A 57,671-nucleotide genomic window follows, 5' to 3' on the forward strand; every position below is an offset into this window, starting at 1 on the left:
CACGGGCATCACAAGGTATCCGATAATAATTACCCATATCTTCCGCCTTGGCCATTTCCTCACGAGTCACTAATGATTCATAAAGTTTCTCACCATGGCGTGTACCGATAACACGTACGGGGGTATCTATTTTGTAAAGTTCCTTTAAAGAACGGGCTAAGGTATCAAGAGTAGCTGCAGGTGCTTTTTGGACAAACAAGTCGCCATTATGCCCATGCTGAAAAGCATAAATCACCAGATCAACTGCATCATCCAGTGTCATCATAAAACGGGTCATGTTCGGATCGGTTATTGTGATATCCTTGCCGGCCTTCATTTGCTCCACCCACAAAGGGATCACTGATCCGCGGCTTGCCATCACATTGCCATAACGGGTACAGCAGATGGTAGTTTGACCACCCTCTCCCATTTGACGTCCTTTAGCAATAGCGACCTTTTCCATCATGGCCTTACTGATCCCCATGGCATTGATAGGATAACAAGCCTTATCCGTCGAGAGCACAACTACATTCTTGACTCCATGCTCGATGGCTGAATCAAGCACATTCTCAGTACCTAATACATTTGTCCGAACAGCTTGAACAGGGAAAAACTCACAAGAGGGAACCTGTTTCAGTGCAGCAGCATGGAAAATATAGTCCACCCCATTCATCACTCCATCCACAGAACGTTTATCACGTACATCACCAATGTAGAATTTCACCTTCTTATTTTGAAGGTGATGGCGCATATCGTCTTGCTTCTTTTCATCACGGGAAAAGATACGGATCTCTTTGATATCGGAATCCAAAAATCTTTTCAATACAGCATTACCGAAAGAACCTGTTCCACCGGTAATTAAAAGGGTCTTGTCTTTAAAAAGGGACATAGTTTAAATTAATAAATCTACTAAACCTGATAAATTATTAGTTATTGTCAATTGAGATTTTTGTCCACATCCACGTTCATAATCAATAATAGCATTAACGACATTATCTACTTCAAATGAACTAAAAACAACAGAAGGTATACAAACAGAATGTATGTAAGGTAAATCTGGACCAATCACATCACATCCTGCAGTTAAAGCCTCTATGATTCCAAGTCCAAAACTCTCATTTAATGACGGATATATTGTAGCTTTAGAACAATTATATAACTTTTGAATATTACTTTTTTCCAATGATCCATGATTAATAATCTTCACTCCATTTTTTAGAGCCTTTTCTAGTTCTTGTTCTAAATCAATTGGATAATTTGATAAAGTTAAGTGCAAAGTTAAATTGAAGCCTAATTCATGTAACTTCTCCCATACTTTTATCAGTAAAAAATGCTGCTTAGTAGGAGTATAATTGGCTACATATACATAATCTCTTCGACAGAATGCTTCATTAATAGAAGTGCCGTAACTTTGCCAAAAAGGATAGAGGAATATCTTTGTCAATGGTTTATCAAACATACATTGCATATTTTTTTGCATATTTATTGTTTGAACCAACCAATAATCAGTATTCACACTACATAATCGAATAATTATTTGCTTTAACTTAGTTATAACACCTTCTTTTTTAGATAAATGTTTAAAAGGAATATTCAATAAATTAATATTATGAAAATAAGTATAAACTATTGCATTTACTTTTATTGGTGGTGGAACATTTCCAAAACACAATATCTTACTAAAGGTGTTTCTATGATGAAGATAAAAAGCAAACCGTTGTATCATAGATGGATCAGAAAATGAATATCTTCCTCTAACTATCTTACTATACAATGTTTTTTCACAACGACTATCTAATAAATAATGAACATCAATGTCCAAACTTTCAAGTTTTGAGATTAAAGTAAATAGCAATTCTAATCCACCGCTATTATTAATGTAAACAGCATCAATTAACAACATTATTTACAAGTTCTTTTTCTTATAGAAGAATAAAACAAAAGAATAAACAAAGTAGGAATTATCACTTGAGATAATTGCAAAAAAATTTCCGAAACCCAGATTTTAGGATCATTATATCCCCATGGTTTAAAAACTACCATTAAAAAGCACGGGGCTAATAAAGCAAACTGACGAAATAATTTTATTGATAAAAAAACATATATAGCAGGAATAATACTGAATAAAATAAGTCCAAAAATATGAAGTTCCCAATATGCATGGGCTGCAGTTGAGAATTCAACCATATTAGTATCTATATGCGTTATTTCAGCTTGAGTTTTATACATTCCCATAGAATACAAATCACCATCTACACTACATGGAACTGGTTTATCTTCCATTAAACTTCTTGGAATTGGTGAATATAAAGAATTCAATATAGGATTCCAACCTGCCATATAGCCACGATCAACCATCCGATAGAAACCTGTACTATAATGAGTTAGTGCACCAAATCTAAAATCAATTTCATCTAATAAGCTTCTTTCCCCATCATTTTTTGAATTATTTATTGACTGTATGATTTCTATTATATCGAGGCTCTTATTACTTCGGATAAATGTCATTCCACCTTGAAAAAGTCCTAGCGCTCCCAGTAAAATCACAGAAATCAATAACATTCTCTTTAAATTAGAACGATTCAAACTATAAGCACAAAAAAGTACCCAAAACACTGGCCAAAACAATTTACCTCTGATGCCACTCGCAAATCCAATAAGCAAATATACCAACGTAACCAAACAAGCTATAACAAAAAGTGTATTACCCCAATAACGGCTTCCAATAGCCACAATAAAAAAACAAGCAACAGATCCAATAACAGAAATCAATGGTTCAAACATCCATAACGAGTCACAAAAAGACAAAGAAATTATTTGAGTATTATTTAATAAAAAGCAAACATACAATAATAAAATCCCCAACATAATTTTTTTTAGAGTCTTATCAACTCGTATAATCAAAGATAAATCCTTCTTATTCCTTTTACAAAGAATATAAAATGTAATATAATAAATAAAATGTGAAAACACCTCTACCATGTATACAGTTGAAATCTCTGAAGGTAGAACTCTATCTATATTTTGATTCTTCCAATTTAAAAGTAAATGAGTTATAGTAGGCAATACATAATATAATATAATACGTAAACAAAAAAGTGAAAACAATAAATCAGCAAAAAAGGTATTAGAAGATGTTTTCAACACTAATTTACTACATACATTCCAAAAAAAAACGTTCATAAAAATAAGAACGGTAGAAGATGCTATCAAAACTACAGTACTCAAAAAATCTTCCATAAATAAAACAATAGAATATCTGTCCTATTCCTTAATACATATTATCAATACTCAACACATCATTTTTTAGGATACAATGATTTATTAATTCTCATTAAAAGCTAGCTATATACTGCAGTCGAAATCTTAATTCTCTTGTTTATAATGCTAGTATAATCCCTATGGATACATTTTTGACAGCATAATTTCCTCACAACTTCTTAGAATTCTTTTATATATAAATTTTAAATTACACGACACACAAGTAACATTTTATAACATCAAATTAATTTGTCACACATTTATATAAAATCTTCTCAATCTAAAATATATTTTCTTTAATAACATTGGCAACCTGTAATTATTATATAAATATGAGGTTAATTTATGAATTCTAGATTTAGGAATCCAACTATTATTACAGAAGTGCATTGCGACCGATTGTTTAGTCCAATAAATAGGATGTCCTGCAAAAACAGACGCTGGATAAATTGCGATATTTGGTTCTAAAAGCTGGAATTGGTTTATCCTTTTAAGGCCATATTTATCAGCATACATTGCAATAATATCAGGAGCAATAGGTTTTATAGATAAAGATCCATCTTCTTTAATAAAGTGACGATTTTCATAATACGACAAACAATCTTTAACAAAAGGATTATGTACCTCGGCTCCCATTATTGCAGCCTGAATACCAAAATCTAAATGACCTTCCAACCCTTGCTGAATATCAATTGAAGATACAAATCCATGATTTAGAAATGCATCAAAACGTTTGAAAACTCTCACATCAGAATCTAAATAAAACCCGCCATAATTATATAATGCAAATAATCTAATATAATCAGCAGCAAAAGCCCATTTTCTTTTTTCATACGCCTCTTTAGCAAAAGGTGACAAATTAAGATCAAATCTATTTACATCCCAACAAATGATTTGATAATCTGGCATAATCTTTCGCCAAGAACGAATACAACCTTGAATAAATGGAGATTGTTTCTCCTTACTCAGCCAACAATAATGTATAATTTTAGGTATCATTAGTTTACTATTTTAAAATAAGCTTTTTCAAAATAAAAAATCCAACTCTATAATGATTCATATAATAAATGCCTCTTAGTCCCAATACAACACTAGCACTATTCTATAATCAAGCCTCTTGCCTTCCATTTCTTTCCATGAATGCACTCTCCAAAAGATATAAGACACCTTCCTAGGAATATTAATTGCTCATCAAGCTATTTCTTCCAAAAGTTCAAATCATACGATACATCCTAATACTAATATAGAAATCGTTTTTAGTAGAACGTAGTTAATTGATAAACATCAAGTGTTTTTTATTTAACATATAAAAAGCCAAACACATTTTTTATGGAAATAACAAATTTTACAACAAAAATATTCAACGGTAGAAATTTAAATATAATTTTCAGGAAAGAAAACAACCGAATTTTCCTTTTAGATGACATGTGAGAGATGATTCTATTTTTAGGTAAATTTGTACTTATAAAATCATTTATTTCAATTATATCAATTTCTGAAATAATAGGTTTTATAAAATATGACTCTAATTTCCTCCCCAATTTTTTATTAAAGTTATCATCTAATGTGTGTGACAAAGAATCTTGCAATAATCTATATTTAATAAGTGGTTCTTTAAATATATAAAACTCCCCCATTAGCCTCATTCTATTCCAAAGAAAATAGTCTTCAGCTCTAAGTAAAGGTTGATATCCGCCAGCTTTTACATACGCATCTTTCTTCATCATTACAGTAGGGTGAGCTATTAAATAAACCTTCTCTTGTATAATTCTCTTATTTGTATAGGGAAAACTATAACCAACTATAGAATCATCCTCATTTATATAAATCACAGGGCTCGCAACTAAAATAAGGTTAGGTATAGAATGGAATATCTTTAATTGCTTCTCAAAACGTGTATTAATAGCAATATCATCAGAATCCATTCTAGCAATGAACTTACCAGAAGCAATTTGACAGCCTAATTGTAAAGCCGCTCCAATCCCACGACCCTCATCTTGAATAACCTTTATTCTTCTATCTTGCTTTTTGTATTCATCCAAAATATCTAAAGTGCCATCAGTAGAATTACCATCTACAATAATTAGCTCGAAATTAGAATAAGTCTGTTCTAATACACTGTCAATAGCTTTCTTTATATACTTTTTACTGTTATAAGATGGCATTATAACAGAAACTAATGGAGCTATATTCATTGCTAACACTTATTATTACTTAATATTTTCATCATACAATGGTCTAGCACCATATGAATATCTTCTGTTATTTGCATATCATTAACGGGGACATGTACACTATATTGGACTATTTTTTTCAATATTCCTCCATCATACCCAGTCAGTCCAACTGTAATCCCTCTATTGATATTTGCATATTCAATAGCTCTCAAAACATTTTTAGAATTTCCAGAACCCGAAATTCCTATAACAACATCATTAGGCTGAAAAAAATTTTTCAATTGTTCAATAAAAATATCTTCAAAAGATAAATCATTTGCATAGGCCATAAGAGAAGGTATATTATCATTCAAACATACAAATTTGAACTTCTTATTATGTTCAAAAGAAACTCCTTTATTAAAATCACAAACATAATGAGAGGCTGTAGCAGATGACCCTCCATTTCCCATGATAAATACAGTTCGTCCTGCATCCTTGGCTTCGACCAAAATATTCATCAACGCATTTAACTCTTCAAGAGAAATATTATCAATAGTTTTTTTTAGCTTGTTGAAATAAACTATTATATCATTTTTGTAATCCATATTATCTATCTCCTACATATATAATTTTTGATCCATAATTATCAAACCTAAAATCAATTTCTGTAAATTGAGACATTTTTTTTCGGAAATTTTCCTGTATACCTTTTGGACAGTAAAATAGAATAAAACCACCACCGCCAGCTCCTAGTAATTTCCCACCTAAAGCTCCTGACTTTAGACCTAAATCATAAATATCATCTACAAAAGAGTTAGAGATAGAGCCGGTTAAAGTTTTCTTAAGTAACCATCCTTCATGAAGATACTGCCCAAAATCATCGATATTATTATCTTCAAGAGATCTCTTAAGATCAAAAGCTAACTTTACCATAGCCTTTTGATTATTAAATTTATCCTTCTCTAAAATTTCTCTATTTTGTTCTTTTAGTATTGAATTTGCAGAACGTGTCCCTCCCGTATAAATCATAATAAGATTATCTTCTAATTCCTGCTTTTTATGAGGATCCATTATTATTTTCTCTACATTAACAGTTTCATCCGGATAAAATGAAATCAGATTTAAACCACCACAAGCCGCAGCATACTGATCCTGCTTACCAATAGGACTTTTCAATCGCTCAATCTCCACTTCACAAGCCAGCTTTGCAAGCATTTCATTTCCTACTGCCTTATATTTATAAGCATAGATCGCATTCAACAAGCCAACTGTAAATGCACTACTAGATCCTAATCCAGTCCCAGCAGGAATATCCGCTATAGAATTCAGATCTATTCCTGTTAAATCACTCATCTTTAATACTTCTTTAAAAATAGGATGCTGAATTTCGTCAAATGATGATACCAACTCTGTCTTTGAATATTTCAACTGAATTTTCCGGGAATCAAAAAAAGGATGAATGGCTATATACACATATTTATTTATTGATGTACTAAGCACAGCGCCCATTTGCTGACTATAAAAAGATGAAAGATCTGATCCACCACCTGCAAATGAGATTCGAAAAGGGGTACGAGATATAATCATAAATTATTTAATAAAATTGCGAAGAGCATTGAGAAGGGCAAAAGGTTTATTACGTTCAATCAATATAGAGGCACTCACTCCCGCATTTTGCCCAGCTATAATATCACTGTCACGATCTCCAATCATATAGGATTTCTTAAGGTTAATATTTAGATCTTGTGCAGCTTGTAACAACATACCTGGATTAGGTTTACGACAAGTACATTTTATTTTATATTCTTTACGTTCTTCAGGAAAGCCTTTATCTGGATGATGCGGACAATAATAAATAGCATCCAAATAGGAGTGTTCAAATCCTAATAGTGTCTCCATTTTTTTATGAATAAATTCCAATTCTTCTATTGAACACAAATTCCTAGCTATAACAGGCTGATTTGTGACAACTACAGCAAGATATCCACTTTCATTAATATAACGAATAGCATCAGCAGCTCCCTCTAACAACTCTAATTGCTCAGGCTTACAGAGTAAGTCTACTTCTTTTACAAGGACTCCATCTCGATCCAGAAAAACAGCAGCTTGAGCATATTTTTTATTTAATCTAGCTACTTTACCTGTCAATACATCATTACATACTTTCTTATATCGCTCAGGAGTACCCATATCTTTTATATACTCAGAAGAAACATATCCAATCAATCTTAAATTTTCTGTAAGTACTTTTGGAAATATATCTTTCCCAAAATCAGACTTAATTCCCTGAGGAATATGGAGTAGTAAACGAGGAGATAGAATGTACAAGGCTGCATTGACAAGATTACGATATAAAAAATTCTTAGGATGCGGTTTGGAATGAAAACCTATAATCACTCCTTTCTTATCTATTTCAACCAAATCAGAATCATAAGGATGATCATTAGGATGCAGGAATAAAGTCGCATCAGCCTGCTGTATTGTATGAAAAGCATACATCTTATCTAATGCAACATCCATTACAGTATCTCCATAAAATAGAAAAAAATCCTCTGTCAAGACATTCCTCAATTCCGCCAAAGCACCAGCAGTACCCAAAGGAGAATGCTCCTCAAAATATTTAATCTGCACTCCAAAAGATTCTCCATTTCCAAAATAGGAACGGATTTTATCTCCCAAATACCCTATTACCAGAAAAATATCAGTATGTCCATATCGTTTAGCTAATTCAATCTGATATTCTAAAACAGGTTTACCATTTATAGGAATCATAGCTTTAGGAATTTCACTATTAAGTGAAGCAATCCTAGTTCCTTTACCACCCGCAATTATTACAACTTTCATTTTCCTAAAGCTTTTTGAATGGCTATTCGAACCGAATCATTAGAGTTATAAGTCGCACTCCATCCAAGAGTATTTATCTTCGTTAAATCATATCTAAATTCAGGTACATCTCCTATCCAACCGCGAGTTCCTCCTGTATACTCTATACTTGCACTAAGCCCCATTTCATCGATGACCATCTGGGCAATTTCCTTTACCTTAGTTCTTGTTGTAGACCCCAAATTAAAAATATTAATTTCTTCATGAGAATTTTTACAGATAAATAAAATACCACCAATAAGATCTTTGACATAGAGATAAGGTTTAATTTGCTCACCATCGCCCAAAACAGTAAGTACATTAGGATTTTTTTGTAATTTATGAATAAAATCATAAATCACCCCATGTGTAAAACGTTCACCCACCACATTAGGAAATCTAGCAATCCATGTCTGAATATTATACATAGAACTAAAAGCGGATATAAAAGCCTCACTAGCTAATTTGGCAGCACCATAATTTGACACAGGTAATAAAGGTCCATAATTTTCCTTTAGCCAATCACTTGTTTCTCCATAAATAGCAGAAGTTGAAGCAAAAAAGAATTTTTTCACCTTAAACTCCTTCATACATTGCAGAACGTTAAAAGTAGTATTAAAAGTAAGGTCATAATCAACAGTAGGATCTTGACTTCCCTTTTGGATATCAGAATTAGCAGCCAAATGATAAACCATATCAAAGTCCTCTTGGATAAAAATTTGGCGTAAACTAGATCTATTTAATAGATCTTCTTGAATAAAAGAAAAATGGCCATCATCTACAAGATGCATAATATTTTCTTTTCTACCACGTGACAAATTATCTAAAGCCACTACTTGATTGTCATTGCAAACTAATAAATCACATAAATGGGAGCCTATGAAGCCAGCTCCTCCTGTAACCAATATCTTCATATTAAATTAAATATTTGAAATTTTCACCCAATCATCAAAAATTATATCAATACATTCATCTTTTTTGAATATTGTTGGAGAAATAACTATTTTATCTTTATTCATATTCAAAACAGCTGCCCACCAGCTAAAGGTACTATTAGCTATTATATGATTTCTACATCTAGACATCAAATACATATCCCAATAGCTATATATAGGAGGAGTAACGATAATTTCCATATCAATATCGAACTTCTCCAAAAATAGCTTTGCCCATATACTATCATTTGAAAAAACATAAAATCTAGGGTTAAGAAAATGTTCTTTCATAAAAGAAATAGCTCTTTCATAATAAATTTCATTACATATCCCTTGATACGCTGGTATGCCCATATAATCTCCTCTACGAATATGAATAGAAACCGAATTTATTGAACTCAAAAAATCTCCTTTTTCAATAGTCATTTGAGGAATATTTCGAAATATGAATTGTGCGCGTAATTCCTCGATCACATAATTTACAATCTTTTTAGACTGCCAATAGCCCAAATAAAAACGCGCATAAGGAGGATCAAATTCATGATCACCGATTGGTATAACATCATCTTTACAACTTAATTTCCTTACAGGAGGTATCTTCATCAATAACTTTATAAAAATCAAATGTACTTTCAAAAAATAAGTTCTATAAATAGATTCTTTGATATCAAAAACTTTAATCAGTTCAAATCCATTATGCATTTTAAATTCACTATAAAGGCTATTATCAATAACAGCCTTTATTCCTTTCTTTTTTAAAAACAGATAAAATGCATATTGAAACATTTGATTTCCAAGACCTCCCGAAAAAATAACTTTTTTCATCTAAAACGCAAAATAAATTTAAAGCATGCTTGTCTAAAAGCCACTGATATTAAACATAGACATAATGTATAAAATAATGAAATAAAGAGGACTATCATCAAAAAGCTTATCCAATTAGTTGGAAAATAATCAATCACTAACAACACAATATACACAAAAGCACATACAAGTATTGTTTGAAAGATATTTTGATATATCTTTTTCACATCATCTTTACAATCAAAAATATTTATAATTTTTCTCCCATAATAAAAGTAAAATGCTAAGAATTCGATTCCAATTGACAATAATAAAATACCATTTATCTTAAAATATAAAGCTATTGGAATAATCAATGCAAAATACAATACAGCCTGAAAAAACAGCACTAAATTATTGATCTTAATATCACCCAAATTAAATATAATTAGAGAGATTGTTTTATTAACAGTAGATAACATCAACAAAACGATTATAAGAAAATTAGAAATTCCTCCACAATAATTATTAGCGCCAATCCATATCAATATAAATGATTCATTCAAAAAAAGAAAACCAACAAAAACTAATCCCAACAACCAAACCAATATTTGAGTTAGTAAAAAGATCATTGTTTTAAGCTGTTTCTTTTGATTAGCGCCATACAAATTACTGATAGAAGGAGCAAATGAAGACACAATTCTTAAAGCAACAGTTTTTCCCATATCTGGTACAGTTTGAGAAAACCTCAAATTAGCTGAGGCTATTGGGGAAATATACTTCGTACAAATAAAAGAATTCATATTTGACAATAGATTCTGCCCCAAACTTCCAAAGAAATTATAAAATGACAACTTAAAAAAGTCCTTCATTAACAAAAGATCAAATGAAAAACCAATTTTCTCATTAACGAAACGATAAGTTATATATAAAATACTTCCTAATATATAAATTATTGATCTTATCAAAGAAGCATAACCTATAGACAAAAGACCATATTCTAATCTAAAAAAAACAACAGTAAGAATTAAGCCTGATATATTTGCAAACAAATTGATAAATCCGATACATTTACTACTTAACATTCCATAAGCAATTGCACCAATAGAATAATAGATTATCATTAAAGAAGTACCTGTTAATGTATAATTAAATGCATTTATCAACTCCTCCTGATATTCATATGGAACATTCAAAAACAAACTTATTTTTTCACTTAATAATATACCTACAATAAAAACTAATAAAGCGATTATTACACTCAATAGAACTCCATTAAAACTATAACAACCAACAGAACGACAATCCATCTTACCATAATAATATGAAACTTTCTGAGTAACAACACCTCCTATCCCAGGATCAAGCAAACTTATTATTGTTAAGATATTCCCTGTAGCCAACCAATATCCATATAAATCTTTGGGAATATAAACTAGATATATAGGTACCAATATTATTCCGACCATCATAGTATAAATAAAATTCAAACTATAAAAGATTAAATTCCATTTTATGACTTTCCTATTTTCCCGCTTTTTACTCAATTTCTAAAGTTTCAAATTTAACAAATAAAAACAACCGTCATTTTTAGATATATAAATAATTTATTAAAGTTCGAAATATGGATATGGATTCTCTTCTAAAATCTTCAAACTCTCAAATACCTCTTTTTCATCATTTGAAAGCCTGCTATGGTCCCAGCCACTAATAATTAAATGCGCCTCTTTCGCCAACTCCTCTTCAAACACCTCACCATAACAATAAGTCAACAACTGGCATTTCAATAAAGTAGCAGGAAGTTGGTCAAGCACGTCCCAACAACGATTGAGAACAACTTGCTTTTTCTCCTCCTTGTCACCCTGATTATAGATGGTTGCATTGTAACCCATCAATAATGCCAGACAGATGTTTGCTTCCTCTTCGGGAGTAGCACCACGCTGAGGATACAACGCATCGGATTGTTCTAAAACTTCTTTGTTCAACTGACGGAAATGATCGGTATAAATAGGAGCACCATCCACACCTAAATAGAGTAACTCGTGCGCGAGACTCTGTAATTGTTCAATTTGAGAAGTGAGTGTATTCATAACTTAAATGACACGTAAATAACTTTTAGGAACTTTGACGCTGGCGCTCAATACACCGGCAATACGAATAACAACATAAGTTTTGTTGGCCTCGCTGGCAAGTTCGCCCTCGACACCACAGAAATCACCTTTAACTACCTGAACCCTGCTACCGACAGATAAATGGTCATTATCGAAACTGACGCCATTCGGATCTAAATCCATGACAAATATGAAGTCCTGCATCTGTTTATCAGGAACTATCAGCATAGCCCTGGTAAGCAGGTCTTTCATATAAAAAAGCTGGATATTGTATTTATTAGAAATATCACAAGCATCTTGCTTGGTAGCTTGGATGAAGATAAGATTCTTAATAACAGGGACTTCCACCCGTTTTCGACGATATTTCAACTGCCGGATGACAAATTGAGTGGGAAGATAGTAATTGAGATCAAGTTCAGTCTTCAATTTTTCAAGAGAGTCACGAATAGCAAACTCTTGTTTATCTCGGGTACGGGCGGCAAACCAATACTTCTGTTGTTCAGACATTTACGATTTATACTTGAGGGAATTTTCCTTTGTTTCGGGTGCGCTTCGCGGTTTGAACGAGACATATTTTCTCTTTCAAACCGTCAAATTTTACGAAACATTTTTAGAAGTTGAGAACGAACGAATGTGTTTCAAAAAACGTTCGTCTTTTGAAACAGCATTTTTGAGTTTTTTTCGATGAAAAAATGAATATTGTAAAGTAGCTGAACAAAGAACTTTTTTTGCTATATATATATTTGAGAATCAGCAATATAAAATCTTTGATAAAATTTTATCCACTAAATATTTTGTACATTAAAACAGACTCCTTACCTTTGTTCAATCAAACGAACGTTTTTTGAAACAACACCTATATCTTAAGATAAATAACTAATAACAAGACCCTTACACTTCAAGATTCTCCCTTTAAGCTAAAAAAACTCCGATATTCTTTTATATTTATATTTTTTTATACAAACTTTATCCTTTCATAAATTCATTTAATAACTAACATTATGGAAGAAAAAAAGTAGTTATCTCATTGAATGATAACTTAGTAACCATCGAAGTAAATGGAAAAGTAATCTTTGCGGGTAAAGCCGACTTGCAATTCAGCCTCAATCAAAAGGTTAGAGAACCACTACGCATCACAAAAGGCAAAGGAAAGCTAATGGAGGCACTTACCGAAAGCTTTATCAAAGGCGGAATCAACAGCATGGAAAACAGACCCATTGAAGAACTACAGGAAACAATAAAAGAATATCTCACCTTTGAATATCAGCGCAAAGGCATTGCTACAGAGCCTAATAAACGTTCTTTTCTATCAGAGCTGAAAAAATATGCCAGAGCATTCCGGAAAAAGCGAGATAAAAGCGAATAACCGATTGTTAAAATCCTGTAAAAGTCCCTTTCTAAAGTACTTTTACAGGATTAGTCTATTCAAAACTTATTACCGTACTTTGCCACGGGTAAAAATAAAAGCCCGACAATAACTCATTAATAAACTTAAAAAAATCAATTATGAAAAAGAACAGGAAAGCAGTATCGAAAAACGAAATGATGAAAGGAAAATGGAAAAGACAAATCATGCTCGAAAAGGACTACACAGAACAGTGCTCCGAATGGATGGCAGAACGACTGGAAGCCCTCATAGAATATATGCAATATGGACATGCAGCCGTAGCTTATATGAAACAGGACGGAACATTCAAACTGGTGAAAGGAACATTGGTGGGATACGAAAAAGATTTCGGAAAGCAGTATGATCCGATGGAAATAAAAAACACAGTGGTCTACCGGGATGTGGAGCAACAAAGGTGGATGACCTTCAAAATAGAGAATTTCATGGAATGGAGAGCGATCGTATAGGAGAATCTTTCAGTGACCAATTAATCAGTAACATAACAACTTAACAATTATGGCAACAACATACGATGGAATAAATTACTTTCCAATAGCTGTGAATTTTATGGAAGAGAACGCAATGGAGGTAATAGAAGCAAAATATGGCATGAAAGGACTCGCGATTGTACTGAAACTCCTATGCAAAATATATAAAGAAGGATATTATATTCCGTGGGGTGAGGAACAATGCCTTATTTTCGCCAACAAGACGGGAAAAGAGGCAGACGCAGAAGAGGTGCAGGGGATTATCAAGATAATGATCGAGAAAGGAATGATAGACAGGGGAAGCTATGCGGAACATAAAGTACTGACCTCTGAAGCAATACAAAAAGTATGGATAGAGGCAACCAAGCGAAGAAAGAGGAACTGGACAGCCATGCCTTATCTACTGATAAAACCGAAAGAGACATGTAATGAAGAAAAGACCGTCTGCACGCAAAATGTAGAGCAGGATGCAGGCTCTGATGCAAAAAATGCATGCAATACCGAACAAAGTAAAGTAAAGCAAAGTAGAGAATTTCCCCCCTCAGCTCCCCCAAGGGGGAAGGAAGAGGAAGTCAATGCTACGCCGGTCAGTATGCCCGGATACGCATTTAATACAATGACACACAACTACGTGGGATTAATGGGAAACCTGGAACGATTCGGAATAACAGACGAAAAAGAGATCGAAGCAATCCTGCGACTGTCAGATTACGGGAGAAAAGGAACCCCTGTATGGAAACTGATTTGCAGCACGAACTGGAGTAACATCGGAGCAAAAGGAAAATACATGATCGCAGCGTTGAACCGGGCAAAGAAAAGAAGCGGAACCTAAAAAGAACTTTTCTGACAAACAGTACATTTTTATATTCTGGAAAATACTGTTTGCTTGCAGTCAATTAAAGAATGCAGCTGTTTTCCTCCGGAAACGGGCACTGATTCTCAAGGGATTGAAAAGCGATTCAAAAAGCACTAATACGAAGTTAAAATCGTGACTTCAGGAAGTTAACTTCCCGAAGATACGATTTTAACTTCGTAAAATTATGATATTAACTTCGTAAACAACAAGATGTTAACTTCGTAAACGGCATCATCCGGACATCAAAGCAATTAAAAAAGATTGTCAGACTATAGTATTTCAGTCAGTTGCCAGACTTGTATGTGACGAATCCCTTCTTTGGAGGGCAATGTGGTATCGTCCATAGAAACGACCCACTTTTCATAATTGTCTTGTATCATCTCCAGCGTGTTGTACATTTGCTCCACTTGAAAATCATCATTGAGCAGAGGTGCACATTGCAAATACACAATGCGGTCTTTCTTCCTGCCAACGAAATCGACCAGTTTGCCTCCTCGAAGCACACCTACAAAAACGGTATATCCGGCACGCCGCAGTTCCAGATAAACCTGGTTCTCAAAGCAGGATTTTCGGGAACCGGCAAAAAAAGGATACAGATGGCGCATAAATGCCCAATCGTTAATATAGTATTTGCAGCTACCCAGAAGAATCTCTTTACTGCGGATCTGATAACGTTCCACGCGATGAATCAGAGAGGTGTCTTCCAGATAACAGATATAATTGGCGACCGTATCATAACTCGTCTTCCGGTTCTGGGCAGCAAAGTGACTGACCAGCTGACCGATGGTAATCAACTCAGCGAGATGGGTGCACAAATAGACGAACACATCTTCGAGCAGGCGAGCATCCTTAATCCGATGTCGGCGGATGATATCACGAAACAGAATCGTATCGCGGAGAGCGGAAATGGCTTTCCATCCGGCCTCCGCATCCGGAAGATTGAAAAGAATGGGTAGTGCCCCCTTACCCATATATTCCGCGTAATTTTTGCCGGTAGCCTCTACCCTCTCCAATATCCTGTGCTCGGAAAAGCTAAAGGGAAATATCTCAAAACTGACGTAATGTCTGGCCAAAAGCTTCTCGGCTTCACCCGAAAGCATATCCTGGTTGGAACCACTGATAAACAGCTCGCAAGTATCTACAAAGTCCTGTGAATGGGAATGGACAAAATGTTCCCAGCCCTCCACTTTTTGTATTTCTTCAATAAAAATATAGACTTTACCTACCGGATGGATTTTCTCACGATAGATAAAAAGCAAGTCGTCCAGATCACGATATCCGGAAAGTACGCCCGAATCTGTGAACTTCTTACTTATATATAGAATGTTCCGTGATGAAACACCATCGGCAATCAACTGATAGATGATCTGCCGCAACAGGCATCCTTTACCTACCCCTCTCTGTCCGGTCAGGACCTTTACAAGGCGGTTACCTACATACCCGAATATACGGTTTGTGTAACTTTTACGGGCAAATTCCACTTTCGGAAGTTTTCCATTCCAGTAGTTGGATGATACCAATTCATCAAATATATCATTCATACACGAATTTATTTAAAATAAAATTCATTATATAAAACAGAATAGATATTTTAATATTAAAAAGCATAATATTCATTTCTATTTTAATAAATTACAGCAAAGATAAGTTTTTTCCGTTGAAAAAAGAAAATAATTCAGCAGATAGATTGCCCGTTCTTATGAAAATACCGAATATTGCATCGTCAAAAAGATTATAAACTCAAAACAATAGACATGAAAAAAGCTCTTATTTCAGGTATTACCGGACAGGATGGTTCATTCCTCGCCGAGTTTCTTCTTCAGAAAGGTTACGAAGTACACGGCATCCTGCGCCGTTCATCTTCTTTCAATACAGGCCGGATCGAACACTTGTACTTTGATGAATGGGTGCGCGATATGAAACAGAAACGTACAGTCAACCTGCACTACGGAGATATGACCGACTCAAGTTCACTGATCCGCATCATCCAGCAAGTACAACCCGACGAGATATACAACCTGGCGGCACAAAGCCACGTAAAAGTATCGTTCGACGTACCGGAATATACCGCTGAGGCGGATGCACTCGGTACATTGCGTATGCTTGAAGCTGTCCGCATCCTGGGACTGGAAAAACAGACACGCATCTACCAGGCTTCCACTTCCGAACTCTACGGAAAAGTACAGGAAGTGCCGCAAAGCGAAACGACTCCGTTCTATCCGCGTTCTCCGTATGGAGTAGCCAAGCAATACGGTTTCTGGATCACCAAGAACTATCGTGAAAGTTACGGAATGTTTGCCGTAAACGGTATCTTATTCAATCACGAGAGTGAACGCCGTGGCGAGACTTTCGTAACCCGTAAAATCACGCTGGCAGCAGCACGCATCGCACAAGGCGAACAGGATAAATTATATTTGGGTAACCTGGATGCCAAGCGTGACTGGGGCTATGCCAAAGATTATGTAGAATGTATGTGGCTGATCCTGCAACATGACGTACCCGAAGATTTCGTAATCGCTACCGGCGAAATGCATACCGTCCGCGAATTCTGTACACTGGCATTTGCCGAAATAGGCATCAACCTGCGTTGGGAAGGCGAAGGCGTCAATGAGAAAGGAATCGACACGGCCACCGGCAAAGTACTGGTAGAGGTCGACCCGAAATACTTCCGCCCTGCCGAAGTGGAACAATTGCTCGGTAACCCAACCAAAGCCAGAACCGTATTGGGATGGAATCCATGCAAAACACCATTCCCGGAACTGGTAAAAATCATGGTACGCCACGATATGGCCAAAGTGAAAAGAATGATTGCGACTAAACATGATTGACAGAATGGATAAAAACGCAAAAATTTATGTAGCCGGACACCACGGACTGGTGGGTTCGGCTATATGGAAAAACCTGCAGGAAAAGGGGTATACGAATCTGGTGGGACGCACACATAAGGAACTGGACTTATTGGACGGTGCGGCCGTAAAGCAGTTTTTTGATGAGGAAATGCCGGAGTACGTGTTTTTGGCTGCCGCTTTTGTCGGAGGGATCATGGCCAATAGTATCTACCGTGCGGACTTCATCTATAAGAACTTACAGATACAGCAGAACGTAATCGGAGAAAGTTTCCGGCATCAGGTGAAAAAACTGCTCTTTCTGGGAAGTACCTGCATCTATCCGCGGGATGCCGAACAGCCGATGAAAGAGGACGTCTTGCTCACTTCTCCACTGGAATATACCAATGAACCTTATGCCATAGCCAAAATAGCCGGACTGAAAATGTGCGAAAGCTTCAACCTGCAATATGGAACGAACTACATCGCCGTGATGCCGACCAACCTGTATGGGCCGAACGATAACTTTGACTTGGAACGCAGTCATGTGCTGCCTGCCATGATCCGTAAAAATCACTTGGCACATTGCCTGAAAAAAGGAGATTGGGAAGCTGTGCGTAAAGACATGAACCTGCGTCCGGTGGAAGGCATCAGTGGTGCCAACTCTAACGAAGAGATCCTGCAAATCCTCCGGAAATATGGTATTACTGAAAAAGAAGTGACACTTTGGGGAACCGGGACACCGCTACGCGAGTTTCTTTGGAGTGAAGAAATGGCCGATGCCAGCGTATTCGTAATGGAACATGTGGACTTCAAGGATACCTACAAAGCCGGAACAAAAGATATCCGCAACTGCCACATCAACATAGGTACCGGAAAAGAAATAACGATCCGCGAACTGGCAGAACTGATTGTAAGCACAGTCGGCTATCAGGGAAAGCTGACTTTCGACAGCAGTAAGCCGGACGGAACCATGCGAAAACTTACCGACCCGTCGAAATTGCACAACCTCGGATGGCATCATAAGATCGATATTGAAGAGGGGGTACAAAGAATGTACGAGTGGTATCTGGGATAATTATTCACCACAGAGGGCACAGAGGACACAGAGTTTTAAAATAGAAAAAAATAAAACTCTATGTCCTTCGTGTTATCCCGTGATGAATACAATGAAAGCTGCAAAAGAAAAATTTAAATAGCTTCTAAGTTTTCAAATTTCAATTAAATGGCTATATTTGCACAATTTATCATCAAATGTGCAAAAAACAATGGAACAAAGTTTTATAGCTTACATTGAAAACAGTATCAAAAACAATTGGGATCTGGATGCCCTGACAGATTATAAGGGTGCCACCCTACAGTATAAAGACGTAGCCCGCAAAATAGAAAAGCTCCACATCATCTTTGAAGAAAGCGGAATCCGCAAAGGAGACAAAATAGCCGTTTGCGGGAGAAATAGTTCCCATTGGGGAGTTACTTTCCTCGCGACTCTCACTTATGGAGCGGTTATCGTCCCCATCTTACACGAATTCAAAGCTGATAACGTACACAACATCGTCAATCACTCGGAAGCCAAACTCCTGTTTGTAGGAGACGTGGTCTGGGAAAACCTCAATGAGTCTGCCATGCCGTTGCTCGAAGGTATCCTGATGATGAACGATTTTACGTTACTGGTATCACGTAGCGAACGACTGACTCACGCACGTGAACACCTCAACGAAATGTTCGGGAAGAAATTCCCCAAAAATTTCCGTAAGGAACATATCGAATATCATAAGGATCAGCCCGAAGAACTGGCTGTTATCAACTATACCTCGGGAACCACCAGCTATTCAAAAGGTGTAATGCTCCCCTATCGCAGCTTATGGTCGAATACGACTTTCGCTTTCGAGGTACTTCCACTGAAAGCAGGTGATAAGATCGTATCCATGCTGCCGATGGCACACATGTACGGACTGGCTTTCGAGTTCCTGTATGAATTTGCGGTAGGTTGCCAGATTTACTTCCTCACCCGCATGCCGAGCCCGAAGATTATCTTCCAGGCGTTTGCCGACGTGAAACCCAATCTGATCGTGGCTGTTCCGCTGATTATTGAAAAGATCATCAAGAAGAGCGTACTTCCGAAGTTGGAGACTCCTACCATGAAGCTGCTGCTTAAAGTGCCGATTATCAATGATAAGATTAAAGCAACGGTACGCGAAGAGATGATAAAAGGCTTTGGCGGCAACTTTGAAGCTGTCATTGTAGGTGGAGCCGCCTTCAACCAGGAGGTGGAACAATTCCTGAGAATGATCGACTTCCCTTATACAGTGGGCTATGGTATGACCGAGTGTGGTCCTATTATTTGTTACGAAGACTGGAAACGCTTCAAACCGGGTTCATGTGGAAAAGCTGCACTCAACATGGAGGTGAAAGTCCTTTCGCCCGACCCGGAGAATGTGGTAGGCGAAATTGTTTGCAAAGGGCCGAACGTAATGTTGGGTTACTACAAAAATGAAGAGGCTACCGCCCAGGTGATCGACAAAGACGGCTGGCTGCATACCGGTGACCTCGCTTTGGAAGATGCCGAAGGAAACATCACAATCAAGGGACGTAGCAAAAACATGTTGCTCAGTGCCAGCGGACAAAATATCTATCCGGAGGAAATAGAAGATAAACTGAACAACCTGCCATACGTGGCCGAAAGTATTATCGTACAACAAAACGACAAACTGGTAGGATTGGTTTATCCGGATTTTGACGAAGCCTTCGCGCATGGCTTGAAGAATGAAGATATGGAACGGGTAATGGAGGAAAACCGGATTACCCTGAATGAAATGCTCCCGGCTTATAGCCAGATTTCGAAAATGAAAATCTATCCGGAAGAGTTTGAAAAGACTCCGAAAAAGAGTATCAAACGCTTCTTGTATCAGGAAGCCAAAGGTTAAAAATAATTTCTATTTTCATTAAAAAGACATCGATTACGCAGATTTGCATAGATTTTAATAGGATAATCCGTGCAAATCTGCGTAATTTGCGTTTTAAAAACTTAGCTTATGAAGAAAATCATTCTTGTTGCAGCTCTTCTTTCGGCTGCAGTCTGTCTGCCTGCACAGAATAAAGGCGGAAATAAAAGTGGTGGAATTAATCTTTCTTTATGGAAAAAAGCATGTACGCAACCACTTGACAGTACACAGACTACTTATGTCAACCTGGGACTTTTCTCGGCTATGCATAAGTTACATGGTGTAGGTATCAATGCTTTCGGCAGTATGGTGCAAAACGATATGAACGGTGTTCAAATCTCCGGGCTCGCCAATCTTGCCGGAGGAAGTATGCGTGGCGTACAAATTGGAGGTATCAGTAACGTAAATGGTAACGACCTGGCAGGATTGTCCGTCTCGGGACTCGTAAATATTACGGGAAATAAAGCGAAAGGCGTATTGATTACCGGCTTAAGCAATATCGCCGGAGACAATACACGCGGATTGATGATCAGTGGTATCATGAACATCACAGGTGATAAAGCCGCAGGTGTACAACTGGCAGGCCTTGCCAACGTAACCGGTGAGGAATATGACGGACTTATGATGTCGGGACTGCTGAATGTAGTGGGAGAAAAAATGAATGGGTTGCAGCTCTCCGCACTCGCCAACGTGACCGGCGGCCAAATGAACGGAGCACAATTGGGGTTGTTCAATTTTGCGTCGAAAGCGAAAGGATTGCAAATCGGACTTTTCAATTATTATAAAGATGACATGAAAGGGCTCCAATTGGGACTGGTCAATGCAAATCCGCAAACCAAAGTACAATTAATGGTATTTGGAGGCAACAGAACCAAAATCAATGTAGGTGCCCGCTTTAAGAACAAACTCTTCTACACTATACTCGGTGGAGGTACACATTATCTCGATTTCAATGACAAATTTTCTGCAGCTTTATTCTACCGGGCAGGTCTCGAACTTCCTCTCTACAAAAATCTGTTTGTAAGTGGCGATTTAGGCTTTCAGCACATCGAAACTTTCCGGAATAAAAAAGTAGAGGGTATTCCGGCGCGTCTCTATGCCTTACAGGCACGCCTCAATCTGGAATATCGGTTTACGGATAAATTCGGTTTATTCGTAACCGGCGGTTATGGTGGCAGCCGTTACTATAATAAAGCCAAGACTTATGACAAGGGACTGATCGCTGAAGCGGGAGTGGTTCTGTTCTAATTGATTTACCACAGAGTCCCACAGAGGAATAATTTAAATATAAACTCTGTGGGACTCTGTGGTGAACCTGATCAGACCTTCTCCTTGATCAACCCGATCCGATAAGCTACCAATAACTTCTTTAAATCCTGAATTTGCGTTACCAGCTCTTTCCCCTTATCGGTATCTTTCACCATCATCCGCTGTGAATTGAATTCAATAACAAAAGTAGTCGACTTAATGTCCTGCCCCTCCTCTATTGCCTTCTGAGTAGACTGGAAAGGTTCATGCTGGACCAACTGCAGCCCATGCGAATGATATACCAGCGTATATCCGGCAATACCAGTCTCCGGTTGATAGGCTTTTGAAAAGCCGCCATCGATCACCAATAATTTTCCACCTGCTTTCATGGGTTGTTCCCCTTTTATGGTTTTTACCGGCACATGCCCGTTGATAATATGAGTATGCTGTCCCGTCACTCCGAATTCTTCAAGAATACGGTCACAGATTTCTTCTTTATTACGCAACGCATAATAATATCCTTTCGTCTCTTTATGCAAACTTTTGTCCGCAATGAAATAACGTTCAAAAGTAGCCATCTTATCTTTATCGAACGAGGGAGCATCCGGACCACACCACAGATACCAGATATAATCCATCGCAAAGCGTTTCTCCTCTTCGTCATCTTCATCAAAATAAGCCGTACGGATTAGCTGATCGATCTTATCCAGCAAATTCTTTCCCCAATATTCTTTTCCGCAGATATTCACATGTTTGAAACTTCCATCTTCGTTGAGAGGCACAGAGGCATGATAAAGCAGATTGGAATTGCACACCAGATACATACCTCCATAGGTAAAGAGACAACGCATATGCTTCTTCAACTTCTCACTATTCATAAACGAATAGTGTATCTTTTCGATCAACTCCTGTTCTTCATCACTCAGGCGATAAGGGTCTGCCGGATCGACCGTGGGGAAGTTTGTGTCACGCAACGAATATTCTTTGCCCTCATAAACAAATACCCCCCGTTCAAAATCGATTTTCTCAAGTAGTTTGCGGCCTTCCATACCAAACTCCGGACGACGATTGATGATGCCTGCCTCCAGCTTAAACTGAATGATAGTGATGGCTTTATGCATCTGGGTAATCAACCTCAAGGTCTTTTCATTATAAGTAGAATCGGCAAAATTGGTCTTAGGTGCAAAAATAGTGCAGGGATCATCTGCGTAAGTATCCATCGCAAAAGTAGCAAGCGGCAAAAGATTAATGCCATAACCGTCTTCCAATGTCCCGAGATTACCATATCGCATGGAAAGGCGAATGACATTGGCCATGCACGCTTCATTTCCCGATGCCGCTCCCATCCAGAGAATATCGTGATTTCCCCATTGGATATCGAAATTGTGATAATCGCACAAAGTATCCATAATGATATGGGCACCCGGACCACGGTCGTAGATATCGCCAACGATATGGAGTGAATCGATCGTAAGACGCTGTATCAGATTGCACATGGCTATGATAAAATCGTCGGCACGACGGGTTGAAATGATAGTACTGATAATCACATTGATATAAGCATGCTTATTGGGCTCGATAGTTGACTCGTGAAGTAATTCCTGAATGATATAGGAGAACTCGGCCGGCAATGATTTGCGAACCTTCGAACGGGTATATTTGGAAGATACATTCTGGCACACCTTCACCAGCTGATTGAGCGTGATCAGATACCAATCGTCAATATCTGTTTCGGTAGCTTTTATCAACTGCAGTTTCTCTTCCGGATAATAAATAAGGGTACAAAGCTCTTTCTTCTCAATTTCACGGAGAGTGTGGCCGAAGATCTCGTTTACTTTCCGCTTTACGGCTCCCGAAGCGTTCTTCAGCACATGCTGGAAAGCTTCATATTCGCCATGTATATCAGTCAGAAAGTGTTCGGTTCCTTTAGGGAGATTCAAAATAGCTTCAAGATTGATAATTTCGGTACTGGCGGCGGCAATGGTCGGGAAGCTGCGTGAAAGCAGCTGCAGATAACGCAGATCGGCAACGATACTTTCGGGGGTTATATTACTTTGAGCAGTCATATGATTTACGATTTAACGATTTACAATTTTAAAATTCACCCTAAAATGATTACAGAAGAAACATGAGCAACACCTGGGCTATAATGACGCGGAGGAACATACTCAACGGATAAACCGTAGCATAAGCTACCGACGGATTATCCCCGGGAATGGTATCATTGGCATAGTTCAGCGCCATCGGATTGGCCATACTGCCACATAACATGCCGGAAACGCTACCAAAGTCGATCTTCATAATCTTAAAAGCAAAGAAACCCACAAGCACAGTAGGCACAACGGTCAGACCGAAGCCAAGGCCGATCCACAAAAGACCTTCGGGACGAAAAACCGTATCGAAGAAATGGGCACCTGCATCCAATCCCAGGCAGGCAAGGTAAAGTGACAATCCCAAAGCACGCAGCATCAGATTGGCACTACGGGTGGTATAAGTAATCATATGCAAACGGGGACCGAAAGTTCCGATCAGGATACCCACAATGATAGGTCCGCCCGCCAATCCGAGGCGAATAGGTGTACTGATACCGGGAATTGAAAACGGCACGGCACCCAGAGCCAATCCCAGGATAATACCTACAAACACAGCCACAAGATTGGGTTCTTTCAAGCTTTTAATAGCATTTCCAAGTACCTTTTCCACATTCTGAATGGCAGCAGCTTCACCGACTACTGTCAGGCGGTCACCCAACTGCAATGTCAGTTCGGGAGTAGCCAACAACTGCACACCCGAACGGTATACACGGCTGATATTGATTCCGTAATGATTACGAAGACGAAGAGCTCCCAACTTTTTCCCGTTCAACTCTGGACGGGTAACGACAATGCGTTGTGAAATCAACTGGCTGTCGATGGCATTCCAGTCGATATCTTCTTTATTCCAATCCGTATTCTCTTGCTCACCAAACAACACGGTAAGCGCTAACGCATCTTTTTCGGAAGTAACAACCAACAGGCGGTCACCCTCTTTTATGATCTTTTCGGATGTGGGAATACTGACATTACCGTCTCTCCACAAGCGGGAGATAACAAATTTGGGATAGCTCATGTGAGCGATATCTTTAATGCTTTTATCAAAAATAGCGGGGTTGTGTACCTGGAAAGCGGCAATATAAGTTTTGTTGGCATCATCTTTCTCCTTCACTTCAAGGTCTTCACGACGCACTAACAGTTTACGAATCAGCAGAACAGCCAGAATGACTCCGATCACTCCAAGAGGATAGGCCACTGCACATCCCAGAGCAGGTGTACTGCTTTCAAGTCCCATCTGTTTCAGTGTCTGCTGGGCTGCACCCAAAGCCGGGGTATTGGTCGTGGCACCGCACAGGATACCAACCATATTGGGCAATGAAACTTCTGTGGTATAACTGCAAACAACCGTAAGAAGAGTGCCCAGAATCACCACGGCAATAGCAAGCATATTGAGGGTAACTCCTCCCTTACGGAATGAACTAAAGAATCCTGGACCAACCTGTAACCCTAAGGCATACACAAAAATAATAAGTCCGAAACTCTCGGCGTAGTTCAGCATCTGCGGATCTATGGACAATCCGAAATGTCCGGCCAGAATGCCGGCAAAAAAAACAAAAGTAACGCCAAGTGAAATGCCACAAACATGAATTTTGCCCAATCCAAGCCCAATGGCGGAAATCAGGGAAAGAACGACAACTGCCTGCAAAGCAGAATGTTCGATAAAGAGACTATATAACCACTCCATGTGAATAATTTACCAATGTATCCATAAGCCAATGCATCCGTGAAACGCATAAGGATACATTAGCGTCCGCAAAGATAGCAACTATTTACGACCTCACAAAGCTTTTATTCACCCACTTCATCCCATACCAGCGACGGACAAAAATAATTCCTCGAATGTTCTCGTCGAGAGCAAAAGCAACCCACATACCGCAAATGCCCCAGGCCCAGTAAATTCCAAATAAATAACCGACACCGACAGCAACACTCCACATCACAATCAACCCGACATAAAAAGGATAATTCACATCACCCGCTGCACGAAGGGCGTTCGTCGCAAAAATATTAATGGGACGGCCTATTTCAAGTACCACATCAATCAGCAATACAATCACTCCCATACGGATAATTTCGGGATTGGAAGTCAGCCAACTCAATAGAGTGTGGCCTGAAGCCGCAATAATACATGAAAGAATCAAAGTAATCATTACCGACTTCTTCATCACATATTTCCCAAGCAGAAATGCTGCATGGGCTTTCTTCTCCCCTATCAGATGCCCGATACAGATAGCACCTCCCTGTGCCATGGATATACTGAATAAATAGACAAACATAATGATATTGACACAATAGGTGCGGGTAGCCAACGCTTCGACTCCAAGCATGTTAATGAAAAAAGTAATGACTACCTGCGATGAACTGTATGAAAGTTGCTCACCTGCAGAGGGCAGACCAACCCGCATCAAATTTTTCAGCTCTACAAAAGGGAAAGGACGGAAATAAGCCAAAGGGAAACGATGGATATGTTTGCGGAACAGAATAATAAACAGAATAACCATAGACACTCCCCTGCTGAAAGCAGTAGAGATTGCAGCCCCTTCTACCCCGAGTTCGGGAAAACCGAACTTACCAAAAATCAGCGAATAATTACCGATGATATTAAGAATATTGATTACCACTGTTACCAACATCGGATATATAGCTTTATTGGCACTGCGTAAAGAAGCTGAAAGTGTAAGAGAAATGGCCTGAAAAAAGGCGAAAGCACCCACGATACGCATATAATCCATACCGTCAGCCATCAGTTCGGGTCCCAACCCCATCCATTGCAGAATGGTTCGAGCCATCGTAAACAGAAACACACTGATAATCCCTCCAACCAATAAATTAACAAGTAACGACACACCTACCACCTGTACCACTTTCTTTTCGAGCCTCGCACCAAGATACTGCGAACAGAGCACGGACGTACCCAAATTGATCACTTCAAACACCAGGAAAGTCAGCATGATAATCTGATTGACAACTCCGACCGCAGCTACACTGTTATCAGAATGGCGGCTCAGCATAATGGTGTCGACCGCTCCCAGCATCATTATCAGTAATGTTTCAATAAAAATCGGAGCGGCCAGTTTTGCCAAGCGCCTCTTTATGCTCTCCTGTTGAATTCTGTGTGTCATTTTACCTTAATCCTTTTCGGGCTGCAAAGATATTTAAAAACACTGAAAAAGCGGATTGACATATATCAAGAATATATCAATCCGCCTACAATTATTTCAATAAAGGTTCGGGTTATCTCACTCCTGTAAAGTCAACATAATTATCATGTCCGTCCAAGTATCCGCTCAGTACATTCCCCCTGATCCAGACATCATCCAGATAGGAAACATCACCGGGACCATAGACCATCCGGAGAGAATATTGAGAACGGTCTTCCCAATTCCAGGTAAAAGAGTACACCGATTCGGAATAACGTCCATTGGGATATTCCACACGAATATAATCTTCACCATGACGGTCCAGATAAAAATTCAACTCCTGATAACAATAGTTTCCGTCAGCATCATAAAACGTATCTGCCCAGGTACGACTGCAAAGATCGAGGGACTTGTTATAATAGGAACCGCCAATGTTATCATCGTCATAAAAGTCATCTATCTCTATCTCACATGAAGTAAGATTTACCATTGCCACTGCCAGCAGAAACAATTTTAAATATTTGAAAGCTAAAGTTTTCATATCGTATAGTTTTTTAGTTATATCAGTTTGATGTGAACAAAAGTAGGGAAACAAATGATCTCAGGAAAAAGAAAAAACCTACATCTTCGGAGGGAATCGCCTAATTAAAAGAGGGAAACAGGAGTAAGAAGACCGAAAGCTCTAAAAAGGACATATCAAACGTTAACAGAAAACGACAATTCGCTAAATAACGTTACAAAATGGAGATTTATATCCGAATAATTTGCAGATATAATCCAAATCCGTACATTTGCAATGTGTTTTTCATAGTATTAGATTTAAGGTTAACAAAGATTGGTTGCTCGTGAGAGTAGCCTTTTTTTATATCCGATAATCTGCACTCCCACCCTTTATATATAATTCCGGTTACATGCATTGAGAACTATGACTCATAAATCTGATTATTATACCTAATAAAAGGTATTGAACGCAAACCTGAAACTCGCTAATTTTGCAACCATTCATACTAAACATACGAAATGGACGTGCGTAAAACCTGTATCTTATTGCTTTTAATTTCCGGAATGGCTATTGAGCTATATGCCCAACAGTCCCAAAGAGTCAGCGGACAAATATGGAGCATGGCAGCAGACGCAAAAGAAAAAGAGTCCTTACCTTACGCCAGCGTTCTCGTCATCAACGAAAAAGATTCTACGCTTGTTAAAGGCACGACAAGCAACGCAAATGGGAAGTTTAGCCTCCGGTATCCTGCGTACAAAGATAAACGCTATTTATTGAAAGTTTCTTATACAGGAATGCAACCAGTATTCCATAAGTTAACAGAAAATGTTCCTGACATTCATCTGGAAAACATTGTACTGAAAGAGGGTATCGAACTGGATGAAGTAACAGTTACCGCACAAGTACGTGAAATAGAGCAGATAGGCGATACTACCATAATCAATGCGTCTGCTTATAAAACACCGGAAGGTAGTTATCTGGAAGATCTCGTAAAACGTATTCCCGGGTTGGAATACAACAGCAAAGATAAAACTCTGGTCTATAATGGTCTGCCCATTACTGAAATCAACGTTAACGGTGAAGCCTTTTTTTCCGGAAATAACAGTCTGGCATTGGAAAATTTACCGGTAGAACTGATCAATAAAATAAAGGTATACGATAAAAAAAGTGATCTGGAAAAAATGACAGGAGTCAGTAGCGGAAAAGAAAATTATGTCTTAGACCTGCAAACCAAAAAAGAATTCAACAGCACTTTGCTGGCATCGGGTAAAGCCGGACTGGGCAACTATAATAAGAAGGACCTTGAATTATTAGGTAACTACTTTAAAAAAGGCGGTGAGAACCTTTCACTGATCGTCCGTTCGGGTAACCGTAACATGACAACCAGTTACAAGGACAATATACAGGATAACATAGCACTTAACTTTGTGAAAAGATTCGGCAAAAATTTGACCATTAATGGTAATACGACTTATAATCATAACAATAACGGTAATAAATCGGCCGGATACTATGAACAATACCTGAGTACGGGAAATAAATACCAATATTCTGCCGGTGAAAGTACAAACCGAAACCATACCATAAACTCTATGCTTGCCCTGTGTTGGCAAATAAACGAAAAGACCTTTGTGAGCTTCTCCGGCAATCTGAACTCAGGTAGAGGGAACAACACCAATAACAACCGGCAAGCCGCATTCGACGAAAATCCCAATCTCGAAACATCCGACCCTTTCGGCAATATCGGTAATATCCCCGATGATATGCGACTCAACGATATAACAATGAATTCATTATCTACAGACAAGCGCCTCCAATATACTTTCAATGCCAACATCACGCGCCAAATAAACCGAAAAGGAAGCAGCCTCAGCCTGATGGCACAATATAGTGACAGCAAAGGTAAAAATGAAAGTTTCACTATTTCGTCAACCACCTATTACCGATTGGAAAATAGCTTAGGGAATGACTCGGTTCTCTATCGGAATCAATATCAGCGAAGCCCTAACGGAAACCGGAATCAGAATATCGGACTGATATTCACTCACCCTTTTACAAAAAAGGTTCAAATGCAGCTCTCTTACAATTTGAACTATAGCAAACAGCAGAGCGACCGTAACACTTATAACCTATCCGGTCTGACGGATGAAACAACAGATCCTCCCGGCTATCTGCCTCCGCAGTATGAAACCGGATATACCGACAGCCTTAGTAACCGAAGCCACAGTCGCACACTCGGACACGAAGTCTCTTTCCATATAAACTACTCCACCCGGGTATGGAACATTGTTACCGGACTATCGATTCAGCCTGAGCAACGCAGTCTGGATCAGAAGACAGGGCTGAGACAAGCTGATACTACCATGTATTCAGTCGGATTCCGACCGACATTCACCATTCTGTGGAAAAAAGGGAAAAGTCTGATACGCTTGAACTATCGGGGAGATACCCGACAACCTTCCCTACCCGACTTGCTTTCACTGACCGACAATAGCGACCCGCTAAATATCACACGCGGCAATCCTGACCTGAAGCCCTCATATAGCCAATCTGTCCGTTTGGAAGCACAAAACATCCGAAAAGGTATATTCGCTACATTGAACTGGCAAAACGAGGTAAACAGCCAGACCCGTACCATTACTTATAACCGGCAAACGGGAGGGCGAGAGAGTTATCCGGTAAACATAAATGGTAACTGGAACATCCATGGAACACTACGTTACCAGAAACGCATCCGTAGTTTTAATATTTCGGCCGTCGGAGGAGGATCTTTTATCCAAAATGTCGGTCTCATCAATGAAGGGGAAAGTGAACAACCGGACTACAGTACTACCCATAACACCGGACTGAACGCAAATTTACGACTGGGATACTTCCCTAAATGTGGAAGTATCGACCTGAATGGGAGCTGGCGCTTTCAACACTCTTCCAATTCATTGCGGCAGACAAATACGTACACCCGTAACTATTCTCTGGGATTCAATGCCTATGCCGATTTACCCGGCAACATACAATTAAAAACCGATGCGACCTATACTTTTCGTAATGGTACAAATATCCGGAAGGGAGAAGACGACCAGATAGTATGGAATACAGGTATCACCTGGCGCTTCCTGAAAAAAAAGCAGGCCGAATTATCAGTCTATTGGGCAGACATGCTGAATCAAAAGAAAAACTACAGCCGAAGTACAACATCGAGTGGTTTTTCCGAACACCACACCCAACAAATAGGAAGTTATTTTATAATCTCGATGAAATACCGCTTTAACCGTCCTCTATACAAGCAGTAATAGCACAATTCTTTTTAACATAAATATCTTCTATAAAAAGTCATCTTATAAAATACAAACTACAACAACCAATAAAATATATTTATATTAAAAAGTTTACTATTAAACTTCAACAGCAGAATACCCATAAATGGGTATTGTACATATTTTAAACCGCATATAACTTTGTAACCGGATTAAAACAAATATTAATTATCAAAAAACCCATCATTAAACAATGAACAAAATTCAAACGTATATTAGCACGTTTATAGCAGTTTCCGGTATATATTTCACTTCATGTACTAACGATAACAACATTGATTGGAATGGAGTGGAAGTGACAAATACTGAACTAAGAACTATCTTGCAACAAAAAGGATATACCTTTAATGCAGAAGGCAAACTGGTACAGGATGATAAAGTAAAAAGTACAACTTCGCTTGATCTATCGGGCACCAAAATTGCTAATCTATCGGGACTGGAAGTATTGCCTAACCTTGCTGAAATTAATCTATCGAACAATGAGTATGGCCCCGTTTTCGACTTCTCCGCATTGCCCAAAAACATTACTGCGATTGATTTATCAGGTAATAAAATATATGATTTTAAAGGTTTGGTAGATGTGAAAATGGTAAATGATGAAATGAGCACTACTGTCTTACATCCACTCACCAAATTTTATTTACCGGAAACGGCCAAATACAATATAGAGGATCTGGTTCCATTCCATGCCGCCAGTGCAGCCACCGACATGCAGATGCAAAATGCAAACGGAACCCTGCAAGCCTATACCACCTTGCGTGATATTCCCGATGAATACTTCCGCACTTATCTGAAATCGAAGTTTGCAAGCCTGTTTACAAAAGATGGAAACCAGATTGACATTAGTAAGCCAATGGTCCTGACCGAACAAGGCAGCGGCATTAACATAGATGCCTGGTATGCGGATAATGAAAATATACATTCAATTGAAGGATTAGAATATTTTATCAATAATCCTTTCTACAAACCATTCTATGTGCAAGTTGAGTGCATGAATCATTGTTCGGTTGCTTATCTTATGCCTCGTGACAACCTTAAAGCCCTTTTCATTCTGAATGCAGATACCCCTGAGGGCATTGATCTTTCACAATCTGCCAAGTTGGCAAGTTTCGGTTCAAGCAACAACAAATATTTGACAGAACTGGATCTATCAAAAACACTTGTCACCAATCAGGAAGCAACCGACTTTGATAAAACAGTCTCTAATGTACTACATGTATTCGATTGTGAGAATTTAAAAGAAATCAAATTTCCGGAACAGAGCAAAGGGATTGTCTCTCAATTAGAACTGGCCAGCCTGCCTTCATTGAAAAAAATGGATTTAAGCTTTCTCCGCGGTTTTCAGGCTGTCATATTATTGCAACTCGAGAATTGTACCATCACTTATCCCAATTTCCAGTATGTCTATAGTGCAGCGTACGAAACACTAAAGCCACTGGCTGACGCACAGAAAGCCACAATCCTTATTTCAGAAAATGAATTCAAGCAAGAGGCATGTAAAACATTCCTTAGTACTTACAAAAAAAATCTAAATGACTCCGGATACAGAGACTACAGTGATTATGGTGCTTTCCGTTGGACAAAGAAGATTTAACAGCTAACAAGCATATATATATGTGTTATTTTTTATTTTAATTTTAAAACCAATCTTATGTTGAAAAAAGTTTTTATCTGGGGAATAGCTTTATTCGGAATGACAGCTATTTCAAGTAATGTTTCTGCAAGTGCAGCAAGTGACGTATATTCAGTAGCAACTGTTGCCGAAAGTCTGGAAGGTAACTATCAGGGTAACCTGATCCGAGTTTACATGAATGGAGAAAAAAATCCGGTTTATGGAAAGGTTGCCAATGTAACCGATAATGGAGACGGAACAGTCAATATTCATATTGATTCATTCAAAATAGGTTCGATGCCGGGATCGATTACGGTCGACGCGATGGACATCACTGTCCCTGCATCCGGAGGAAACTTCAGCCAGACCTGTGAAAGTGCCGTAAAACTCAAGATCGGTATACTCCCCCTAACCTATGATGCTTTAGTGGAAGGAGAAATTACCGGAAACTACCTGAAGTTTACAGTTACCGTAAATACTCAATATTCAGGTTCACTATTCGAAGCAATTGTTACATTTGAAGGAACAAAGTGAATTTTAGTGGAGCATAAAGTTTTTTATAATATTCTCCACAAAATGAACTAATGTACCATAGGTTGTTTTCTTGTCACAACAACAAGAAAACAACCTTTCATTCATATAAAAAAACAATAACCGAATATTCATTATATAAACCATAAAAAACTATTTTTCAAGATGAAAACAATAAAATTATCCTATATCATTCTTTGCAGTATCTGTTTATTTTTGGCATCCTGTTCATCCGACGAAGAAATAACCAAAGGAGGAGCTTCGGAAGAGCTCGTAAAGAAAGCAAAAGATTTTCTGACCGGAGAAATCGTATTGAATACCCATGCCACCCTGAATGGCGTCAATAAAACATTGCTTGAAAAAGGATGCCCCACCAAATTTAAGTTTGACTGGAGTAATACAGATACAAATACTTTCAGTGTGTCTCTTCTTAATTTCACCGTAGGCAAAATGGGGATGATCATCAACTTTAAATGTGACGTACAAACCATGCAACTCAACACATGGGAAAAAGACGAATATCCGGGTGCAGGCTGGATCAAATTCTATGGTGAGGACGGCTCTACTTGGGGGGAAGAAAAAGACGGCACTCCGGCCAATGCTAAAGGAAGTAGTGTAAAAGGCTATTATAATACCGACACTCACCAGATTAATTTTATTGTGGACTACAACATGATGAACGTTCGCTCGGAGTGTTTCCTGCAAACAATAGACAAGACGCGCATCAACAACTATGAAAAGGAGTTCGCACAATTTGAAAAAGACTTGGAAGAGTATAAGAAGGAACATGGGTTATCATAAACTGTGAATCACACACCCTTTTAGAAAAATGAAAAAAAGAGAATTTGTAACGATCACATGTCTGCTTCTGTTTATATGTACCGCCTCTATGGGCCAAACAAAAGTGCAACTCACAATACTGGAAGCAAAGACCGAGCAACCGATAATAGCGGCAAATATAGCATTTGCAGAAAATGATAATCCGGAAAAGACGTTGTATGCCATCACTGACCTGAATGGCAATGCCATCTTGAAGCTCCCTCGTCCCGGTACATACCATTATCACATCACTTCCGTAGGCTACATACCCCTGAAAGGAAAAATAACACAAGCAACCCGAAACCTGACCCTTCACATGACGGAAGATGTAATGGGACTGAACGAAGTAGTGATAACGGGTTCACGCACGGCACGTCCCATCAAACTTTCTCCGGTAACCACGCAGGTGTTGGGAGGAAAAGCACTGGTAGACGCCGGATATGGAAACTTGCAGCAGGCTCTGCAACAGGAAACACCGGGATTGAACATACAGAAAGTAGGCTTTGGCAATGAAATAAGCATGCAGGGACTGGATGCACGCCATGTGTTATTCCTGATGGATGGAGAACGACTGACCGGAGACATGGCCGGAAACCTGGATTACGAACGTTTCAATCTGCATGCCATAGACCGCATCGAAATTGTGAAAGGTGCCAGTAGTACTCTGTATGGTTCGCGTGCGGCAGGAGCCGTTATCAATCTGATAACTAAAAAGACGAACAAACCTCTTAGTATCGATGCCGGAGTGCGTTACGGGCAAATGAACGAACGTAATTATAAAAATCCATCAAAGAGTGACTTCCTCTACATGTTCGAAAAGAATGCTGACCGCCCAAATCTGCAAAGTTGGGTCTCCGCAGGTTTTAAGCAGGGAGCATTTACCTCGCAAACAGATGTATGGTACAGCGAAAGTGATGCTTTCTATCTTTATCAGGCGGAAAATGACAAGAAGATATATACACAGGAAGCCAATCCCTTCCTACCTCACGATATCATTGTAACCAGTGCTACAGCGCGTCCGCCTATGGGAATCGAAGGAACCGAGCATATTTCAGCTTCACAAAAGGTTTATTACGATCCGAACAAAGATTTATCGGTTTTGCTCTATGGCAGCGCATTCTTCATGAATACATACGACCTGATACAAGATCTGACTTTTAGTCAGGCACGTGACTGGACGGGAGGAATCAAAGCCACTTACCATGTGAAGGACTGGTTTTCTGTAACCGGAAGTTTACATAGCGATTTTTATGACCGCTTTAAACGACACGAACGCCGGAATGAACGGCAGAAGGTATATGAAAGCCGAATCTTGCAACCACGACTGACCATCACCAGTAATTACTTTAAAGCCCACCACCTGATCTTTGGAGTGGAACATATTTCGGATGACCTGACAAGCGACCGTTTTGTGAATCGCAAAATGACTACACGGTCACTGAAAGAAACGGAATATTTTCTGCAGGACGAATGGGAAGTGTCTAAACAATGGATGATTTCCGCCGGGTTGCGTACTAACTTTTCCCATGCTTTCGGATTCATGGGAATGCCCAAAATCGCAGCCAAGTTTTCACCCAACGACCAATGGAGTTTCCGTGCCAACTATTCAATGGGTTACCGTTCACCCAGTATCAAGGAGCTTTTCTTCAACTGGGATCATCTGGGCATGTTTCAGATAAAAGGCAACGAATACCTGCAACCGGAGAAAAACAACTACATGTCAGTTGGAGCCGAATACACCAACGACCGGCTATTCTTGTCCGGTACGGTTTACGGAAACTACTTTAAAGATAAAATAGAAGGAGTCTGGAGAATCTATGACATGCAATACAATTTTGAATACACTAATCTCAGCAAACAGCGCTTACTGGGCCTGGAGGCACTGGGACGTTGGCGCATGTTTGACTTCCTGACACTGAATGCCACCTACAGTTTTGTCAATGTGAGCAAACTTAAAGGTGTACAGGTTAACACCACCTCTCCTCACGCAGCTACAGCCAGTTTGGACTATAAGTACAATCGCAAAAACTATCGGTTGGGTGCCATATTCAGCGCATCATTTATGGGTAACAAGAAATTCGATGTGCAGGATCGTGTATGGATTGAGGAGGAGAATACCAGCAAGGATGCCTACTTCCGTTGCGATCTTCCGGCATATGTGCTGTGTAATCTGGCCGTTTCACAAACCTTCTACAACAAAGTAAAAGTGACACTGGGCGTCGACAACCTTTTAAACTATAAGCCCAAAACATTGGGTTCGGGAGTGACCATGTTCAATGTACCCGCCACCCCCGGTGCCCACGGACACGTACAGATTGAGTTTATGATAGACGACGTAATAAATGCATTAAAGAAAAAGAAATGAGAGAAATGAATGTTTTTAAAGCTTTATGCTTGTCATTCTGCTGCATTATAATAACTTCGTGTGTAAAATATGATGCCGAACCGTTTACCGGTAAGACACTGCCCCGCACATGCGGTTATTCCACCGGTGTTACGAACGATTGGATTTATTTCAACTTACGTACCGGAGAGCGGTTTAATACCCTTTCACCCAATCAGGATATTACTGAAGGAGAACAGAAAGAGCGCACAGATTGGGATCTCGCATTCTGCGGATATCGCCTGCGCACCAACAGTGGTACCAGTGGCATCGGTCAGGGTGCTGCCGCTGATCTGGGATATGGAAGCTATGACAAATGGAAAACTGTTTCGCAACTACCCGCTGATTTGAAATGGACGGTAGACAATGATACTGAAGTATACGTCACAATGTCGCAAAACGACTGGAACAAATATCTGATAGAGCATGGGCTGGATTTTAATGAGAATCCGTGGTTCGACCCCAATACCGGTCCGGCTAAAACATTGACCAGCGCCAATCCGATATTGGCTGAAGCCATGAGTTTCGCCGGCCCCCCTCCGGTTTACACGCCCTCTTATCACACCTATGTGGTACGTACCGCCGATGGTAAACGATATTTCAAGATACAAATCATCAGTTGGTATAATGCCAATTCGGAGATAGGCGACAGTGGCGGACAAATCAGTTACTATTGTGATGAATTAAATTAAGTATAACCCAAAATGAGACAAACAACAATGAAAAATCAAACCAGATATTGGTGGAAAACAATTGCTTCTTTTCTTTTAGTTCTATTTACCATGCCTTTGGGACATGCCCTAATGATTATGATGGAGCATCTGATCATTCCTACTGCACTCCATTATACGGCATTTGCCATGGGAGGAGTAGGATTGCTTATGGTTATCATCGGTGTCTTCGCACGAAACGACACGAAACAAACGCTTTGGGGGCTGTTCGGTGGCCTGCTTTTTTGGACAGGCTGGGTAGAGTTTTTATTTATGTACTATGCCAACCGATACGGAATACAGCCCGAAATGCTAAATGGAGAAGTAGTAACACGACCAGAATATCTGATTATGCCGACCTCATTCGGATTCTGGGCTATGTTCATGGTGCTCTATCTATTTAGTGTAAAAACAGGCTGTAACTTTATCAATTGGTGTCAGGCGGCATTGTTCCGAAGTAAGAAAAGTGAAATCGTGGCACGCCCCATGACCCGTCATACATCTATCGTTACCTTCATGGAACTTAACATGATGTTATGGAGTTGCTACCTATTACTGATGTTCTGTTACGACAGTAACTTCCTTGGGGACCATCATCCGGTGACAATGTTGATAGGTATGGGTTGCCTGGTCGGTTCAGTATTCATGTTTCGCCGGCAGTCACGACTTGCCTCTTGGGGAGCAAACATTCGCATGGCAATAGCCACGGTAATCGTATTCTGGACACCGGTGGAAATATTGGGACGAATGGATTTCTTCAGCGAAATATGGGTTGATCCGTTAGGGCATCCAACAGAGATGATCACGATTCTGGCTGTTTTTGTCATATTGGCTATCTATTTATGGTATATAGCCTCTAAGAAGAAACAAAAAGCGGCACCTCAATCCTCTCGGTAATCAACGCATCGCCAATTTATTCATAATCTTCGGGAACTGAACAGCGAAGATGGCTGTGCAACAAATAGCTGCCGTAGCATCCGATATGCCTTCGGCAGCATAAACTCCTACCACGCCCATCAGATGCGGAAGTATCAGAGCCAACGGAACCAACAAAATCACCTTACGGAGCAATGCTATGAAAATGGAAACTTTTGCCTGCCCCAGTGCGACAAACATATTCTGGCATGCCCGCTGCAATCCGAAAATCGTCATTCCTGCCAGAAATACAGGCATCACCCGCACTACGGTTTCTATCAGTTTTTCATCGGACGTAAAGGCTGAAGCGATGACAGACGGAAACAGGATCATCAGCAGAATCAAAATAAAATTGAACAAGAACATAAAGGTCATCACTATCTTAAAGCATTCTTTAACCCTCTCCCGGTTTCCATGCCCGTAATTATAACTCACAATAGGTACAAATCCCAATGCAAATCCGGAAAGCGGAACGCTGACAAAAAGCATGGCACTCTGCATGATCGTCAATGCGCTCACGTAGATATCACCAAATGTTTTCAGAGACCCATTCAAGACAAAGCCAACCAGACTTTCGGTACTCGCCATAATAAACGGTGAAGCGCCCAATGCCAGTATAGCACCCACTACTTTCCTATCCAATTTCATATATCGGGATTCAAGTCGCAAAGAAGCACGGCCGGATGTCAGAAAAACCAATACCCAAGCAGCACTGCAAGCTTGCGAAATAATAGTAGCAAGCGCCGCCCCTTTCACTCCCCATCCAAAAACAAAAATAAACAGAGGATCGAGTAGGATATTGAGTAGCGCTCCGATAACGATCGACAACATAGCGATACCGGGACGGCCCTGAGTATTAATAAAGGTATTCAGTCCTACAGAAACCTCTACAAACAAAGTACCGATCAAGTAGATCGAAAGATAATCCGTAGCATATCCGAGAGTCTGATTGGACGCACCTGTAAACAAAAGTACCGGCTCCATAAAAAGATAAGATAAGGCAGATGTCAGGAGCGTAAAAAGTAATAATAGCACAAAACCATTCCCCAATATTTTTCCTGCATGTGAGCGATTGCCCTGCCCTAAAGCTATGGCTGCAAGGGGTGCACCTCCCCCCGCCACAATAGCAGAGAAGGCGGAAATCAAAATAATTAGAGAACCTGCCACACCGATACCAGCAAGCGCCTGTGTACCAATTCCGGGAATGTGTCCGATATAGACTCGGTCTACAATATTGTAGAGTAGATTTACAATTTGTGCAATTACTGCAGGAAGTGCCATCCTGAATACAAGCGGCAACATACGGTCAGTACCAAGCCTCTCTTCATATTTATCATTCATAACCCAAAAGCAATAAAAAAGCCCTTTACGTTATCGTAAAAGGCTGATTATAATTTGTAGTGGGTACGAGAATCGAACTCGTATTACATGCGTGAGAGGCATGTGTCCTAACCGTTAGACGAACCCACCGACTGAAAATTAGATTCAAAAAAGAGCCAAGCAATAAACTCGGCTCTTCCCTTGTCATCTTAAAGTTGAGATTTGGTGCGGAAGCTGGGGGATTCGAACCCCCGGTACGGTTACCCGTACGTCAGTTTAGCAAACTGGTGGTTTCAGCCACTCACCCAAACTTCCTTTTTAACCGCATTTCCTCTCAAATGCGATGCAAAGATAGAGGGAACTTTTGAACTACGCAAATCTTTCTACAACATTTTTTTCACGGATTTTATGCGAAATAAGTTAACCAGCTAAGTTTCAAATGTTAAAGGAGAGAACTTTTTTTTCATACTCTCGCTCTCCAGGGCAGTCATTGGAGTAGAAGGAATCTTTTTACTTTGAAAAATTGATTTATATCAACTGATTTTCGTATTTTTGTCTCCGCAATCTATAATAACTTATCAATATATACATGATGGAAAACCTGAAAGAGACAGTGGATGCTGTTGTAAACTCCAGATATCCGGAGATGAACAAAGAGGGACGGGAACTACTGGCACAGGTCTTGATACGTAAAGAACTGGAAAAGGGTGAAATGTTGTTGAACGAAGGACAAATAAGCCGTCACATGGTTTTCGTCGGAAAAGGAATGTTACGGCAATTCTATTATAAGAACGGGAAAGATGTCACCGAACACTTCTCATACGAAGGATGTATTCTGATGTGCATCGAAAGTTTATTGAAACAAGAACCCACCCACTTGATGGCCGAAGCGTTGGAACCGGCAGTGATATACATGCTTCCCTACGACATCCTGCAAAAGTTACTGGAACAGTCCAAAGAGATCAATGCTTTCTATCGCAGAGTGCTGGAATATTCACTCATTGTATCACAAATAAAAGCTGATTCATGGCGTTTTGAAACGGCACGTGAACGTTATAACCTGCTTTTACATCACCATCCGGAGATTATCAAGCGGGCACCGTTATCACACATTGCTTCCTACTTGCTGATGACCCCGGAAACACTCAGTCGTGTACGTTCGGGAGTACTGTAAAAAATATTTTTTGATTTATATCAAAACGTAATCCAATTACATGCTGTATTTTTGCAGCAGTTAATAAATAGGTTGTTTTTTATAGGAATAAAGATTAGTTTTTAGGTAACAATTAAAAAAACAGGCAGTGTCGGAAATCCGCCACTGCCTGTTTTTTATAAGTATACCTTCCCCATCATTCATAAAGGTCGTGTTTCACCATCTCTTCGAAAAGTCTGGCGAGCTTCTCCACGATCGGTTTCACATAGCGTTCACCTTTTTCAGCAGTAGCTTTTCTGGGATCTCCCACTCCACTGTCTGCTGTCGCTTTATCCCAATGGCGGGGCACCCAGGCTACTTTCTCATTCAACGAAGCGATGGCAAACGGTTTCGACTTTCCGTCACCGGCTTCAGCCAGATTCACCAATTCCGGATGATAATGCATCATCACAGCAGTTTCCGACTCTCCAGCATGATCGTCAACCTCCGCTTCAAAATACCCTTTGGGAGAAACCACTTCAAACCAGTTTGCGGCAGCAATCAGAAAATCGGGATATTCAAAGGCAAGATCACGAATCATCCCCTTAAAATTGTTTCCTCCGTGTCCACACAGGATGACCAGTTTCCGGAATCCCTGCACATAAAGAGAAGATACGATATCTTCCAGAATAGCCTGTTGAGTAGCATAACGGGTATGAATACAAAACGGCAATTCACGTTGTCCCGGATTATGCGCTCCAAAAGGTACGGGCGGCATCACCATACAACGTACTCCCGAACGTGCAAGTGCCATTTCGGCTGCCTCTACGGCAATATCGTGAGGAAGAATACAATCGGTAAGATACGGTAAATGCAGATTATGGGGTTCCGTAGCTCCCCACGGTAAGATGATAACGTCATATTTCAGCCCTTTCACCTTTCCAAGGCAGGATACTGAAAGATCTACTTCTTTATTCATGGTCTTCTTTTTTTTAATTCAAATGTAACATCGCAAAGATATGAATAAAAACATTCCGATGAATACCTGATAGGCAAAAACGAGTTCACCATAAAATAGACAGAGCCCCACAGAGTTTTTCCTATTTCTTCTCGATAAAACTCTGTGAGGCTCTGTGGTGAACCCGGGATTTAATTCATTATCTTTATTCCCACAAAATAAGTCCGTGGCTGAGTCGGTCCATAAAAGTAACCTGCATCCCGGAACTCTCCTTTATCCAAGTCCTTTTGGAAACTATTGAATATATTTTGTATTCCACCGTTCACCTGCATCTTGATATGATCTTTCAGCACAAAAGTATAGTTCAGTTTCAGATTAAGGTCCACAAACTGCGGGGTGTGCTCCATACGCGACTTCTCGATGTATCCCGCCATATGCGGCACAATCATCTTACCGGTATAAGTACCGGAAAGTGAAAAGTCAAAGCTCTTCAACGGTGCCGACGTGAAAGTGAAATAACCGTAATAATCCGGTGTACGAGGCATCCGTTTCGTTGTCTGTTCCTCTTCCCCTTCACTGGTCCATATCTCTGCCCGGTTGTATCTGCTGCGTTGCACTGTAAATCCCAATTGCAACTGTGCCTCACGCCCGTGAGCTACCTTCGCATCCAGATTGACACCATATACTTTCGCCCCGCTACCATTCCGGCGCTCCTTTATCTTATCTCCATTCTCGTCCAGACCGATATCCTCGAGCACAAATACATGATGCAGATCAGTATAAAAACCTTCCAGAAGAATATTAGACTGCCAGTGTCCCATTGGGAACGACCAATCCACCGAACCACTAAAGCTGTTGGAACGTTCTTCACGTAACCCCTCAGCCAGTCGGATCTGCACCCCTTCACCTCCCACAGCTGTCACATGCAGGTCTTCATCGTAAGCCTGCGGGGCCCGGAAGCCGGTAGAGTATGTCAGACGTGCCTGCAAATTATCGCTCGGCTTATATAGAAAATTCACACGCGGGCTAAAGATCGGATGATCGATCAGGTTATGCTTGTCCAGACGTGCTCCCACGAGCATGGTCCAGCGGTTCAAGCGCCATTCGTTCTGTACAAATCCTCCGGCAATACGGACATCCTGCTGCATGTCACGGTGATACCCGGTCATCACATCGTGCAGAGAGTTATTCTGATACTCTACACCACCTGTAAATGTAGCAGGGGCAAAAAGACAACGGTCCATATTTCCCACATACATACCTCCCACTACCCAAGTCAGATCGTTTGTTTTACCATACGCATTCATATCCTGTTGAGCACCGTAATAGCTGTTGCGATCCGTATGCTGGATAGATCCATATACAGACATCTTATGCTTCTCTCCCCAATAACGGTCATAACTTAATCCTCCGCTATTGATAATATGTTTTGTTTGTTCGGTAATATCCGATTCGTGAGGTTGTAAATTGAATTTATTGCCACCCCGGCGAAATTCATTTGTTGTGTGATACTCCACATTGATGCGGCTGAAATAGTTGGGACGATAGTATGCACGCATCCCGAAAGTATTCATATTCAATTTGCCCAGTTCCGAAAAACCATCCCCGTCCGCATCATAAGGATTACGATTTCGGTATGTCTCATACAAAGCGATACCGTACGAATTATCTTTCGCAACCAGAGAAACGTTTCCTCCCATATATTGCTCCCACGACTTACCATTCATATTAGACATCGTGCTTGCCACCTGAAAAGAATTGTTTATCGGATCTTTTGTAATAATATTGATTGTACCTCCCACAGCATTGGCCCCAAACAGAGCCGATCCACCTCCGCGCACCACTTCCACACGTTCGATCATATTTACCGGAATCTGTTCCAGCCCATACACTCCCGACAATGCGCTGATGATAGGACGGCTATTAATCAGAATTTGCGAGTAAGGACCTTCCAATCCATTGATACGTACTTGCGGAAAACCGCAGTTCTGACAATTGTTCTCTACCCGCAGCCCTGATTGAAAATTAAGCGACTTCGCCAGGTCGGTAGAATTCACCGTTTCAAAAAGCTTGGCGCTCATCACGTTCACCACCACCGGCGCCGCCTTCCGGCTCACCTCATTCCGGTTGGCCGAGACAACCACTTCATCTGTCATAAAACTTTCTTCTTCCATCTGGAAATGAACCACCGATGTGGCCTCTGCACTGACCGTGATTGTTTTTTCCTGTGTTTTATACCCCATTACCTGTACACGGAGTGTATATTTCCCGGCAGCCAACTTACGAAATTCAAACTGCCCTTCTTCATTGGATACCGCACCACGGTTGGTCCCCAATATCATTACCGTTGCGAACGGAATGCTTTCTTCAGTGCCTTTCACAATAACGTGTCCGGCAATCATATTACCTTCTTTAATCGGATTGACTGCATACAAACTCATGCTTACACACGCAAGCACAAGCATAACTATATAATTTTTCATTGTTTGTTATTAGCTATGATATATAAAAGAGTAAAAGAAACGGAAAGGGGCTCTCCCCTAAATTTAGTTTAAGCCTGTTCGGCCGGAGGGGCACGCAAAGAAATTACCCGTAAATGTGTTTCTGTTGTCACCGGTATACTCTCAGGTATCTCTACCGTAAACAGCACCGGCCGTTCGGGTGTAAAATCATATTGCACATGGGCTTCCAGCGAATGGAATGTAGCAAAATGGGCAATAACAACAATATTAGATGTAGAATGTGAGTGAGTACCTTTATAGGGGTGAGAGTGCGCAATCATTACACCGTTTACGTAATGCACATGGGTAAACATCGTAATGCTCACCTGGTACGTCACGAACAGCGTCAACAACAGAAACGATAATAGAACTCTTTTGATGTATCCCACCTATTGCACTCTTATTTTTAAGTCGGCAAAGATAGTTATTATTTTCATAAGTATCTACACATTTCTTCCAGATATTTCCGGTCGGTTTCATCAAAGAAATTCAGGAGATCACTGTCTATGTCCAACACTCCCCATACCCTACCTTCCTTTATCAGTGGAACCACAATTTCCGATCTGGAAAGCGAGCTGCAAGCAATATGTCCCGGGAAAGCTTCCACATCCGGAACCAACTGGGTTTTAGCTTCCTCCCAGGCCGTGCCGCAAACTCCTTTACCTTTTCGAATGCGCGTACAGGCCACCGGTCCCTGAAACGGTCCCAGTACCAGCCGGTCCTGCTTCACCAAATAAAAACCTACCCAGAAAAAATCGAAAGCTTCCTTCAAGACAGCAGCTACATTAGCCAAATTGGCAACCAGGTCCTCTTCCCCCTCTATCAGAGCCTTTACCTGAGGCAACAAAGAGAGATATTGTTCCTCTTTGCTGCCCGATATAAATGTAAGTTCTTCAGCCATATTCTATTATTTAGTTCCAAACAGATATTCATAATCCCTCTCTGCAGCGGGCTTCACCCACTCTTCGGGAATAAATTTCCACTGGTTCAGCGCACGGGGATTCAGTGTGCCTTTCTTTTCGATATACTGCATCAGATAAAAACGGAGATCTTTATCCGTTGAGAATATGATACGCTCTTTCAGCTTTTCTTGTGGAATTCCCGATCCCTTTGTCAGTAGTTCTCCACCGCCGTTGCCACGGTAAGAGTTCAGTGCTACCTTATATATATGATCCATTCGGAACGGAGCACCGTCTGCCATGCTGACGATGGTCACTTTCTCTCCTTTCGGTTTAGTCACATCCACTGTATAAATGATTCCGGCAGCCGAATCGAAGTTAAAGCTGAAATTCTGGAACGAGGCCCGGTCTTCGGCACCCGCCGTACGTTTCTCCTTCAACCACAGCAAATGATCTTCCGGCGACTTCATCTGATTCGTCCACATATAATAGGATTCCTCCAGAAAATCTTTAATCTCTTTTCCCGATAGCTTCATTACATAAAGCATATTTTCATATTTATACAGGTTGAACATATCGCTCACGCGGATATCTCCTTTCTTTATCTCAGCATCAAACGATAGCGGAGCGGCAAACGAAATGTCTGCCCCCGAAATGTCGAGTTGCAGCGAATGGATAAAATCGATAAACGCCGACGAGCCGAAATAGGCCGGACGAGTAGACAGATCTTCCGTAAACACACCGATTTTCTTCGAAACAAACTTCTCTACCGCACCATATTGCACTGCGAAATGTCTCATAAAGGCTTCACTTACACCATATTCTTTTGTATCCGTCAATACCCCGTCTATTTGTTTGCTCACCACTCTGCCATCTTTCAGTTTCAGTGTCACATCAATGTCCGACACTACAATCCCGTTACTTGCCGGATCAATCACCAGCACGGAGTCACCCGCAACGTTCACTATCTTTTTGCACTCCTTGGCATGGTCATGCCCCATCAGTACCATATCGAATCCCGGCACATTCTTCGCCACATTCAACGATGCATTCTCGTTATACTTACCCGACATGACAAAAGCATCCTGACCTGCATGAAACAGCCCGATCACCAAATCCGGTTTTTCTTTCTCACGGATCACTTTCATCCACTTCCGTGCTGTCTCCTCCATATCGTCAAACCGTAGCCCCTGCCACAGATTCTCCGACAACCAGGCAGGAATAGCCGGTGTAATCATGCCCAGTACCACAATCTTCACCCCGTCACGTTCCAACACTTGATAGGGAGGAAGATGGGTCTTGCCCGTAGCCGTTTCGATAATATTAGCCCCCAGCACCGGAAATTTACACTCACCGATCCAACGATCGAATACAGGGCGACCCGTTTCTACATCATGATTTCCCATGTTTCCGGCATCGTATCCCATAAAGTTCATCATTTCGGCACACACATGTGGTGCTACTGTATCTATATAATTATAGTAGTAAGCCGAAGGCTGTCCTTGCAGAATATCTCCGTTATCCAGCAAAATAAGGTTCTCTTTATAAACTTCCCGATTCTTTTGCACCAACGCATACACGCGTGCAAGGCTTCCGCCCCACTCCTTCTGAGTGATAAAATTATAAGGAAAGTAATTACCATGCACATCGCTTGTCTGCACAATCTTCAGTTTCACCTCTCTCTCTTGTGCCGGCAATACACACACCAGACAAAGCAAGAAAGCACAAATACAAATCAATCTTTTCATCATAATAATGGTTTAAATTTGATTCACCACAGAGTCTCACTGAAAGGATTTAAATAGAGAATAAACTCTGTGTGACCCCGTGATAGTCTCTTTTTCTTATAACGGATGCGAAACAACAAACCTCGCCCCTCTTTCATAGTCAGGATCAATCCAGATACTGCCACCCCATTTATCCACTGTCAGCTTACAGATCGAAAGTCCTAATCCGGTCCCCTGAGCATATTCGTTCAGCTTCTCAAACCGTTCGAACACCTGCTTCTGTTTCTCTTTCGGAATGCCGCAGCCCGTATCCGCCACAGCAAACAATACCCGCTTCTTCTCCCTGTCTACTTCAAACTGCAATGTGATTGTACCGTTTTTGGTAAACTTCGCCGCATTCGTCAGCAAATTGATAAGCACCTGCTGCAAACGCTGAACATCTACCTGTAAAACAAAAGAGTCGATCTTGGTTTCAAAAACAAACCGGTTACCCGATTCCCGGCGCGACATCTCTACCGACGACAACGCCTGCCTGCATAGCTGAACCACGTCACAGTCCTCCGGAGTCAGCGTCACTTTATCTGCCTCCAACCTCGAAAGATCGAGTATATCATTAATCAGCCGTAACAACAAATCGGAGTTCGACTGGATAATTCTGAAATAATTCCGCTGATCCTCGTCCGAGCTTCCACCCGAAGCCAACACGTCCGAAAAGCCCACGATCGCGTTCAATGGTGTCCGTATCTCATGGCTCATATTAGCAAGGAAAGCACTTTTCAACCGATTCGATTCTTCCGCCCGGTCTTTCGCTTCATACAAATCCGCCTGCGAACGTTCCAAATCATCCTTCAGCCGTTTCGTCCGCAGATAGAAATAGATAGAAATCAGCAGTCCCATAACCAGGACACACAGAACGCCTACTCCACCCCAGATCTGATACCGGTATTGCCGATAGAAAGAAGGTGATTCGTTTACCAGCTTTACCGCCATAGGCAATGCAGCCACGTTTATCTTCTGTTCCTTCACTTTTTTACTATCCAGTAGTGCTTCCGTGCCTACCACTTCCACCCGTAGTGTCGTATCTCCGGGATTTTCCAACAACCGGGCTGTTTCCGCCGCCAGCTCTTTACCAAATGTCCGGAAAGCAGGCACTACCCCTCCGACAGCCCAATAACCCAGTCCGATGGAAGTAGCTGTAAATGTCGGTATGTCCGGAATCGCTTCCATCATCGAATACGTGGCATTCCTCATAAAATAGCCTTCGTTCTTGTCCACCCTCCACGTGCCTATTAGTACAGCCGTATGTTTCGGCAGTTTCCGAAGTTCGTCCACAATGGTATAAATGGTGTGTTCGCGCCCGTCCAGCAGAATCAGGTTCAGTTCAGGAAACTGTTTCATCTCCCTCCGCACATGCGCCTGCAAAGTGACACCCCCATAAGTATTGTCCGATATAAAAGCGATATTCTTTGTATCCGGATAGATAGCCCGGATCATGCGGATGTTCGATGCAATGTCATATTCGTACATAAATCCGCCACGTACCTGCCGTTTCAGATTATCTTCATAAAAATCGGATGATTCCGGCATCCAGTGTACCAAATCTTTTTCATCATCCGGAAGTAGTACCACATTCCGGCTGGTCAGTGCGCACAACACGGGCACTTCCCCTGTCACTGAATCGTTCAGTGACAAATAAGAGGCCCATGCCTCCTGTCCGAACAGAATAATCAACGCCGGCTCCTGATTCCCCCGGTATTTATCTAAAATGTCTCTCATCACCCCTTTCCAGCGAGGAAAATCAGAGAAGCTCTTACAGTTCATATTTTCAATGACCACTCCCCGTTTGCCTCCTAATCTCTCATATTCATCCATAAAATCGGAAACATTGGCTGAAGTAGGATACGCTCCCGGATTATACGAACAGATCATAAGGATAGGTTTCTCTCCGGTAGCGGCATATCCCGTCAGGGGACGGCAGAAACCCATAACTACCAGAAGCAAAAAAAGAATATATTTAAGCGACACCGGCATATTCATCTGTTTTAGAGTGTGTGTATCCGTTTTTTATGCCCGCAAAGATACTAAAAGTTGATGGTTATAGTAGATTATTGCGTACATTTGTCGCTCAATGTCCTAAAAATAGTTTATGGAAATCTTTCACAAAATGATTTCGGCAGCGCTCAACCTGCCGGAAAAGCAAATCAGCAATACCCTCAGGCTATTGGCCGAGGGAGCCACTATCCCTTTCATCAGCCGCTATCGTAAAGAAATCACGGGCGGCCTGGACGAAGTGCAGATAGAAGCTATCAAAACGCAGTACGATAAACTCTCCGACCTCGCCAAGCGTAAAGAGACCATTTTCGGCACCATCAGTGAACAGGGCAAACTGACACCCGAATTGCAGCAACGCATCGATGCGACCTGGGATGCCACTGCCCTTGAAGATATCTACCTGCCCTACAAGCCTAAACGCAAGACCCGTGCGGAAGCCGCCCGTCAGAAAGGGCTCGAGCCCCTCGCCCTATTGATAATGATGCAGCGGGAGAACAACCTCAACGCCCGGGTTTCCGCCTTCGTGAAAGGCGATGTCAAAGATGCCGATGATGCCCTGAAAGGCGCCCGGGACATCATTGCCGAGCAAGTCAGCGAAGACGAACGTGCCCGCAATGCCGTGCGTAACCTCTTTGCCCGTCAAGCTGTTATCACTGCCAAAGTAGTAAAAGGAAAAGATGAAGAAGCTGCCAAATACCGCGACTATTTCGACTTCTCTTCTCCCCTGAAACGCTGCACTTCACACCGCCTGCTCGCCATCCGCCGTGCCGAGGCCGAAGGTTTGCTGAAGGTCAGTATCACCCCTGACGACAATGAATGCCTCGAACGACTCTATCGCCAGTTCGTACGCAGCACCAACGAATGCGGACGCCATGTATCCGAAGCCGTGCAGGATGCCTACCGCCGCCTGCTGAAGCCTTCCATTGAAACTGAGTTTGCCGCCCTCAGTAAAGAGAGAGCCGACGATGAAGCCATCCGTGTTTTCGCCGAAAACCTGCGCCAACTGCTCCTTGCTCCGCCTCTGGGGCAAAAACGTGTCATGGGCATCGACCCCGGATTCCGTACCGGCTGCAAGGTAGTCTGTCTCGACGCGCAAGGTAATCTGGTACACAACGAAAATATCTACCCGCATCCCCCGGTAGACAAAAAAGCCGAAGCCGCATCCAAACTCCGGAAAATGATAGAAGCCTACAAGATAGAAGCTATCGCCATCGGCAATGGGACTGCCAGCCGCGAGACAGAAACCTTTGTCACCCACCAGCAGTTCGACCGTCCCGTACAGGTATTTGTCGTCAGTGAGCAGGGTGCTTCCATCTACTCCGCTTCCAAGATAGCCCGCGACGAGTTCCCCGATTATGATGTCACCGTCCGCGGCGCCGTATCCATTGCCCGCCGCCTGATGGACCCGTTGGCGGAACTGGTAAAAATCGACCCCAAATCCATTGGTGTAGGTCAGTACCAACATGATGTAGACCAGACGAAGCTGAAGAAATCGCTCGACCAGACGGTTGAGAACTGTGTCAACCAGGTAGGCGTCAACCTCAATACTGCCAGTAGTCATCTGCTCACCTACATCTCCGGGCTGGGTCCGCAACTGGCACAGAACATCGTCTCCTACCGTGCCGCCAACGGCGCCTTCTCTTCTCGCAAAGAGTTGATGAAAGTGCCCCGCATGGGAGCCAAAGCTTTTGAACAGTGCGCAGGGTTCCTTCGCATCGCCGAAGGTGAGAACCCACTGGACAACACCGCCGTACACCCCGAGAGTTATGGCATCGTCAATCAAATGGCGAAGGATCTTTCGTGTACCGTACCCCAATTAATTGCCGACAAAGCCCTGCGCAATCGTATCGAAGTAGAAAAGTATATCACCCCCACTGTAGGGCTCCCCACTCTGAAAGATATTCTCCAAGAGCTTGATAAACCGGGACGTGACCCGCGCGACACGATACAGGTTTTTGAATTCGACCGGAACGTTCGCACCATCAATGACCTCCGCGAAGGCATGGTGCTTCCCGGTATCGTCAGCAATATCACCAATTTCGGTGCTTTCGTGGACATAGGCATCAAGGAAAACGGACTTGTCCATCTCTCCCAACTTGCCAACCGATTCATCACCGATCCCACCGAAGTGGTCTCCATCCATCAGCACGTCACGGTGAAAGTACTGAGCATTGACTTCGAACGGAAACGGATACAGTTGACGATGAATGTCGAATAATGGCTTCAAACAAAAATTTCACCGCAGAGGTGAATAAAACCCCGGTACCTCCTTCAATTAGCCCCTAACAAGAATAAACGACAACCACTGTTGTACATGCTCTTATAGAAAGAGGTAACCGGGGTCAGACAGATCTTCAATGTCTTTATTTCTTCTTTGCGTCCCGTGTCGCCATATAACCGATTAACTGGTCCATCGATGCGTCCTTCAGGATCACCCGCTTCCGGCGGTCCAGCAAATAGAGGCTCGGCGTGGCATGAATGTCATACAGCTGCCGGCTGCGGATATCCCCCGCCTTATTCCAGCCTACAATCCATCCCCGCGGCATGTGTGCCGACTTCACCAGCCATTCTTCTTCGTTCTCATCCGGATAGACAGCCAGCACGCGCAGCGTCCCTTGTTCCACCATCTCTACAAAAGCGGGCATCTCCTCAAATACCTTCTCAAATTTCCGGCAGTTTGAGCAGTCCGGATCATAGAAAAACAGCAACGTATACTCTGCCTTCAATCCGCTCATCCGCCCGCTCTCACCCTTCGGGGTGACGTACGCAAAATCTGCTGCCTTCATCCCCGGCCGGTTCTTGCGCGCCTGTTTCAAGCGATCCGCGGGGCGTATCTCCTCCCACTCCGTGAGCCGCCCGGATGCCACCATTTGTTCCAACACAGCGATGTAATAATCCTCGTTGCGCATCGGCGAGTTCGGTTCGTAAAGATACTTCTCACCCAGCAGGCAGAAACGCTTGTACGCCGTACTGTCTGCCTCCATCCTCACCATCATGGTATACAACGCCTTCAAATTTGCCTCCGGCTCGGCATACTTCAGCGCGTCGATGAAGTCGGCATACAGTTGCTCCGTATCCATGCCGTTCACCCACGCCGTATCATCCACCAAGTAGTCATCCCAATAATGTTTCACGTAATATGCCGCCCGATCCGCCGGCTCAGTCATCACCTGTGGTATCTCCGGCCGTGTGTAATGCACTACATGTACTGAATCTTTCGCCGCAGATCCAACCACCGGTTCTATTCTTACCTCTTTCCATTCATCCGTCCCCGAACAAACTTTTACCAGCAGCAGACCCAGACAAACCACCACCAGGGCCATCAACACTACCGTCGATACAAATGCCACCAACTTCTTCTTTATATTCATTTTGTTCATGCTTATTATTTCGCCACAGAGTCTCACAAAGACATATAGTACTTAATTCCATATATTAAGAAACTTTGTGTTACTATATATCTATCGTGGTAAATCCGTTTATTGTCCCTCATCTTCTCCATCTTCCCCTCACCACCCACACCGCAGGCAACACATACACCTTTCCTTCATCATCCTTCAATCGTACCGCAGGACGATATTCTCCCGGTTTGAGTTCCGGAATAGCCGCAATCACCTTCTTATCCGAATATGTATACACAAGTTTGATCTCGATTACCTCCACCGGTTTCCTCTGTGCCACCAGACACAATTTAAAATCCTCCAGCGCATAATGTCTCAAATTACGTCCCCAAACCACCAACGGTGCCATTGGTGTGATCGTCCCGTCTTTCTTTCCGCTCAGCGGATCATAAATACCCGTAATCTCCGGAATATCCACACCTCTCCGTACCTCTTCAATCTTCCTTATTTCTATCATACCCTTCCTGGTTAATCGTTTATAGTTCATCATTCATCACGCTTCTTACCGGAAACCCATATTTCTTCATATCGTGCATCAAATACATCTGTCGACTGGGTTCTACGCAAAGCGAATAGCCATATACCGGACTTTGACTACTCCCCGTCCAGTAACGATGACCGTGCGGAACCACAATCCGGCAGCCGTTGATATGGCTCCGGTGTCCGCACAGCGGCAGGTATACTGGTACTCCGTCGTCACTCAGAAGGCAGATATTCGTCCGGTCCTCCTCCCGTTGAAGCTCCATCGGAGCAGCGGGACTGTTCATCAATGCCTCCATTTCAATACGCGATGGTAGCCTCCACCCCTCCGGTGAAGGGTCCAACTCATTAATCCGTGCAGGACTCTCTGCCGTGCCATCGTACCAACTGCCGCGACAGGGCGTAAAATTCTCCTCCCATCGATCAGTAGGACAGCCAAACTGAAAATACGTACCCTGATTAAGTGTGGTACCCACTTCCAACCCCAACGGGATGGCTACCTGTGCTAATTTCCCGCCTGCCGCCAGATTACGGTCCAGCCAATATTTACCCCGGATACGTACGTATCCACCTTGATAAATAAGGATATCGCGTACCACGCCCGTATCATTCACCAACGAGAGCACCGTGTGACGCGCTGCCGGAAATCCACCACGTACCCGGTATCCTGCATTAGAATGTACCTTCACCGTGAACCGTCCGTCATAATGTCCCTGCAACAGTTCAGGTTCGCTCACCTCCACCCAGGCCGCCGCCTCATCGCTCACGATACGCCACGACTGGTTACTGTCCACACACACACTGTATGTCCTCACCTCCTCCCTGTAACCCGGTGGCATCTCTATCACCCCGCTATGTCGTGCACAAGGATCTTCCGGCGGATACTCTATATAATAATCAAAGCAGACACCCTGCATCAATAACAGATCTGTCGTCTGGCTGAAAGGATATGTACCCGTCTCCAACGTCAGAGCCAGCGAGCGCGAGCGCACATTGGCTGGTTTCGCTTCAAGATGTACTTTCAAGTTCTGACTCCCTTTCTGTTGCAGGCCCACAGGCGGATAGACCGAATACCAACATCCACCGTCGTTAGCGTTAGCACTCTTCACGCACCAACATGCCTGTTCATTGTCAGGGATAACGGTTAGCGTCACCGCCTCGTTCTTCCGCCCGGCACTGACATAGAGCCGACGACTGACCGTCAACGTGGGATGAATACCCATCACCTGCTGACGCACCTTAAGCAAGTGTACTCCCTCGCCATTCCCTATCTCAATGGTTGCCTCCCGTTCCACGGCAGAAAAGTTGGTACGAAACTGCATCAACAGCCGGTCCCCCTCACGGCGCACGGCAAGCCAGTTATCCGGTTCACCTTTCGCATAATGCACGCTTCCCGTATACCATTGTTCGCTACACCCCTTCAACTCTACCGGAAGATCCTTTGCCATTGCGTCCGTAACCAATTCTCCCGGAAGCAATGCATCCAATGTGGCAGAATCGGTCTTCTCATTTTCCTCGTCTGTTTCCGTACCGGCAGCTATCAACTCCAACGACGCGCCATGAACAATCTCCTGTAATCCAGTTTCGGCAATACAGATGCCGGCATGACCGGCAAACAGGCGATCCACATCATCACGATGATGTATCCCGCTCAGGCAAAGCGCATGGGGGGTGAATAGCACACAGAAGTTCAACATCCCCTCCTGTACAGTGCAACGCAGCCGCCATTTCTTTTTCCGTTTCAGCACATCCGCCTCAGGGTACTTGCGCACCAGATATCCTCGTCGGTCAAAGACCAACAAGACCGCTCTCCGGCACTCTTCCGACAAATAATCCATACGTTTCAGAATCAGACTCACCGTCCACTCACGGGCAATGTGCACCTTTCGGTTTACCCGCCAATACTTCACGGCGTTGTATGTCATCCCCGAAGCGATAAATGCCATTGTTGCTATTTCCGCTATATCCATAACTTTCGTCAGTTTGTGTTTTCCATTTTTCTTTTCACCACAGATTACACAGATTTTCACAGATTCTTTATTCATACTTTACTAAATGCAACCACACGGAGAGAAAAAACGACTCCGTGTGAATCTGCGTATTCTGTGGTGAGCCTTTACTTACTTTGCACGAAGCGCAGTGCCCTCCCTGCCGGCACGCTTCCTCCTGCCTGTGCCAGGCTCAGGTAAACTTCCGCCTTTCCCCGGTCACCTTCAAGCAGACAGAGAATACCCATGTTACACCCGGCTTCAGGCAGGGTGGCAAAGCGTTGCAGATATCTCCGGGCACGCTCCGTATCGCGACGCAACAAGGCTACTCCGGCAGCGTTGATGCACGCCACCGGACTGTCCGGATAAAGACGTCCCGCCAAGTCCATCAAGTCATTGAATTCAGCCGAACCTACGGCATGTGCTTCTGCCAAGCGGCAGAAGTCCGCCACCGAGAATGCTTCCGGTTTGCCCGAAGTAACAACCGACACCCCTTCTGTCATGCTTATCGATGGCTGTGCCGCCAAGCTTCCGTCCACGTAGGTTACCTCGTACTCTATGCGACGTAACCTCCCGAAAAAAGCTGACGACAAATAGTGATAGGCAGTCCCACCCGCCAAATCCATCAGCATTCGTTCTCGCCCGTCCACCACATCCACTGTACGGATAATGTCGAGTACAGACTCTTTGAATGCCATCTCCGACCCAACTATCAGATCGGTCAGTCCTTTCCAATCCTCCGCTATCCAGTTCACCTCAAAAGGTACTGTACCGAAGCTTTTCTCCCGCCGAATATAATCTTTCAATGCCAGTGCGCGTTGTAAGCCCAGACGTTCGTTTGCCCGATAGTCACCGTCCGGAGCCGTATAACCTGTCAAACGAATACCTTCCAGACTCACACCCGGTGTTTCTTTAAGCGGACGTGTCACAGCCAAAAGTTTGTAAACAGCTTCTACAAAATTACGCTCATCATATTTCGTCTTCTGCCCGCGACTGTAATCCAACACGATGCTGCCACGCACTGTCTGCCGTACTTCCTCAACCTTCGGTGCCTCCGTAACCGAAGGTGACAAAAAGTCTACCCACGAGAGCAACATGCTGTCCGTAGGTAAGTTAACTTTCACCTCGCATACGGACAAGGGGCGTACCGAAGTAGACTTTCGAGTACCCACCGGGGTTATTTTCTGTCGTACGTTTTGTTTATTGTTCATTGCCGACGCCGTTTTTTTCTCCGGTGAGTCGGCACTGGCCTTCACTCCTGTCATTCCCGGAAGCAGCAGCAGACACAAGACTATGCTCAGTTCTCTTTTCATCTTATCTATTTAAAATCAATTTATTAAAAGGTGTGGATAGTCCGCTCACATTTACCGAGCCTCTCCCATCACTTATTATCAGTCATTTTAAACCACACTTGGAGTGTTATTCTGAATGGTAGTATCATCCGTCGTATACCCATTGTCGATTACATTCGCATTCGGAACAATCTGCACATCATTGATTGTCAATGTAACATGATAGTATCCTCCTGCATTCAATGCACCGCCAAACGCAGTAACCGTGACCGTACGGACTTCACCATCTACCGTTACCGAAATGGTCAATTTACTATCGGTCAAAGGTTGCGGAGGAAGTAAATATTCATAAACCCGGTTCCCGGATGGAATTTCTACATTCGGATTGTATACATATCCCCCCGCCGCAGGGGTCCCTCCAGTAATCGTGCCGGTAGTTATATCGACTTGCCGCTGAAGATAAAAATTGGTTGAATTATTCTTCAACACTATGTTTTCAATTTTACATTTACGGCCTGACATCACATTCGTCCCTCGGACAAATGTAAGTTTCAACCGGGCATACGCATGTTTCATATTAAGAAATTGCACTGCTTTATGATCATTATTTATCTTCGGCGATCCATCTGTAGCCGCAGCGGTACCGTAACACACATCTTTAGCTACATCATAAATTTGAGCAACTAACGTCGCAGTCGTCGTGTTATCGACAAATGATACAGACTGGTAAGGGTAATATGCGTATAGACCCACCGAACGGTGATCCACCAGTATTTCTGTGAATGCGGTCCAACCGGCTGCGCTATAAGTATAGGGAGCATCATACTGAGGTGAATATCCGTTAGCATTCGTACGGAAAAGACCTAATTTATAAGCAGCAGTATTGATGACTCCACGCGTGGACACTCTCGTACTTAAAGAAGCTTCTGTAACCCCGATAGGCACTTGTCTATCGGTTGGGATAGATCCTTCTTCCTCCTTCCCGCAGGAGAAAAAGAGGAATAGACTTAATGAAAGCAAACAACATTCTAATACCTGTTTCATTGGACATACAATTTATCGTTTAACACATCTTATCGTTCTGCCATCAGCCCGCGCCCAGCTTGTGTTTATAAAGGCACTATTCGAGCCTTGAGAGGCATTAAGCCCTTTAGCTGTTGCTCCTGAAGGGATCCGGGACCAATAAAATGCCCAAGAATCGCTTGCTGATATAGGGTTGTTTATTGTAGTAGATGACTGATTTCGGCTTCCCAGAGCAAGCAAGAATACACCATTGTTCCCTCCAAACCAGAAACCTTTAGGAGAACTGCTATAGGTGACTCCCGCATTAATCAGATCTTGTAATTGTCCATCAGAAGGTGTTTCCCAAGTACCGGGAGGGACTACTTGGTAACAGGGATCATTGGCTGTAGAGTAATTTCCACTATTATATTTAGCTACACCAATATCAAGAGTATTCCATCCGATGAATCCTCCTTCTGTCGCACCACCATGATAATTTGTCTGAGAAGCCTCAAAGTAAAAATTAGATCCGCTTTTATAAAGATTTCCCCTTGCCCATTTATAGCTCCTCACTGATATATAATTTGGCACAATGCTAACCGTTATCTTATAATTACCGGCTGCACTGAATAAACGGTTTGTAGCACTAACCGTAATGGCGTTATTCATTTGTCCATTACCGATTTTTAAAGTAGTAAACTTAATTGTAAGTGTACGGTTACTTTGAGGGAGTATCTTATACACATTACTATTCACTGTGGTAGCATTCGGATTGGTCCATGCCACGTTCAACGTCCCGCTTGTCCCTGTTACAGGAAGAGTTGTCTGGCTCGCATTCCAGGTCACAGGGCTGTTGCTAAGTCCCGAGATAGTTGCCGCACACTGCTGAACCGTATTATTATTAAACTCTTTAGCCACTACACACAACTGAAGTTGGGCACACTGCCTTGAAAAACTAATGCCGCTCAACAGGCATTGCCCGCTTGCATTGGCCGTAACATTTACCCCGGTCTTCTGACACAACATGAAATCCTGGTTATGCGTCACTGTTGTCGACCAAT

47 protein-coding genes and 2 tRNA genes (1 of these 49 running past the window's edge) are annotated in these 57,671 nt (G+C 41.7%); 16 read left to right on the forward strand and 33 right to left on the reverse strand.

The genetic code is table 11. From position 1 onward, the window contains the following. The 13 genes from ISX59_RS09440 to upbY all read right to left on the reverse strand — a co-directional run. Window positions 1-868 (reverse strand): UDP-N-acetylglucosamine 4,6-dehydratase family protein (locus tag ISX59_RS09440; protein ID WP_220575843.1); only part of this gene is annotated, 868 nt, incomplete at its 3' end. A gap of 3 nt (window positions 869-871) precedes the next feature. After that, window positions 872-1,882, reverse strand: a complete 1,011-nt coding sequence (locus ISX59_RS09445; protein WP_008659616.1) for a glycosyltransferase — start codon at window positions 1,880-1,882, stop codon at window positions 872-874. Next, entirely contained in the window at window positions 1,882-3,219 is a 1,338-nt protein-coding gene (locus ISX59_RS09450) for an LPS biosynthesis protein (RefSeq protein ID WP_220575844.1), read from the reverse strand. Before ISX59_RS09450 ends, ISX59_RS09445 begins: the two co-directional genes overlap by 1 nt. Before the next feature lie 273 nt (window positions 3,220-3,492). Next, on the reverse strand, window positions 3,493-4,239 hold the full coding sequence (locus tag ISX59_RS09455; protein ID WP_008659612.1) for a glycosyltransferase family 32 protein: 747 nt from the start codon (window positions 4,237-4,239) through the stop codon (window positions 3,493-3,495). Window positions 4,240-4,535: 296 nt separating this feature from the next. Further along, window positions 4,536-5,435, reverse strand: a complete 900-nt coding sequence (locus ISX59_RS09460) for a glycosyltransferase (protein ID WP_008659610.1) — start codon at window positions 5,433-5,435, stop codon at window positions 4,536-4,538. Between the two features lie 2 nt (window positions 5,436-5,437). Further along, window positions 5,438-6,004: an SIS domain-containing protein gene (locus ISX59_RS09465; protein WP_008659608.1), complete on the reverse strand. Its 567-nt coding sequence runs from the start codon at window positions 6,002-6,004 to the stop codon at window positions 5,438-5,440. Between the two features lies 1 nt (window position 6,005). Next, the gene (locus ISX59_RS09470) at window positions 6,006-6,986 is read right to left on the reverse strand and encodes a GHMP kinase (protein ID WP_008659606.1); all 981 of its coding nucleotides are present in this window, start codon (window positions 6,984-6,986) and stop codon (window positions 6,006-6,008) included. A gap of 3 nt (window positions 6,987-6,989) precedes the next feature. Further along, a complete protein-coding gene (locus ISX59_RS09475; protein ID WP_008659603.1) occupies window positions 6,990-8,243 on the reverse strand; it encodes an HAD-IIIA family hydrolase in 1,254 nt (417 codons plus the stop codon). Beyond that, a complete protein-coding gene (locus ISX59_RS09480; protein WP_008659601.1) occupies window positions 8,240-9,175 on the reverse strand; it encodes an NAD-dependent epimerase/dehydratase family protein in 936 nt (311 codons plus the stop codon). The genes ISX59_RS09475 and ISX59_RS09480 overlap by 4 nt, the downstream gene beginning before the upstream one ends. Window positions 9,176-9,181: 6 nt before the next feature. Next, window positions 9,182-10,021 carry an alpha-1,2-fucosyltransferase gene (locus tag ISX59_RS09485; protein ID WP_032579776.1) on the reverse strand — a complete coding sequence of 280 codons (840 nt, stop codon included), beginning with the start codon at window positions 10,019-10,021 and terminating at the stop codon, window positions 9,182-9,184. Beyond that, a complete protein-coding gene (locus ISX59_RS09490; RefSeq protein WP_008659598.1) occupies window positions 10,018-11,451 on the reverse strand; it encodes a hypothetical protein in 1,434 nt (477 codons plus the stop codon). The genes ISX59_RS09485 and ISX59_RS09490 overlap by 4 nt, the downstream gene beginning before the upstream one ends. A 138-nt stretch (window positions 11,452-11,589) precedes the next feature. After that, window positions 11,590-12,069, reverse strand: coding sequence for a UpxZ family transcription anti-terminator antagonist (locus ISX59_RS09495; protein ID WP_008659596.1), 480 nt, complete (start codon window positions 12,067-12,069; stop codon window positions 11,590-11,592). A 3-nt stretch (window positions 12,070-12,072) separates the two neighbouring features. Beyond that, the gene (gene upbY, locus ISX59_RS09500; RefSeq protein ID WP_005786813.1) at window positions 12,073-12,597 is read right to left on the reverse strand and encodes a capsular polysaccharide transcription antiterminator UpbY; all 525 of its coding nucleotides are present in this window, start codon (window positions 12,595-12,597) and stop codon (window positions 12,073-12,075) included. Between the two features lie 520 nt (window positions 12,598-13,117). On the opposite strand from upbY, the gene ISX59_RS09505 reads away from it, so the two are divergent. The 3 genes from ISX59_RS09505 (at window position 13,118) to ISX59_RS09515 (ending at window position 14,797) form a co-directional block, all read left to right on the forward strand. Next, the gene (locus tag ISX59_RS09505) at window positions 13,118-13,456 is read left to right on the forward strand and encodes a hypothetical protein (protein WP_014298680.1); all 339 of its coding nucleotides are present in this window, start codon (window positions 13,118-13,120) and stop codon (window positions 13,454-13,456) included. Window positions 13,457-13,596: 140 nt separating this feature from the next. Next, entirely contained in the window at window positions 13,597-13,944 is a 348-nt protein-coding gene (locus tag ISX59_RS09510; protein WP_005786809.1) for an SH3 beta-barrel fold-containing protein, read from the forward strand. Window positions 13,945-13,993: 49 nt separating this feature from the next. Next, complete coding sequence (locus tag ISX59_RS09515) at window positions 13,994-14,797, forward strand: DUF4373 domain-containing protein (RefSeq protein WP_005817123.1); 804 nt, start codon at window positions 13,994-13,996, stop codon at window positions 14,795-14,797. A 293-nt stretch (window positions 14,798-15,090) separates the two neighbouring features. On the opposite strand, the gene ISX59_RS09520 is transcribed toward ISX59_RS09515, so the two are convergent. After that, complete coding sequence (locus tag ISX59_RS09520) at window positions 15,091-16,362, reverse strand: ATP-binding protein (RefSeq protein ID WP_220575845.1); 1,272 nt, start codon at window positions 16,360-16,362, stop codon at window positions 15,091-15,093. Between the two features lie 213 nt (window positions 16,363-16,575). Between ISX59_RS09520 and gmd the strand changes: the two genes are divergently transcribed. The 4 genes from gmd to ISX59_RS09540 all read left to right on the forward strand — a co-directional run bounded on the left by gmd (window position 16,576) and on the right by ISX59_RS09540 (window position 21,839). Continuing rightward, window positions 16,576-17,649 (forward strand): GDP-mannose 4,6-dehydratase, encoded by a 1,074-nt coding sequence (gmd, locus tag ISX59_RS09525; RefSeq protein ID WP_005786803.1) that lies wholly within the window; start codon window positions 16,576-16,578, stop codon window positions 17,647-17,649. A gap of 4 nt (window positions 17,650-17,653) precedes the next feature. Next, window positions 17,654-18,724, forward strand: coding sequence for a GDP-L-fucose synthase (locus ISX59_RS09530; protein ID WP_220575846.1), 1,071 nt, complete (start codon window positions 17,654-17,656; stop codon window positions 18,722-18,724). A 190-nt stretch (window positions 18,725-18,914) separates the two neighbouring features. After that, on the forward strand, window positions 18,915-20,573 hold the full coding sequence (locus ISX59_RS09535; protein WP_220575847.1) for an AMP-binding protein: 1,659 nt from the start codon (window positions 18,915-18,917) through the stop codon (window positions 20,571-20,573). A gap of 108 nt (window positions 20,574-20,681) precedes the next feature. Further along, window positions 20,682-21,839, forward strand: a complete 1,158-nt coding sequence (locus tag ISX59_RS09540) for an LA_2272 family surface repeat-containing protein (protein ID WP_005776596.1) — start codon at window positions 20,682-20,684, stop codon at window positions 21,837-21,839. A 71-nt stretch (window positions 21,840-21,910) separates the two neighbouring features. On the opposite strand, the gene ISX59_RS09545 is transcribed toward ISX59_RS09540, so the two are convergent. From ISX59_RS09545 to ISX59_RS09560, 4 genes are all read right to left on the reverse strand, one after another. Next, a complete protein-coding gene (locus ISX59_RS09545; RefSeq protein ID WP_005776595.1) occupies window positions 21,911-23,905 on the reverse strand; it encodes a fructose-bisphosphatase class III in 1,995 nt (664 codons plus the stop codon). Between the two features lie 49 nt (window positions 23,906-23,954). After that, on the reverse strand, window positions 23,955-25,616 hold the full coding sequence (locus ISX59_RS09550) for a putative transporter (protein WP_220575848.1): 1,662 nt from the start codon (window positions 25,614-25,616) through the stop codon (window positions 23,955-23,957). 85 nt (window positions 25,617-25,701) lie between these two features. Next, window positions 25,702-27,054, reverse strand: a complete 1,353-nt coding sequence (locus ISX59_RS09555) for an MATE family efflux transporter (RefSeq protein WP_220575849.1) — start codon at window positions 27,052-27,054, stop codon at window positions 25,702-25,704. Window positions 27,055-27,166: 112 nt separating this feature from the next. Next, window positions 27,167-27,613, reverse strand: a complete 447-nt coding sequence (locus tag ISX59_RS09560; RefSeq protein WP_005776592.1) for a hypothetical protein — start codon at window positions 27,611-27,613, stop codon at window positions 27,167-27,169. Window positions 27,614-28,092: 479 nt separating this feature from the next. On the opposite strand from ISX59_RS09560, the gene ISX59_RS09565 reads away from it, so the two are divergent. The 7 genes from ISX59_RS09565 to ISX59_RS09595 all read left to right on the forward strand — a co-directional run bounded on the left by ISX59_RS09565 (window position 28,093) and on the right by ISX59_RS09595 (window position 37,840). Then, window positions 28,093-30,864: an outer membrane beta-barrel protein gene (locus tag ISX59_RS09565; RefSeq protein ID WP_220575850.1), complete on the forward strand. Its 2,772-nt coding sequence runs from the start codon at window positions 28,093-28,095 to the stop codon at window positions 30,862-30,864. 217 nt (window positions 30,865-31,081) lie between these two features. Beyond that, complete coding sequence (locus tag ISX59_RS09570; RefSeq protein WP_220575851.1) at window positions 31,082-32,482, forward strand: hypothetical protein; 1,401 nt, start codon at window positions 31,082-31,084, stop codon at window positions 32,480-32,482. 57 nt (window positions 32,483-32,539) lie between these two features. Next, window positions 32,540-33,034, forward strand: coding sequence for a calycin-like domain-containing protein (locus tag ISX59_RS09575; protein WP_044299640.1), 495 nt, complete (start codon window positions 32,540-32,542; stop codon window positions 33,032-33,034). Window positions 33,035-33,196: 162 nt separating this feature from the next. Next, window positions 33,197-33,832 (forward strand): DUF4903 domain-containing protein, encoded by a 636-nt coding sequence (locus tag ISX59_RS09580; RefSeq protein WP_044299639.1) that lies wholly within the window; start codon window positions 33,197-33,199, stop codon window positions 33,830-33,832. Between the two features lie 28 nt (window positions 33,833-33,860). Then, window positions 33,861-36,215, forward strand: a complete 2,355-nt coding sequence (locus ISX59_RS09585) for a TonB-dependent receptor (RefSeq protein ID WP_220575852.1) — start codon at window positions 33,861-33,863, stop codon at window positions 36,213-36,215. A 5-nt stretch (window positions 36,216-36,220) separates the two neighbouring features. Further along, a complete protein-coding gene (locus ISX59_RS09590) occupies window positions 36,221-36,925 on the forward strand; it encodes an HmuY family protein (protein WP_370633251.1) in 705 nt (234 codons plus the stop codon). Between the two features lie 27 nt (window positions 36,926-36,952). After that, complete coding sequence (locus tag ISX59_RS09595) at window positions 36,953-37,840, forward strand: hypothetical protein (RefSeq protein ID WP_234059100.1); 888 nt, start codon at window positions 36,953-36,955, stop codon at window positions 37,838-37,840. On the opposite strand, the gene ISX59_RS09600 is transcribed toward ISX59_RS09595, so the two are convergent. The 3 genes from ISX59_RS09600 to ISX59_RS09610 all read right to left on the reverse strand — a co-directional run bounded on the left by ISX59_RS09600 (window position 37,841) and on the right by ISX59_RS09610 (window position 39,493). After that, on the reverse strand, window positions 37,841-39,199 hold the full coding sequence (locus tag ISX59_RS09600; protein ID WP_005776582.1) for an MATE family efflux transporter: 1,359 nt from the start codon (window positions 39,197-39,199) through the stop codon (window positions 37,841-37,843). A gap of 57 nt (window positions 39,200-39,256) precedes the next feature. Next, window positions 39,257-39,328: transfer RNA gene (locus ISX59_RS09605), tRNA-Glu, on the reverse strand. 78 nt (window positions 39,329-39,406) lie between these two features. Continuing rightward, window positions 39,407-39,493, reverse strand: a tRNA-Ser gene (locus ISX59_RS09610). A gap of 277 nt (window positions 39,494-39,770) precedes the next feature. Between ISX59_RS09610 and ISX59_RS09615 the strand changes: the two genes are divergently transcribed. Next, entirely contained in the window at window positions 39,771-40,352 is a 582-nt protein-coding gene (locus tag ISX59_RS09615) for a Crp/Fnr family transcriptional regulator (protein WP_032530433.1), read from the forward strand. A gap of 175 nt (window positions 40,353-40,527) precedes the next feature. Here the strand turns inward: ISX59_RS09615 and ISX59_RS09620 are convergent, their stop codons facing one another. The 6 genes from ISX59_RS09620 to ISX59_RS09645 all read right to left on the reverse strand — a co-directional run bounded on the left by ISX59_RS09620 (window position 40,528) and on the right by ISX59_RS09645 (window position 48,426). Continuing rightward, window positions 40,528-41,289 (reverse strand): creatininase family protein, encoded by a 762-nt coding sequence (locus ISX59_RS09620; RefSeq protein WP_005776580.1) that lies wholly within the window; start codon window positions 41,287-41,289, stop codon window positions 40,528-40,530. A 170-nt stretch (window positions 41,290-41,459) separates the two neighbouring features. Then, window positions 41,460-43,751 (reverse strand): TonB-dependent receptor, encoded by a 2,292-nt coding sequence (locus tag ISX59_RS09625; protein ID WP_005776579.1) that lies wholly within the window; start codon window positions 43,749-43,751, stop codon window positions 41,460-41,462. A gap of 68 nt (window positions 43,752-43,819) precedes the next feature. Then, window positions 43,820-44,158, reverse strand: coding sequence for a hypothetical protein (locus tag ISX59_RS09630; RefSeq protein WP_005776578.1), 339 nt, complete (start codon window positions 44,156-44,158; stop codon window positions 43,820-43,822). 44 nt (window positions 44,159-44,202) lie between these two features. Beyond that, entirely contained in the window at window positions 44,203-44,670 is a 468-nt protein-coding gene (locus ISX59_RS09635) for a GAF domain-containing protein (RefSeq protein WP_005776577.1), read from the reverse strand. Window positions 44,671-44,676: 6 nt separating this feature from the next. Then, window positions 44,677-46,416: a bifunctional UDP-sugar hydrolase/5'-nucleotidase gene (locus ISX59_RS09640; protein WP_005808913.1), complete on the reverse strand. Its 1,740-nt coding sequence runs from the start codon at window positions 46,414-46,416 to the stop codon at window positions 44,677-44,679. 96 nt (window positions 46,417-46,512) lie between these two features. Then, window positions 46,513-48,426, reverse strand: a complete 1,914-nt coding sequence (locus ISX59_RS09645; RefSeq protein WP_005808915.1) for a HAMP domain-containing sensor histidine kinase — start codon at window positions 48,424-48,426, stop codon at window positions 46,513-46,515. A 115-nt stretch (window positions 48,427-48,541) separates the two neighbouring features. On the opposite strand from ISX59_RS09645, the gene ISX59_RS09650 reads away from it, so the two are divergent. Then, on the forward strand, window positions 48,542-50,665 hold the full coding sequence (locus ISX59_RS09650; protein ID WP_220575855.1) for a Tex family protein: 2,124 nt from the start codon (window positions 48,542-48,544) through the stop codon (window positions 50,663-50,665). Window positions 50,666-50,810: 145 nt separating this feature from the next. Here ISX59_RS09650 and ISX59_RS09655 read toward each other — a convergent pair whose 3' ends face one another. The 6 genes from ISX59_RS09655 to ISX59_RS09680 all read right to left on the reverse strand — a co-directional run. Then, window positions 50,811-51,818, reverse strand: coding sequence for a DUF5106 domain-containing protein (locus ISX59_RS09655; protein WP_220575856.1), 1,008 nt, complete (start codon window positions 51,816-51,818; stop codon window positions 50,811-50,813). 118 nt (window positions 51,819-51,936) lie between these two features. Beyond that, the gene (locus ISX59_RS09660) at window positions 51,937-52,305 is read right to left on the reverse strand and encodes a hypothetical protein (protein ID WP_005808921.1); all 369 of its coding nucleotides are present in this window, start codon (window positions 52,303-52,305) and stop codon (window positions 51,937-51,939) included. Between the two features lie 19 nt (window positions 52,306-52,324). Continuing rightward, entirely contained in the window at window positions 52,325-54,298 is a 1,974-nt protein-coding gene (locus ISX59_RS09665; RefSeq protein ID WP_220575910.1) for a hypothetical protein, read from the reverse strand. Between the two features lie 146 nt (window positions 54,299-54,444). Then, window positions 54,445-55,629: a hypothetical protein gene (locus tag ISX59_RS09670; protein ID WP_220575857.1), complete on the reverse strand. Its 1,185-nt coding sequence runs from the start codon at window positions 55,627-55,629 to the stop codon at window positions 54,445-54,447. Between the two features lie 87 nt (window positions 55,630-55,716). Continuing rightward, window positions 55,717-56,652: a fimbrillin family protein gene (locus ISX59_RS09675; RefSeq protein ID WP_220575858.1), complete on the reverse strand. Its 936-nt coding sequence runs from the start codon at window positions 56,650-56,652 to the stop codon at window positions 55,717-55,719. Window positions 56,653-56,664: 12 nt separating this feature from the next. Next, window positions 56,665-57,671, reverse strand: the 3' portion of a protein-coding gene (locus ISX59_RS09680) for a hypothetical protein (RefSeq protein ID WP_032530408.1). 526 nt of this gene lie beyond the right edge of the window; the window shows 1,007 of its 1,533 coding nt (coding positions 527-1,533); its start codon lies off the right edge, out of view; the stop codon is at window positions 56,665-56,667.

Source organism: Bacteroides sp. FSHCM14E1, from assembly GCF_019633785.1.
Classification (GTDB): domain Bacteria; phylum Bacteroidota; class Bacteroidia; order Bacteroidales; family Bacteroidaceae; genus Bacteroides; species Bacteroides hominis.

What these genes read in the sequence shown, in the direction of transcription:
- ISX59_RS09655 (WP_220575856.1), bottom strand. Translation starts at nt 51,818, where the DNA reads ATGAATATAAAGAAGAAGTTGGTGGCATTTGTATCGACGGTAGTGTTG.
- ISX59_RS09520 (WP_220575845.1), bottom strand. Translation starts at nt 16,362, where the DNA reads ATGAATGATATATTTGATGAATTGGTATCATCCAACTACTGGAATGGA.
- ISX59_RS09625 (WP_005776579.1), bottom strand. Translation starts at nt 43,751, where the DNA reads ATGAAAAATTATATAGTTATGCTTGTGCTTGCGTGTGTAAGCATGAGT.
- ISX59_RS09460 (WP_008659610.1), bottom strand. Translation starts at nt 5,435, where the DNA reads ATGAATATAGCTCCATTAGTTTCTGTTATAATGCCATCTTATAACAGT.
- ISX59_RS09615 (WP_032530433.1), top strand. Translation starts at nt 39,771, where the DNA reads ATGGAAAACCTGAAAGAGACAGTGGATGCTGTTGTAAACTCCAGATAT.
- ISX59_RS09545 (WP_005776595.1), bottom strand. Translation starts at nt 23,905, where the DNA reads ATGACTGCTCAAAGTAATATAACCCCCGAAAGTATCGTTGCCGATCTG.
- ISX59_RS09540 (WP_005776596.1), top strand. Translation starts at nt 20,682, where the DNA reads ATGAAGAAAATCATTCTTGTTGCAGCTCTTCTTTCGGCTGCAGTCTGT.
- ISX59_RS09450 (WP_220575844.1), bottom strand. Translation starts at nt 3,219, where the DNA reads ATGGAAGATTTTTTGAGTACTGTAGTTTTGATAGCATCTTCTACCGTT.
- ISX59_RS09535 (WP_220575847.1), top strand. Translation starts at nt 18,915, where the DNA reads ATGGAACAAAGTTTTATAGCTTACATTGAAAACAGTATCAAAAACAAT.
- ISX59_RS09660 (WP_005808921.1), bottom strand. Translation starts at nt 52,305, where the DNA reads ATGATAGAAATAAGGAAGATTGAAGAGGTACGGAGAGGTGTGGATATT.
- ISX59_RS09665 (WP_220575910.1), bottom strand. Translation starts at nt 54,298, where the DNA reads ATGGATATAGCGGAAATAGCAACAATGGCATTTATCGCTTCGGGGATG.
- ISX59_RS09530 (WP_220575846.1), top strand. Translation starts at nt 17,654, where the DNA reads ATGGATAAAAACGCAAAAATTTATGTAGCCGGACACCACGGACTGGTG.
- ISX59_RS09650 (WP_220575855.1), top strand. Translation starts at nt 48,542, where the DNA reads ATGGAAATCTTTCACAAAATGATTTCGGCAGCGCTCAACCTGCCGGAA.
- ISX59_RS09575 (WP_044299640.1), top strand. Translation starts at nt 32,540, where the DNA reads ATGTTGAAAAAAGTTTTTATCTGGGGAATAGCTTTATTCGGAATGACA.
- ISX59_RS09570 (WP_220575851.1), top strand. Translation starts at nt 31,082, where the DNA reads ATGAACAAAATTCAAACGTATATTAGCACGTTTATAGCAGTTTCCGGT.
- ISX59_RS09465 (WP_008659608.1), bottom strand. Translation starts at nt 6,004, where the DNA reads ATGGATTACAAAAATGATATAATAGTTTATTTCAACAAGCTAAAAAAA.
- ISX59_RS09445 (WP_008659616.1), bottom strand. Translation starts at nt 1,882, where the DNA reads ATGTTGTTAATTGATGCTGTTTACATTAATAATAGCGGTGGATTAGAA.
- ISX59_RS09555 (WP_220575849.1), bottom strand. Translation starts at nt 27,054, where the DNA reads ATGACACACAGAATTCAACAGGAGAGCATAAAGAGGCGCTTGGCAAAA.
- ISX59_RS09565 (WP_220575850.1), top strand. Translation starts at nt 28,093, where the DNA reads ATGGACGTGCGTAAAACCTGTATCTTATTGCTTTTAATTTCCGGAATG.
- ISX59_RS09580 (WP_044299639.1), top strand. Translation starts at nt 33,197, where the DNA reads ATGAAAACAATAAAATTATCCTATATCATTCTTTGCAGTATCTGTTTA.
- ISX59_RS09470 (WP_008659606.1), bottom strand. Translation starts at nt 6,986, where the DNA reads ATGATTATATCTCGTACCCCTTTTCGAATCTCATTTGCAGGTGGTGGA.
- ISX59_RS09635 (WP_005776577.1), bottom strand. Translation starts at nt 44,670, where the DNA reads ATGGCTGAAGAACTTACATTTATATCGGGCAGCAAAGAGGAACAATAT.
- ISX59_RS09475 (WP_008659603.1), bottom strand. Translation starts at nt 8,243, where the DNA reads ATGAAAGTTGTAATAATTGCGGGTGGTAAAGGAACTAGGATTGCTTCA.
- ISX59_RS09510 (WP_005786809.1), top strand. Translation starts at nt 13,597, where the DNA reads ATGAAAAAGAACAGGAAAGCAGTATCGAAAAACGAAATGATGAAAGGA.
- ISX59_RS09640 (WP_005808913.1), bottom strand. Translation starts at nt 46,416, where the DNA reads ATGAAAAGATTGATTTGTATTTGTGCTTTCTTGCTTTGTCTGGTGTGT.
- ISX59_RS09590 (WP_370633251.1), top strand. Translation starts at nt 36,221, where the DNA reads ATGAATGTTTTTAAAGCTTTATGCTTGTCATTCTGCTGCATTATAATA.
- ISX59_RS09600 (WP_005776582.1), bottom strand. Translation starts at nt 39,199, where the DNA reads ATGAATGATAAATATGAAGAGAGGCTTGGTACTGACCGTATGTTGCCG.
- gmd (WP_005786803.1), top strand. Translation starts at nt 16,576, where the DNA reads ATGAAAAAAGCTCTTATTTCAGGTATTACCGGACAGGATGGTTCATTC.
- upbY (WP_005786813.1), bottom strand. Translation starts at nt 12,597, where the DNA reads ATGTCTGAACAACAGAAGTATTGGTTTGCCGCCCGTACCCGAGATAAA.
- ISX59_RS09455 (WP_008659612.1), bottom strand. Translation starts at nt 4,239, where the DNA reads ATGATACCTAAAATTATACATTATTGTTGGCTGAGTAAGGAGAAACAA.
- ISX59_RS09515 (WP_005817123.1), top strand. Translation starts at nt 13,994, where the DNA reads ATGGCAACAACATACGATGGAATAAATTACTTTCCAATAGCTGTGAAT.
- ISX59_RS09490 (WP_008659598.1), bottom strand. Translation starts at nt 11,451, where the DNA reads ATGATGGTCGGAATAATATTGGTACCTATATATCTAGTTTATATTCCC.
- ISX59_RS09670 (WP_220575857.1), bottom strand. Translation starts at nt 55,629, where the DNA reads ATGAAAAGAGAACTGAGCATAGTCTTGTGTCTGCTGCTGCTTCCGGGA.
- ISX59_RS09675 (WP_220575858.1), bottom strand. Translation starts at nt 56,652, where the DNA reads ATGAAACAGGTATTAGAATGTTGTTTGCTTTCATTAAGTCTATTCCTC.
- ISX59_RS09560 (WP_005776592.1), bottom strand. Translation starts at nt 27,613, where the DNA reads ATGAAAACTTTAGCTTTCAAATATTTAAAATTGTTTCTGCTGGCAGTG.
- ISX59_RS09645 (WP_005808915.1), bottom strand. Translation starts at nt 48,426, where the DNA reads ATGCCGGTGTCGCTTAAATATATTCTTTTTTTGCTTCTGGTAGTTATG.
- ISX59_RS09620 (WP_005776580.1), bottom strand. Translation starts at nt 41,289, where the DNA reads ATGAATAAAGAAGTAGATCTTTCAGTATCCTGCCTTGGAAAGGTGAAA.
- ISX59_RS09485 (WP_032579776.1), bottom strand. Translation starts at nt 10,021, where the DNA reads ATGAAAAAAGTTATTTTTTCGGGAGGTCTTGGAAATCAAATGTTTCAA.
- ISX59_RS09550 (WP_220575848.1), bottom strand. Translation starts at nt 25,616, where the DNA reads ATGGAGTGGTTATATAGTCTCTTTATCGAACATTCTGCTTTGCAGGCA.
- ISX59_RS09585 (WP_220575852.1), top strand. Translation starts at nt 33,861, where the DNA reads ATGAAAAAAAGAGAATTTGTAACGATCACATGTCTGCTTCTGTTTATA.
- ISX59_RS09495 (WP_008659596.1), bottom strand. Translation starts at nt 12,069, where the DNA reads ATGAATACACTCACTTCTCAAATTGAACAATTACAGAGTCTCGCGCAC.
- ISX59_RS09480 (WP_008659601.1), bottom strand. Translation starts at nt 9,175, where the DNA reads ATGAAGATATTGGTTACAGGAGGAGCTGGCTTCATAGGCTCCCATTTA.
- ISX59_RS09595 (WP_234059100.1), top strand. Translation starts at nt 36,953, where the DNA reads ATGAAAAATCAAACCAGATATTGGTGGAAAACAATTGCTTCTTTTCTT.